The organism is Paenibacillus sp. J14 (genome assembly GCF_000518465.1).
Lineage (GTDB): Bacteria > Bacillota > Bacilli > Paenibacillales > Paenibacillaceae > Fontibacillus > Fontibacillus barengoltzii.
On sequence record NZ_JADQ01000036.1, the window covers coordinates 1 to 48,214 of the forward strand.

A 48,214-nucleotide genomic window follows, 5' to 3' on the forward strand; every position below is an offset into this window, starting at 1 on the left:
AGATCACGAAGGCGTTTCTGAAGATCTCTCATTGCTTTATCGTCGGCTTTCAGTTGCCCACTGCCTGGAAAGGCCTGTGCGCCGTCTTTCTTGTATTCCGCCATCCAACGATACAGGGTGTTGTCGCTGATCCCCAGTTCGCGGGCGACCTGCGCCACCGCTTTCCCTTCTTCCTGGATCATCTGAATCGTTTGCAGTTTAAATTCTTTATCGTATTTTTTCGTCATGGTAGCACCTCGAATTTGGATAGATTCATTTTACCCGATTCTCGGTTCTCCATGTCTACTTTTTAGTCTAGCAGCACTACTTCTTCATCCTTTGTTACTGTTACTCATTGTTTTCCTCAGTCTTTATTGTTACGCGTCCCCCTACGATCTGATGCAACGGAATAATCCGTAAAAAGAGGACCCGAATAGATACATTTACCATAAAAAACTCGAATAATACGCCAGTGCTAAGATTAAAACCAGCTCCGAAATCAATCCGGCTCTTGGGCTCTAATGTCCCCTATGTACAATTCCGGCATCTCATTGCATAATTATCCCTTTCGTCTTCTTTGTACCATTATCCCCTTCGTTCAGAGGTAGGAAACGAACCTTTCCCCCATAGGTAGTCTCTATTGTTGTTTCGAGTGTACACAGCAACTGATGCAACGGGATAATCCTTAAAAAGAGGGCAAAAGACAGACTTATTGCAAAAAAATGAGCGCCGACGCGTGCGCCGGCGCCCTAGTGGGGTCGGGATAAGAAAGGGAATGGAGGGGGAGCAGGTTATACGGGAGTGATCAAGGTGATCGTTCCCGTCGCTGCCGTCAGCGCAAAAATTCCGATCGTTTGGATGTTGCTCAGTTGAACGGAAAATGTGCTGCCTTGCGTTACAGTCTGAATAAAGTCAGGAGCGTTGTACCGGGTAATCCGGAGTTCGACGTTACCCACTGTAGCCTGAACCGTTACAATCCCGGTTGGGCCCAGCGGGTCGGCGGCCACGAAATACCCTTGGCCGACGCCGGCAGCTTGCGCGTACGGAAACGTCAGTGTAAACGCCATGTGATATCTCCTCCTTTCGGTTTGAGATACCACATTCTATGAAACTATCCTTCCAAAAATAGCGGCTTTTGGTTGAGGAGATCCACCCATTTTCATAGAATCGGCAGAAAGGGGTAGCCCCGGCGCGGCCATCAGCCGTTACGTTCAAACTTTGCAGCTGCGCGGGTTACCCTCGTGCGATTCCGAGCACGTGACGGTCGATGCCGGCGAGATCGGGGACGGTCACGATCTCGTCCCAATAGCCGGCGGCGCGGAGCAAAGCCGCGACATCGGCCGCTTGGCCTTGGCCGAGCTCGAAGCCGATGAGGCGAGGCGGCCGTGGCAGCAGCGCGAGCTGCGCCATCATGGTCCGGTAGGGTGCGAGCCCGTCCGGACCGCCGTCCAGCGCGCCGCGCGGCTCATAGTCCCGCACCTCCGGCTGCAGGTGCGGGATGTCCTCCGCCGGGATATACGGCGGATTCGACACCACGATGTCCAGCGGCTCGCCGGCAAAAGGTTCAAGCAGGTCCCCCTGCTTGAACGTCACCGCAAGGCCGAGCCGCCGGACATTGTCCTGCGCCACCGCCAAGGCGTCCGGCGAGATATCACTCGCCGCGACGCGCCATGCTGGGCGCAGGTGGGCGAGGGCTGCGGCAATCGCGCCGCTGCCCGTGCCGATGTCGGCGGCGTACGGTGCGCCGCCGGGCCACAACGCATCGCCTTCCAACGCGATGCGCTCCACGAGCAGCTCCGTTTCCGGCCGGGGGATCAGCACTGCCGGATTGACCCGGAAGGTCAATCCATAGAACTCCTGCTCCCCGATGATATACTGCGCTGGCTCACCCGCCGCCTTGCGGCGGATTACCGCTTCCCAGGCGTCCCGCTTGTCCGCCGGGAACGGGTCACGCAGCGCGGCCAAATACGCCGCGCCCGTTAGGCCCAGCACATGGCGGAGCAACAGCTCCGCATTTGACTCGGGCTCCCGCACGCCCGCCGCCGCTAAAAAAGAAGAAGCCTCTTTGCGGGCTTCCCATATCGTCATTGCACCGGACATCCGGTATCCTTCTTTGTGCAACACGTTATTCTCCTTTTTCCATCAGTTCAGCTTGCTCGGCAATCGTCAACGCCGATACGATCTCATCCAGATCGCCGTTCATGACCTGATCCAACTTATGCAGGGTCAAGCCGATCCGGTGATCGGTCACCCGGCTTTGCGGGAAGTTGTAAGTCCGAATCCGTTCGCTGCGGTCCCCGGTACCCACTTTGCTTTTCCGTTCGCCGGCGTATTTCGCTTCCTCTTCCTGACGTTTCATATCATAGATGCGGGCACGCAATACTTGCAGCGCCTTCTCTTTATTAGAGTTCTGCGATTTGCCGTCTTGGCAAGTAGCCACAATACCGGTTGGGATATGAGTCACCCGCACGGCAGATTTGGTCGTGTTAACCGATTGACCGCCTGCACCGCTGGAGCAGAAGGTATCGACCCGGATATCTTTATCCAAAATCTCGATATCCACTTCCTCAACTTCCGGCAACACGGCAACCGTCGAGGTCGACGTATGAATCCGTCCGCCGGATTCCGTCGCTGGAATACGCTGCACGCGATGCGCGCCGCTCTCGTATTTCAGTTTACTGTAAGCGCCCTTGCCGTTAATCATAAAGATAACCTCTTTGAATCCGCCTAGGTCGCTTTCATTCATATCCATCACTTCGACGCGCCAGCCTTGAGAATCGGCATACCGCGTATACATCCGGTACAAGTCGGCAGCGAACAGAGCCGCCTCGTCTCCTCCGGCCGCGCCGCGAATTTCTACGATTACGTTTTTATCGTCATTCGGGTCCTTTGGCAGCAACAAAATGCGAATTTTCTCTTCCAAAGCCTGCTGGCGCGCGGTCAGTTCCTCGATTTCCATCTTTACCATTTCGCGCATTTCATCATCCAGCTTCTCGGCCTGCATCGCTTTGGCCGCTTCCAGCTCTCCGATTACATTCTTATATTCGGTGTACGCCTCATAAGCCGGCTGTAAATCCGATTGTTCTTTGGAGTAATCCCGCAGTCGTTTCGAGTCGTTCGCTACGTCTGGATCGCAGAGCAGTTCACTTAACTTCTCGTAACGGTCAGCCAAGGATTGTAGTCGGTCCAACAAGGGATATCACCTCTCTTCATTCGATCACAAGATCTTATAAAAAGCCGCTTATCCACTAATTATTATTTCAGGGATAGACGACTTTTTATTATATCATGGAGGTCATGTTTTGGCTAGATCACATTCGCCCAGACCTCCAACTTCCAATTAGGAACTTTCCACCTCAAAAAAAGACGCCGCAAAGGCGCCTTTTCATGAATGGATGAAAACTGCTGCCTAAATATCAAGCGGACGGCCACGTTCCCCTAGCCCATCCGCGCCGGGCTTCGTAAAGCCTGCCGGCGAGCGAAGGGCAGCGATTTGTTCGATCAGCGACTGCTCCAGCTTTGCGTTCCAATTCCGGACCATGCCAGGCAGCAAGCAAGCATCGACAATGACCCATACGGTCAGCGCCAACCCAAACAATATGACGGGGATAAGCAAAAACAGGGAGTAGCTCGTATCGGGCGAATCCACGCTTTCAATCGCCGACGCAATGGCAAACCCAAAGTAAAGCCCAATCGCCAGGATGAATAAACACAGCTGTATAACCCCGCTGGCGATCCGCTTCAAGTAGAAACGATGCACGCCCAAATGACCGGCCAGCAGCATCAGATATGCCAGGCCCAGCGATTTTTCGCGCTTATTCATTTCTGAATTCAGGAGCAGCAGCTCGCTTGTGGTCAGATCGCTTTTGGTCCACATATTTAAATCGGAAACTCCGGAGATCTGCCGCGGTCATAGAAAATTCGGTCAATAATCCGGTTCTCCACCTCGGCGTTATGCTGTTTCACCCAAGTATGTACCAGGAAAGCATCCACGATCCACCAGATCCCGGTTACAATCAGCCCAACCACGGTCAGGGACAAGATCAACTGGGTCACGGCCGTTCCGATTTTCTTCATGTAAAAACGATGTCCTCCAACAATCCCAAGGAAATACCACAGAATGTATGCTACAAACATGTTTTTTCCCTGATTTTTCACCTCGGATTCCAGCAACAGCAATTCCCGGGTATCCAACTGGGACTTGCGGTGCAAGGCATAATCCATACTCATGACGAAACTCCCCCTAGATGTAAGAATGAATCAAACTTGAATTAAGTATACAAACTCGAATCTATGAAAACAACGCAAATTTCTCCCATATGTATATTTTCTATGATAAAGGTATACTGTGCACACTTCTCCGAACACTTTCTATTCGAAAGTAAAAAAATGCAAATAAAAAACTGCCCCAGGGTTCACATCCATGCTGCGCCCCTAAGGCAGTGTTGCTTCGCTGTTACTCGGAATGAAATTAAACGTTAAAACGGAAATGCATAATGTCGCCGTCTTGAACGACGTAATCTTTTCCTTCCAACCGCAGTTGGCCGCGTTCGCGCGCTGCATTCATCGAACCGGCAGCAACGAGGTCTTCATAAGACACAACCTCTGCACGGATAAAACCGCGTTCGAAGTCGGAGTGAATGACGCCGGCAGCTTGTGGGGCTTTCGTACCTTTGCGAATCGTCCAGGCGCGAACTTCTTGAACCCCGGCCGTGAAATACGTATACAAGCCCAGTAGACGGTATGCTGCCTGGATTAAGCGATCCAAGCCGGAAGCGTTCAGGCCCAGCTCCTCCAGGAACATCTTCTTGTCTTCGCCTTCCAGCTCCGCGATCTCCGCCTCCACCTTGGCGCTGATCGGAACGACTTCGGCACCTTCAGCCGCAGCAAATTCTTTGACCTGCTGTACGAAAGGATTGTTGTCCGCATCGCTGACGCCATCTTCGCTCACGTTAGCCGCATACAGCACCGGCTTCAACGTCAGCAGGTGCAGATCGCGCACGATCTGCTTCTCATCGTCCGTCAGCTCTACGCTGCGCGCCGGCTGATCGTTATACAACGCCTCCTTGATGCGTTCCAGAACTTCAACTTCTTGGGCGTATTGCTTGTTGCCGCCCTTCATATTTTTCTTGGCGCGTTCGATCCGTTTCTCCACGCTCTCCAGGTCGGCCAGGATCAATTCCAGGTTGATCGTTTGGATGTCGCTGATCGGGTTAATTTTGCCGTCCACATGTGTAATGTTCTCGTCCTCGAAGCAGCGAACAACGTGAACGATCGCGTCCACCTCGCGGATATGGGCCAAGAACTTGTTGCCAAGTCCCTCCCCTTTGCTCGCACCGCGGACCAACCCGGCGATATCAACAAATTCAAAAGCCGTCGGAACCGTCCGATTCGGAACCACCAGTTCCGTCAGCTTGTCGAGCCGCTCGTCCGGCACTTCCACGACGCCGACGTTCGGATCGATCGTACAAAACGGATAGTTGGCGGATTCCGCCCCCGCTTGGGTTATCGCGTTAAACAGTGTGGACTTCCCCACGTTCGGCAAACCCACAATGCCTGCTTTCAAAGCCATATCATTGACAACTCCTCATTCGTGTAATTGCTCAACTTCCTTCAACCATAGTAACGATACGCCGGGAATATTTCAAGGAGATTGGTGTATCATCTATCCAAACGGATACCAAAAGCCTTGAAGCAAGCTTTGCTTCAAACCTACCCCGGTCGCCAGCAACACGACGCATAGCAGTGCGATCAGTTTATCGCTCCCCTTCATGACGGTGCCCATGTACCAGGTTCGCTGCGGCCTGGTGCCGAACCCGCGCAGGTCCATGGCATCGGAAACCGACTCGATCCGTTGCAGCGAGGATTGCAGCAGCGGCACAACCGCCTGTGTTACATTGCGCGCCCGCTGCAACAGCGTACCGTCGCCGCGAGAGATACCCAGCCCGCGCATCTGCAGCGCATTGAGAATCGTGCGGAATTCCTTCGTCAGATCGGGAATGTAGCGAAAAGCAATGCTAACCGCATAAGCCAGTTTGTAAGGCACACCTAGCTTGTTAAGGCTGGCTGCAAAACGGCTGGGGTGCGTCGTAAAGATAAATAGCAGCGTGATCGGCAGCAGCGTGAGATATTTCAGCGACAGCGTCAACACGTAAAACAATGTTTCTGCATTAATCGTATCATAACCCAGCGGGATGAACGGCGTATCACTTCCGGTTAGCGTCGTGCCGAAGCGAGGCGTAATCAGCAAAATAAAAATGCTGTTAATCACAGTAAAAACCATCAGAGCCCAAAATAACAGCGCCATTTTTCGGAAAGGAACCCGGGCGAGCAGCAGCATCGTAACCCCGCCGGCCAGCATGACGACAAATACGCGCAAATCCATGAACAGGAAGGTAACGACAGTCCAGGTCAGGAGCAGGATCAGCTTAACGGCGGCATCCATCCGATGAAAAAAAGATTCCCCGGCAACGTATAATCCGCTCGTTTGGTTCATGCTCGTTTCACCTTCTTTTCCGCTGCGATAAAAGCTTCCACAAAGCGCGAAGGCGAGGTGAGCCCCTGAGCCTTCGCGAAGCGGGCCAGACTCGTCTCCCGCAGGTTCGCCCTAGCGGTTAGATCTCCATCTGCGAGAATCCGTGCCACCGTATCTTCAGCGATAATTCGACCTCCTGCCATTACCGCTGCCCGATCCGCATATTCCAAGGCCAAATGCATATCGTGCGTGATAAACAGAAAAGCCATTCCCTCCGCAGCCAGCTGGGCGATAAATTCCATAAATTCGGTATAATGCCGATAATCCTGTCCCGCCGTCGGCTCGTCCAAAATCATGAGCTGCGGCTGAAGTGCCAAGATGGCTGCGATGCTCAGCCTTTTCTTCTGCCCGAAGCTCAGCGCAGAAACCGGCCAGTTGCGGTACGGGTACAACCCGCAAATCCGTAGCGCCTCATCCGCTCGCTGATCTCGTTCGCTTTCGGGCACACCGCGTGCCGCGAGGCCAATGCGAACCTCATCCCGCACGATATGCTGGGTCAGCATGTGATGCGGGTGCTGCATCACATAGCCGATCGCTTCGCCGCGTCGGCGAATCGACCAGCCGTTGATCACCTCACCCGACAGCAGGATCTCACCCCTACTCGGCTTAAGCAAGCCGGTGATCAACCCCGACAGCGTCGATTTGCCTGCCCCGTTGCTGCCAAGCAGAGCCACCGTCTCACCAGCGCGGACGGTCAGCGAAACGTCCTCTACTGCATTCGTCCCCGGCTCATAGGCAAACGACACGCCCCGCAGCTCAAGCAGCGGCTCTCCGGCGCTGCTCCGTACAACCGGCGGAACCGAAGCGGCCCAGGTCTCAAGCCGCTCCCGCAGTTGGAGCTCACTTGCCCCCGTCCGCTCGCGATCATCCTGAATCCGGTGACCATCGCCATCATCCGTGATCTTCGCATCGTTATCCTTCATCCGTTCACTGCCGCCTTGTCCGTTTCCTTCCCTTGCACCATTTGGCATCCCAACAGGTTCTTGGAGTCGTAATGAAGCCGGGTCAGTCAAGTCGGTGAAGTTGGACAACGACAGCCCCGCATGCGAGAGCGCATCCAAGTAGAGCGGCTGGCGCAGGCCATACTGAGGGAGGATCCCTGCAGCAAGCAGCTCATCCGGCGTGCCAATCGCGGCGATCTCTCCTTCGTTCATGACAACGACGCGATCGATATGCTCCAGCAGCACATCCTCGACGCGATGCTCGATCAGAATCACCGTTTTTCCTTGGTTGCGGTGAATCTCGTCAATTAACCGCATCGCCTTGGCCCCGCTGGCAGGGTCCAAATTCGCCAGCGGCTCGTCAAACAGCAAGATATCCGCTTGCGTCGACAGTACGCCGGCCAGCGATACCTGCTGTTTCTGCCCGCCGGAGAGCTCATGCGGGCCCCGGGCTTCAAAGGCTCGCATACCCACCACATCCAGCGCCGAAAACACAGCTTCCTTCATCACATCCTGCGGAGTCGCCTCATTTTCCAGTTGGAACGCTACATCCTCGCCAACCGTCTGACCAACGAACTGGGCATCCGGATTTTGCAGGATCGTGCCGACCCGACGACTGCGCTCAAAGATCGTCATCGCCGAAGCATCCTGACCTTCCAGCAGCAGCTGCCCCGAAACTTCACCGCCGTAAGAAAAGGGAATTAGCCCATTGATACAATGGGCTAACGTTGACTTGCCGGAGCCGCTGGGGCCGGCGATCCATATTTTCTCCCCGCGTGCGATCTCTAAGTGGATGTTTTTTAGCGTAGGTTCGCTTTGATTTTTGTACCGAAAACTGAAATGTCGGAAAGAGATGACTGGCTGCATTTGTTCAGTAAACTCCTATCTATCCACGCTTAAATTCGAGTTGCTGCGGTTGCGTCTCACATAAGCCAGCACCGCCGGTAATCCCAGAATGAGAAACACGGCTAGGTTGGCCAGCCCTGCGGAAACAACCTGCACCAAAATTTTATCGTTGGGTTCCCCCATCACGAGAATATCAAAATACCCGGAAAACGCCAGAGAAGCGAAAATCCCCACAATTCCATACACCACAAACCAGGCCACGTGGTTCTTCTTCATTTGCCCTTCCTGAGCGTTGAAGTCCTTCGCCAAATAAATTAGGCCCATGAACGCCGCCGTAATGCCGGAGCCAAGTGCCCAACCCCACCAAACGGTGCCGCTGGTAATCAAGTCGTTAATCACATGTCCGATAAATCCGGCGATAAAACCAACCACCGGTCCAAACAATGCACCAAAAATCGCCAACAAAGCGATCGCCGGCCGAAGCTGCGTATCCGGGGCAATCGGGATGCCAATCCAGCTGGTCGCTCCATAGAGCGCAGCCCCAATCCCGATGGTCACCACCGTTCTCGTGCTCCACTTCCACAATGAAGGTTTCATATCCATCTCCCTCTCTTTAACATCAAAGCCGTGTAATGAACACAGGTTTGAAGTCGTTATGTATTTTACCGGTTGCCGGTTCTTATCGAAGAAGATGTCAGGTTGCCGTCCACGCAGACCGGTGTTTTCTTCAATATAATAGGGATTCCCCCCGATTGCAATAAAATTCTTACTAAATTGGTTGGAATTATCGCAAGCGCACTTATTTGAGCCGGCGTCCTCTCACCATTATCCCGCTGAATCAGCCAGGGAAGAGCATACAACTTCAGGCTGCAGGGGAGCACTTATCACAGAGAACATCAGAAGAGAATCATCCCAAGATTCACCCCAAGATTCATCCCAAGATGATCATCCCAAGATTCACCCCAAGAAGCTGATCTCAGATGTAACCCTAGTCTCAAGTTACAGATATCCTGCCACACTAGCGTCCCTGACAAAAAGGGATAATCCCGTAATGCCCCCCTAAAAGGTGCCCCATAAGGAAAAAAAGGCTCAAAGGATCAAAGGCCCAAAGTGAACACCACCGAAAGGAATTCGTATCCCCCCTTCCCTGCCGAACTGAATGAAAGGGATACCTGAATTAGCGGGATAATGCCTTAAAAACGGCAAGGGGAACGGCCAACATCCCTTTCTTCAATCAAGGATGCGGTACGCCCCGCTACTCGCGGCGCACGAGCCGCGAGGTGTTCTTCAGCGCCGGAATGCTCCCGGCGCCGATGCCGAACATGGCCGTGCGGAGCTCCAGCTCAACGCGCTCTAGCAGCGCGTCCAGCTGTGCCTCCGACCGCACGGCCGGTTCGAGCAGCGCCCGGCCGAACCCGGCCAGGTCCGCGCCAAGCGCCAGCGCTTTGGCCGCGTCCACACCGGTGTTCAGGCCGCCGCTGCCAATCAGGGCGGCGTCGGGCACCGCCGCCCGCACTTCGCGGATGCATTCGGCGGTTGGGATGCCCCAATCCGCGAATGCCTCCGCAGCCGCGCGGCGCACAGGATCGCTGCCGCGGAACTTCTCGACCTGGCTCCACGAGGTGCCGCCGGCGCCCGCGACGTCGACGAAGGCGACGCCTGCTTCGCGCAGGCGTTTTGCCGTCACGCCGTCGATGCCCCAGCCGACCTCCTTGACGCCAACGGGAATCGGCAGTTCTCGGCATACCTCCTCGATCCGCCGCAGCAGCCCGCCGAAGTTCGTATCTCCCTCCGGCTGGAACACCTCCTGCAGGCTGTTCAGATGCAGCACCAGCATGTCCGCTCCGGCGATCTCCACCGCCCGCTTGCAATCATCCGGTCCATAGCCGTAGTTGAGCTGCACAGCGCCTAAGTTGGCGATGATCGGTATGCTCGGCGCAAACCGCCGCACCGCGAACGTATGCGCCAGCTCTTCCCGCTCAACAGCGGCCCGGACCGAGCCGACGCCCATGGCCCAACCGTGCCGCTCCGCCGCTTCCGCCAGACGCATATTGATCTCGCCGGCCAACCGGCTGCCACCGGTCATCGAGCTGATCAAGAACGGCGTCCGCAACGATGCGCCAAGAAACGTTGTCTTGAGGCTGATCTCGGCGAAATCCAGCTCGGGCAGGGCGTTATGGCGAAAGCGGTATTTTTCAAATCCGTTCAGGATGCCCTCCGCATTCACTTGCTCCTCCAGACAGAGCCGGATATGCTCGGTTTTGCGTTCCGATGTGGGTTCCATGCTGTACACTCTCCTTTTTCCGCATTCTCTACAAGGTTCTAACCCTGTTATAACAGCGGAGATAATAGCCGGGCCGCGGATTCCGCGAGACGTACCGGGATTTTCTTCTTATTCATAAATTCATCCTTGTCGATCAGCTTCGCCGACAGAAGATCGCGTTCGAAATTGTTGACGACCTTAGCGACGCTCTCGTTTTGCACGAGGAGTGCGTTCACTTCAAAATTCAAATGGAAGCTGCGCATATCCATGTTCGCGGTTCCGACCGTGGCCACTTCCCCGTCAACGATCAGCAGCTTGGAGTGCAGGAAGCCTTTTTCGTACTCGAAAATTTTCACCCCGACCTCCAGCAAAGAAGGGAAATACGAATGGGAAGCCAAGAACGGCAACCATTTATCCGGCCTCGCCGGGAACAGGATCCGCACGTCAATCCCCGATAAGCCGGCCACGCGCAGCGCAGTCAGGATATCCTCATCCGGAATAAAATACGGCGTCGCCAGCCATACCGACTTCTTCGCCGAGGTGATCATGGCAAAGAAGATGTTTTTGAGCGTCCGACTTTCGTTGTCAGGCCCGCTTGGCACGATCTGTACCGCGCCGCTGCAGCCCTGTTCCAGTTCCGGAGACAAATAGGCGAGATCCATAATTTTCTCCCCGGTGACGTACTGCCAGTCTTGCAGAAAAATAATCTGCAGCGACCGGACCGCCTCCCCTTTCACCAGCATGTGCGTATCTCGCCAGAAGCCATACGTCTTGCTGCGGCTCAAATATTCGTCGCCGACGTTGAGGCCGCCGATAAATCCAGTATTGCCGTCAATCACCACGATCTTGCGGTGGTTACGGTAATTGACTCGGCTCGATAAAGACAAAAAACGCATCGGCCCGTAGATCCCCACCTTTACTCCAGCCGCGCGCAGTTCTGCGGTAAACGATTTGGGCAAGCCAATGCTGCCTACCGCGTCAAACATAAAACGGACCTCAACCCCGGCCCGTGCCTTTTCTATAAGCGTTTTCTGAATTTCCCGTCCGATATCGTCCGCACGGTAGATATAGTATTCCATATGGATATGATGCTGGGCTTTCTTCAGCTCTCGCAGCAGGTTCGTAAATGTCTCTTCCCCGTTGGTCAACACGTACGTGCGGGTTGCCATGGAGAATGGCGTGCGAGCCAGCCGCTGGGACAGATGCAGCAAGCGCTGTTGATTGGGAGTAAACTGCGACAAATCCCGAGGCAACGGGCGAGCACTGCGATCGATCCGCTCATAGCTAAGGCGATCTTGCTCCGCTTTTTTATCGAATTTACGCCGCTTGAAGTAATTTTGACCCAGCAGAAAATAGAGCACCAGCCCCACAACCGGCAGCAAAGCAAGTACGAGAATCCAGGCCACCGTGCTGGAAGGATTGCGGTTCTCCATAAAAATGGCAAAGCCGATCGTAATGACGGTCAGCGTTTGGAAGATACTAACGAGCGTGCCCCCAAATTTACCGAAGACGCCAAATCCGAAATAATAGAAAGCAAATAATATTGCGGCGATAAGAATGATTTGAAGTCCCCGTCTCATCTTACTACTCCCTCTTTACCTATTGATGCATGTGATTATATTCTACATGAACGCTCGAATTCTTCCTACTGGTGTGTGGAAAAATGTACATACGCTCATTTGTATCCGCCTGGGCTTTATACTATAATCGAAATGACCATTAAGTCAGAATGAGAACCCGTGAGTCAGAGGAAGGGGGTTCAGTAATTATTTGTCTCATCCATCCATCGACAAGAAGAAGCTGATTTTACGTGCGGCCATGCAGCTGTTTTCGGCCAAGGGTGCATCTGCCACGTCGATGCAGGAGATCGCCGAAGCTTGCGGGATGTCCAAGGGCAGTCTCTACCTTCACTTTAAATCGAAGGAGGAACTGGAGCAGAGCTTGTTCGACTACTGTTACCAGATGCTGCTTGACCATTTGATGCAGGTGGAGCTCCAGCAAGGATTGACGCCTAAAGAGAAATTGCGCCGTCAAATCATCGTCATGCTCGAACTGGTGCTTGAGTTGCGCGAATTCTTGATTATGCAGTTTCAGGATTGGCACAAAAACGGTACGCCCTACAAAGAACCTGCCTCGGTTAAAGCACACAACGCCAAGTTGTTACAGCATGGGAAGAACAAGCTGGAGGCGATCTATGGGCCGAAAATCGAACCGTACACAGGGGATCTGTTAACGATCGCTTACGGTATGGTTGGCATGTACATCCGATTGCTGTTCGAGCCCCATGTTTCGGCCTCGCCGGATCAAATGGCAAACCACTTGATGGACCTGCTTGATCTGGCAGCCGAGCATCAGTTATGCAACCGTCCTGAGCCGTTGATTTCCGAAGAGGCGTTGCGGCTGATGACCGAAGGGGCCCCAGGCAGCCTGGATTTGCAGCAACATCCGATCATCGCAGTCAAACGGCTTCGCGATCACCTTGGCGCCATCACTGACGCAGACAGGCATCAGGAGGCGCTGGAGACGCTGCAAATTTTGGAGCGTGAAATTCTGGAACTTCGTCCGCGCCGCGCGATTATCAAAGGCATGCTAGCCAATTTAGCTGCCGTCCCGGAACTGGCTGCGCATTCTGCTGAATTAAAGCAACTGCTGCAGGCATATATCCAGCATATTTAAAAGAAGTTTGTTACCTATAGAAAGAGAGGAGCAGAAACCCGTATATGAAGAGTATCATCCAGTTTTCCCTGCGTAATAAGTTCGCGATCTGGCTTCTGACCGTGATCGTGACTGCCATGGGATTGTACAGCGGTCTGACGATGAAGCAGGAGACCATTCCAAACATTAACGTACCCTACCTTAGCGTAACTGCGGTCTATCCGGGCGCTGCTCCGGAAGGCGTAGTCGAGGAGATTACCAAGCCGCTGGAGACGCGGTTGCATAATGTTGACGGCGTTAAGACCATAACCTCCACTTCGATGGAGAACGCTGCTTCGCTCATCATTGAATTTGATTACGATACGAACTTGGATAATGCCACCGCAGCGGTTCGCGAGGCATTAAACGATGTGCAGCTTCCGGAGGATGCCCAGAAGCCGCAGATCACCCGGTTTAGTCTAAACTCTATGCCGGTCGTTTCCCTTAGTTTGTCGGATAAGGAATCCGGCAGTCTCGAGGATTTGACTCGAATTACGGAGAACGACATTAAACCTGTACTCGAGGATTTGGACGGCGTTGCTTCGGTGCAAATCGCGGGTCAGTTTGTCCGTGAGGTTAGTTTGAAGTTCAACGAAGCCAAGCTGAAGGAACTGGGTCTGACGGAAGATACCGTCAAAGGAATCGTGCAAGGCTCCGCGCTTCGCGTGCCGCTGGGGTTGTTCAGTCTGGAGGAATCCGAGAAGGCGGTCGTTGTTGACGGCAACATTACCACCGTAGATGATTTGAAAAACTTAGCGATTCCGATCGTACCAAGCTCTGCTAGCGCAGCGGGCAACAGCGCGGCAGGCGCCAATGCTGCTGGGGGTATAGATGCGGCTAGTGGCGCTGGCGCAGCGGCAGGCGCGGCTAGTGGTGCAACTAGCGGTGCTGGCAACGCGGGAGCTGCTGGCGGTGCAGGTGCTGAGGGCGGTGCAAGTGCGGCAGCCGGCCCTAACGCCGGAGGCGCTCTGGGAGCTGTTCCAACCGGCCTTCCGACGGTCAAACTTGGCGACATCGCTGACATCGAGACGGTGGGCAAAGCCGAATCCATCTCCCGGACCAACGGGGAGGAATCGATTGGTATTCAAATCGTTAAATCCAATGATGCCAACACCGTTGACGTCGTGAACGAAGTCAAGGAAGCCGCCAAAGAGCTGGGCAAGCAGTACGACCATATCAACTTTACGGTCCTGCTGGACCAAGGTCAGCCGATCACCGACTCGGTGAACACGATGCTGTCCAAAGCATTGTTTGGCGCTTTGTTTGCCGTGTTGATCATCCTGATCTTCCTGCGTAACATTCGCTCGACGATCATTTCCATTATCTCGATCCCGTTGTCCTTGCTGATCGCCATTTTGGCGTTGAAGCAGATGGATATTACACTGAATATGATGACGCTGGGTGCCATGACGGTTGCCATCGGCCGCGTCGTCGACGACTCCATCGTCGTTATCGAGAATATTTATCGGCGCTTGTCCCTGACAGGCGAGAAGCTGAAGGGCAGCAAGCTGATCATCGAAGCAACACGGGAGATGTTCATCCCGATTATGTCCTCGACGATCGTCACGATCGCCGTGTTCCTGCCGCTCGCTTTTGTCAGCGGGATGGTCGGGGAGCTGTTCCAGCCGTTTGCGCTCACGATGGTCTTCTCGCTGCTGGCATCGCTGCTGGTTGCTATCACCCTCGTACCGGCGCTGGCGCATACGCTGTTCCGCAAAGGTCTCAGCAAGAAACATGATCACGATGAGAAGCCCAAAGGCATGGCCCGCGGCTATCGCCGTATTCTGGAATGGTCGCTGTCCCATAAGCTGATCACCTTTGGACTTGCAGTAATCCTGCTGATCGGCAGCTTGTTCCTGTACCCGCTGGTCGGCGTCAGCTTCCTGCCGGAACAAGAGGATAAATATGTGATGGTTACCTACTCTCCGGAACCAGGAGCTCGACTGGAAGATGTGGAGAAGGATATGCTGCAAGTGGAGAAATACATCCTGAAGCAGCCGAACGTCGATCGAATTCAATACTCCGTTGGTGGCGACAATCCGCTGGGGATGGGGTCCTCAAACTCGGCTTTGTTCTATATCGCCTACGATCCGGATACCAAACAATTTAACGATGTAAAAGAAAAGCTCATCGAAGGCCTGCGGACCGAGCTTCCGAAGGGTGAATGGAGCGATATGTCCGAGCTGATGACCGGCGGTCTGGGCGGCAGCACGTTAAGCGTGAATGTGTTTGGGGACGAGTTGGAGCAGATCAAGCCGGTATCAGATCAAATCCTCTCCCTGATTCAAGAGGATACGAAGAACTTTGAAAAGGGCGACACCAGCCTGTCCAAAACCTATGAGCAGTACACCCTGGTTGCGGATCAACAGAAGCTAAGCTCCCTCGGCTTAACGCCAGGCCAACTGGCGATGAAGCTAAGCCCGGTTCGAGAACGTCCAGTTCTGACCGAGGTCGCCATCGAAGGCAAGAAATACAATGTGTATATTGAAGCCGACAGCGAGACCTATAACAGCATTACCGATATCGAAAATGCAACGTTGACTTCGCCGCTCGGCATTCAAGTCCCCATCAAGGACGTAGCGAAGGTAGAAAAAGGCACCTCCCCGGATTCCATCATGCGGATCGACGGGAAGATGGTCGTTGAAGTCAGCGCAAAAATCACCTCCACCGACGTACAAAAGGCGTCGAACAGCTTGCAGGAGAAAATCGACAAGCTGGATCTGCCGGACGGCGTGACCGTTAAATTCGGCGGCGTGACCGAACAGATCAACGATACGTTTGGCCAACTCGGACTGGCCATGTTGGCAGCCATCGCCATCGTCTATTTTGTACTCGTCGTTACCTTTGGCGGAGGCTTGGCTCCATTTACGATTCTCTTCTCCCTGCCATTTATCGTAATCGGCGCCATGTTAGGCCTGCTGATCGGCGGAGAGACCTTAAACGTCTCGGCATTGATGGGCGTGCTCATGCTCATCGGGATCGTCGTGACCAACGCAATTGTCTTGATCGACCGCGTTATCCACAAGGAACGCGAAGGCTTGTCCACTCGCGAAGCCTTGCTTGAAGCGGGCGCTACCCGGCTTCGTCCGATCCTGATGACCGCCTTAGCAACGATCGGCGCACTGTTGCCGCTGGTCTTCGGCTGGGAGCGCAGCGCAGGGATTATCTCGCGCGGCCTTGGCATCACCGTTATCGGCGGCTTGATCAGCTCGACGCTGCTCACGCTGGTCATCGTGCCAATCGTCTACGAATTTCTGATGAAGTTCCGCCGCCGTGATCTGTCGGCCAAGGAACTGGATTAAATCAATACTCAAGACGACGTAAGGATTACTATCCTGCGTCGTCTTTTTTTGCCCATTAATGGCTGCATCTCATCGCACGGTCGGCTCTAACGCTGATGACAAACGTTATTTGAGCAATTTGGAGTCATTTAAAATTCTAACGACGATGAGCAACGCTATTGCGGTCATAACCACCGTTTTCGGCCACAACATGGGTGAATAAGCACTGTCATAAGCGTTAGAATTTCTACATGCCGTTTTTGGCCCCAATAAGACGTGTGGCAAGCGTTAGATCTCTCGTTCGTCCTCTCGTTCGTCCTCTCGTTAGCCCTCGCAGCAGAAAACCTGAAGAACATCAAAAAGGACCCCATCCCGCCGATCCAGCGAAGGTTGAGGTCCTTTGGCGATCTATTCCATCACCGGCTGCTGACTTTCCCGCCAAGCGCGAAGCTGTGCCAAATCTTTGACCAGAAACTCATCCAGCATCTCAGCCAGTCCGATAAAGAGCGGACTTTCCGTAGCTTGCATGAGCTCCTGGGCAAACGGCTGCGCCCATTTTAACAAATGCTCCTCCAGGAAGCGGATCTGCACGTCCGCTAACGCCAGGCAGCTTTGCTGCAGGTTGGCCTTCGCCAGCATACCTTCCGCGAGCACGGCCATAAACTCCAGCTCTAGTGCAATATGGTCGTCGCGCTCGCCGTTTAACATATTAAATACAATTGCATTATCCATATATAATTGGCGGACTTCGGCAATACAAGCCATCGCGCCTCCACCTTCTCGGCGACTGCGGAACAAGCTTTCACAAGACGGAATGATCGCCTCCCGCCCCGAAAACAAACGATCGTACTCCTTCGCTTCTTGATGGCAGACACTGCGAAACTTCGCTTCAGGAATGCTCTCCAGATAGGCCATCAGCCGGCGTCCTCCCTTACTGGCCCCTGCCTTCGGGTACTGCGCGACCTTACGACGCCACTGAGCCATCAAGGACATCCGCGGCGGACGGCTTAGAAAGTCCATTAATAATTGATACACCATCCCGCGAGTTTCCAGCCACTCCACCTGCTCCCGCGTATAGACCAAAGGTTTGAACAGCATTGCCATCCAAATTCATCTCCCTCAAAACGACATCCTGGTTTAATCTTGCCCTGCCATGAGTTAAAAAAAAGATGACTCCCTTCACCATGCGGGAAATCATCTCGAAAGCATATACCGACACATGATTAAGGGGGATCACGTATCGCTCACCTGTATTATACCTCTAAATGTAAGCGCTTTTATGTGATCTTTTTTACACTTTACTTCCATTGTATCGTTGTCCGACACAGAATATACTTGAACAGTGTGTGTCAACGCATTGACCCCTAGAAGAATATATATTAAATTTGAAACACCTGAAAGAGAAAAGGAGGCGTACACATGGAGCAGTTGCTTGATCCTTTTGGGCGAAAACATGACTACCTGCGCATCTCCGTCACGGATCGATGCAATTTGCGCTGCGTCTATTGCATGCCCGCCGAAGGAATGGTATTTCAACCGCACGAGGAAATCATGAGCTACGAAGAAATTGCCGAGACTGTTTCGGCGCTTGCTCCGATGGGCCTCCGCAAAATTCGGCTAACCGGCGGCGAACCGCTGGTGCGCAAAGATTTAGAACAACTTGTTGCCATGCTCTCCCGCATTCCAGGCATTGAAGATATTGCACTAACGACAAACGGCATGTTTCTGGCGAAAAAAGCCGAGCTGCTGAAGCAAGCGGGATTAAACCGAGTGAACATCAGTCTCGATTCACTGCGTCAGGACCGCTTCGCGATGATTACCCGCGGCGGCGAGGTGGAGAAGGTGCTGGAAGGCATTCAGGCCGCCGTCGAGGTCGGTTTTGAGCCGATTAAACTCAACGTGGTCCTGATGAAAGGGATAAATGAGGATGAAATCCGCGATTTTATCGCATTAACGTTGGATCGACCGCTGCATGTTCGTTTTATCGAATATATGCCGATCGGCAGTGCCAGCGACACCTGGCGTCAAACTTACCTGCCTCTGACGGCCGTAGAAGACGTATGCCGAGAAGCGGGCTGGGAAGTGGAAGGCGTCGAAGGTCCTCGCGGTAACGGCCCTGCCGAAAGCCGCCGCGTGGCGGGTGCCGCCGGAACGTTTGGGCTGATCCATCCGGTCAGCGACCATTTCTGCGACAGCTGTAACCGGCTGCGCTTGACCGCGGATGGACATATCAAAGCCTGCCTGTATTGGTCGGATGAGCTGCATGTGCGTCCCTATGCCGCAGCCGGTAACCATGAAGGCATCCGCTCCCTGTTCCTGAAGGCGCTGGGAGCCAAGCCGAAGAACCATGAAATGGCGTTGGCTTTGGAGCGCAAGCAACAAAGCCATACGCCAACCGCCCGCCGAATGTCACAGATCGGCGGTTAACCCTCTGAGCGGCCCGATTCTAACCAAGATCGGGCCAGCTCATAGTCCTCCGGCTTGTTCATATTAAACGTGCACCACTCCAAGGGGAGGCCCGAAGCATTGGCGAGGGCCTCCCCTTCGATATATTCGGTGCACAGCGTCTCGGTCCAAGCCGTCATCTTGAGGCGGCCTTCCCGCAACCGCGCTTCCAAGCCTGGAAGCACGCTGCGCCGATAGGCCGCCAGCAGCGGATGGGCCCGCTCCGGCGTGCGGGCCAAAATCGCCTCGGTCGGTGCGAAGCCGCCCGAGGCGCCTGCCGCGAGGTCGCTTGCCCGGTCAACCGCCCGGGCCGCCGCTTCCTCCGCAGCCTCTGCGCGCTCCAGCAGAGCGCGGAACAGGCCGCGATTCGCGAACGGCGTATCACAAGCGACCGCGAGGTTCCAGCGGGTTGTCGAGCTCTCCAACCCGGCATGCAGCCCAGCCAGCGGACCGGCCCCCGGATAACGGTCCGTCACGACTACTTGGCCAAACCGTTCATAGGCCGCCCTTTCTCCCCCAGCGATCACGATTCTCGAAGCTATCGGCTCCAGCTCTCGAATCAATCGTTCCAGTACCGTCAAGCCGCCAAGTTCAAGCAGCGCTTTGTTGCTGCCCATCCGGCTGGATCTTCCGCCGGCTAAAATGATGGCGGTAATGTTCATCAGTTTTCCCCCAATGCATAAATTATGGTAAAACCAAAAAAACTTGGTTTGTATCCCCTTTCACCTGTGTGTTACATTGGGATCATAGTCACAAGCTTCCCGCTGTGACCATATGGACCCGGATAGAAAGGAATGGCTCGTTTGCAGGAAAAAAGACGATATTCGTCCTTTTCGTTGTTGCCGCTAGGTCTGCTTAACTTTTTGATTTACGGAACTTTGGTCATTTTCACTGCCTTTTTTCAATTATATTTGCAGGACATCGGGATGGACAAGCTGGAGATCGGCAGCCTGATGGCCGTCGGCCCCCTCATTTCATTGGTGGCCCACCCGTTCTGGAAATCCCTGGGCGACCAAAGGCAGAATCCACGTGCCATCCTGTTAGTTATGATGCTGGGCTTACTGATCATGGGTCATCTCGTATTTAAGGTGACGACCTTTTCGATGTTGTACGTAACGATGATTTTGCTTTATTTTTTCTTAAGCCCGCTGCTCTCGCAGAACAATACCTTGACCCTTGGCTATCTTGCAGAAACGCCGGACCAATTTAGAACCTACCGCATTTGGGGTTCGCTGGGTTGGACGTTCATCGCGCTGGCTGCCGGACCGATCATCGATGCCGTCGGTCATGAAGGAAGCTCGCTGCTGTTTAGTGTGACATTGATGCTAGCGATCGGAGCAACCTTGTTGCTGCCTACCATTCGTCAAGCGTCCCAAACCCCATGGCTGAAGGGCCGGGAGCTGCGCCTGGCGCTAAAGAACAAGTACCTGGTGGTGTTTGTCCTCTTTAGCCTGCTGGTAGCCATCCCGAATGCCATCAACACGATCTTTATGCCTTTGTTTATGATCGATCTCGGCGGAACGCGGCTGTCGGTCGGCGGTGCCGTGTTCTTATCCACCGTTTTTGAATATCTCGCATTTATATTGCTAGACCGCTTGTTCAAGCGAAAATTATCCTATTTACTCGCTTGCACCACGATTGTCAGCTTGTTGTTTGCGATTCGCTGGGATTTGATGTCTGAAGCGACACTCCCGGTGCACATCTTGCTTATTCAACTGCTGCACTCCGTCACGTTTGGCGGATTCTTCTACGTCGGCACCAAGCTGATCGCTCTGCTGTTGCCGCGGCCGCTGAGATCAGCGGGACAAGCGGTCTATACCTTTGCTGCCAGCGGCCTTGCCTGCGTGATTGCGGGCTTCTGGGGCGGCTGGATATTTCAAAATTTCGGTCCGGTGGTGATGTACCGGTCCGGCGTCGCCTTAACACTCATCGGTGCGCTTGGGTTCGCCGCGATGTGGTATCAAATCCGCCATCACGGCTATTCGCCGGCAATGGACGATCCACATGATGAACCATAACAACCGGCCAGCTATATGCGCTGCCTGCCGATCTTACGAAATACGAAAGAAAACAATGCCGGATACCGTAACGCCCTCGCTCCCAAACGAGGTGACGCCGGTTGAGGGCATTGTTTTCTTTATTGCATCTCCATTGTAAAATATGAAATGCATTCCATAGCAACATCCTTTTTGATTTCATACAGGGAAGGAGCGGTTTGCCATGCCGAACATCAAACAGATCGCAGAAGCCGCCGGCGTCTCGGTCACAACCGTGTCCCGGGTACTGAACGGCCACCCCTACGTCAGTTCTGCCAAGCGGGAGGCGGTTGAAGAAGCCATTCGCCGGCTCAACTATTCGCGGAACATGAACGCCGTCCATTTGATTAAAGGTATGACGCAAACCATCGGCGTGATCCTGCCGAACATCAACCATTACTATTTTGCCAGGATCATGGAAGGCGTCGCCAAACAGGCGTTGAAAAACAACTACCAGCTGATGCTGTGCCAGACCGGCTACCGCCCGAACGAGGAACGCAAGGTGCTGGAGATGCTTCGCAACAAGCAGATGGACGGGTTGATCATCTGTTCACGAGCGCTGTCCCTCCGCGATATCGAAGTCTTTGCCGACTACGGTCCGATCGCGTTATGCGAGCGGGTGAGCGGCCGCAACCTCTCCTCGGTGTATATCGATCACTATGCCAGCTTTCAAACCGCGATCCGTTATCTCTGGGAAAAAGGGAAACGCCGCATCGCGTTTACAATCTACCGCCGTAACAGCCCCAGCAGCCGCAGCCGTCTGAAGGCTTACACTGATACCCTGGCGGCCTTGGGCGGGCAAGCCCGGGAGGATTGGGTGCTGGACGGCTACCTCGATTGGGAGGATGGCGCGGCGCTGGTGGACCGGCTGCTCGCGATGAACGAGCGCCCGGACGCCTTGCTCATCACAGGTGACCAAGTCGCCGCGGGGTTTATCCTCTCCGCACGCCTTCACGGGATCGAGGTGCCGGGCGATTTCGCCGTCATCGGCTTCGATAACCAGCCGATCGCCGGCTTGCTGGGGATCACGACGATCGACAATCGATTGTCGGAGATCGGAGAACGGGCGTTTTCTATCGTTCACGGGCACATCGTCGGCGACGAGGACCACCCCGTCTCGGAGGAGCTTCGCTTTCAGTTTATCGAGCGCAGCTCAGTGTGAAACCACCAAAAATAAGGAGCCTGCAGAGATCTGCAAGGCTCCTTTTTGCACGCAAAGTTCTGTGTGCCGCTTATAGCTTACTTAGGCCTTCGGCAATTGGAACGAGCTTTTCAGCGACACGATGCGGTTAAACACCGGTTGCCCCGGCTTCGAATATTTCGTATCGACGTTGAAATAACCGTGCCGGAAGAATTGGAATTTATCTTGCGGTTTCGCATCCTTCATGTTTGGCTCCACGAAACCATGCGCAATCGTCAGCGAGTTCGAGTTGATCAGATCAAGGAACGATTTCTCCTCGGCAGCTTCGACAATCGGTTCTGCAGCAGCATCGACTGTCACATCATCAACCAGGCCTTCAACCGGTTCCTCTAACGCCACGTCCGCCGTCTTCTCCGCTTCCTCTTCCAGAATCAGCGGTTCGTACAACCGGAACTCGGCAGGAACCGCCTGAGTCGCCTCCACCCAGTGGATGGTCCCCTTCACTTTACGGCCGGTAAAGCCGGTGCCGCTCTTCGTTTCCGGATCATACGTGCAGTGGATTTCCACTACGTTGCCGTCCGCATCCTTAATGACATCGTTGCATTTCACGAAGTAGGCATGTTTCAGACGGACTTCGTTCCCCGGGAACAAACGGAAATATTTGCTCGGCGGATTCTCCATGAAGTCATCACGTTCGATGTAAATCTCCCGCGAGAACGGGATTTTACGGTTGCCCATGTCCGGATTTTCAGGATTGTTCTCCGCATCCAGCCATTCGATTTGCCCTTCCGGATAGTTGGTGATCACGACCTTCAGCGGGTCGAGCACCGCCATCGTGCGCGGAGCTTTCAATTTCAAATCCTCACGGATAAAATGCTCCAGCATTTTCGGATCCACGTTCCCGAAGTTTTTAGAAATCCCGGTTTCGTAGACGAACGCTTTGATCGCTTCCGGTGTATAGCCGCGGCGGCGCAGACCGGAAATCGTTGGCATCCGCGGATCGTCCCAACCGTCAACAATGCCTTCATCCACCAGCTTTTTCAGCTTCCGCTTGCTGGTTACCGTTTGCGTCAAATTCAACCGGCCAAATTCGTATTGGTGAGATACGTGCGGCATTTCCGTTTCGGCGATCGTCCAGTCATAGAACGGACGTTGATCCTCAAACTCAGTCGAGCATAAGGAATGCGTTACGCCTTCGATGGCATCCTCCAACGGATGAGCAAAGGTGTACATCGGATAAATACACCATTTATCGCCGGTGTTATGATGGGTCGCATGCACGATCCGGTAAATGACCGGGTCCCGCAGGTTGATGTTCGGCGAGGCCATATCGATCTTCGCCCGCAACACCTTTTCCCCATCCTTGAACTCACCTTTCCGCATCCGTTCGAACAGGTCAAGGTTTTCCTCGACCGAGCGGTCGCGGTAAGGGCTGTTTTTCCCCGGCTCAGTGAGCGTTCCGCGCATCTCACGAATTTGGTCGGCACTCAGATCATCCACGTAGGCTTTGCCTTTCTTGATCAGCAGCACAGCACGATTGTACATCTCTTCAAAATAATCGGACGCAAAATGCAGCTCTTCCCACTCGAAGCCCAGCCATTTCACGTCTTCCTTGATCGAGTTAACGTACTCTACATCTTCTTTCACCGGGTTGGTGTCGTCAAACCGCAGGTTAGTCCGTCCGCCGAACTCATCCGCTAACGCGAAGTTGATCCAGATCGCTTTGGCGTGTCCGATATGCAGGTAACCGTTCGGTTCTGGCGGGAACCGCGTCACTACGGTTTTCACCTTGCCGGATTTCAAATCTTCCGAAATGATATTTTTAATAAAATTGGGAGGGGTTAAATTATTCTCCACGGGTATCAACCTTTCCATTCGAGTTCTTCCCCGAAATTTCTTCTTCTAAATATACCGATATCTTTAGAATAGTTCAATGCCTTAAGTACTATCAGACACTTTGCATTCCGCGCTGGGATCAGCACTTTATCGGCTAAACCTTTCTCCACATTAATATATCGTCCACATACGTTCCGTTAATCAGAAATTCTTCCACAAGACGGCCCTGCTCCACGAATCCGCAGCTTTTGTAAAAAGCAATTGCCCCCGGGTTGCTGCCCAATACGCGCAACGACAGCTTGCGTACACCCCGCTCAGCCGCGAACTTCAGCAAGGCATCCATTAGCACTCGCCCCACGCCCTGCCGCTGGTACTTCGGATGAATCGCAATGTTCAGCTCAAGCACATGTTGATTGCTGGGGAGCCGGGTCGGCGGCCTAAAGCCGATATAACCGCAGATTTCCTCGCCTATCCCGGCCACGATCTGACTTCCCGGCGGGCAGCTCTGCAAATATTGCTCCCTCGACTCCCATTCCATTTTTTCCGCTGGCGTATTGTTATAATCCCAAGTGATCTTGTCGATTTCGATCAATGCGGCCGCATCACGCATTTCCGATAGACGCGTCCAAATTTCACGTTGATTCATGAACTTCATCCTTTCTCCTGCTCACTCCGCCAGACCCGGCAGCTGCGGACGACTCTCCCGGTTCATAGCAGCATGTACCAAGAAGGAGAGCACCGACAGCGCTGCAATGCCCACAGCCAACCAAGCAACCGGCGTAAGTCCATTCCAGTCAAACAGCATGCCCATGGCATAAGGTCCAGCAACGCGGCCAGCCGCCCCCATCCCGCCAACCAAACCGAGGTAGAACGGCGCCGCCTTCCCGGTCCGATCCGAGATAAACGACGGGATTGCCGGAGAGATCAGCATTTCGCCGAAGGTGGTGAGCACCATGGCTCCGACCATACTCGGGTACGTATGGAAGCTCAAGATCGTAGCGTAACCCAACATGTAGAAGATGGCACTCGCCGTCATTTGAGCTTGCGGGGAGCCGGCAAAGGTCCGCTTTATCCATAAAGTAAAAGGTTGTCCCACAAAAATCAATAATCCGTTCAGCGTCCAGAGAATACTGTAATTCCACTCCGGCATACCTTGGGAGATGATATACGGCGATACGCCGTTATTCCAGATACAGTTCCCCAGCCAGAGGAAAAACGAGCCCACGCCCATAAACAGGTAAACGGGATACCAGCGAAGCAGCGTCCAGACGCTTTGGCCTTCCACCGTTTTTTTGCGTTTCTGTACTTGCAGCTCGCCTTGCGTTTTTTGAACTTTGTTCAAATAAAACCAAAAAAATAAGGCAAACCCCGCCGAAGTGAGTCCATTCAAAATAAAACTGAGATCATACGAGATCTGCGCCAAAAACCCGCTGATGGCCGTCCCCAACGCCACACCAATATTGTTGGCTACATAAATGACATTAAACAGCTCCCCGCGTTGCTCGGCAAACCGAAAACCGATAAACGCTTGAATGGCCGGCATCGTCGTGGCATTAAAGAAACCAACCAGCAGCATCAGCAGCATAAACAGATGCCAGTTCCCGCTTCCGTAGGGCAGTAGAATCAGGAAGAGGGAGGTCAAAGCAAGACCGCCCACGATCAGGCGCTTGACGCCTAGGCGATGGTACAGCGCTCCGCCCAGCAGCTGACCGGCAATCCCGCCGACAGACATGACGAGAATGACCAGGCCGGCATCCGTCACAGTCCGCCCCAGTACCTTAAACACAAACATCGTGACCAAAGGCCACATCAATGAACCGCCCGCTGAACTGATCAAGCTTGCGATCAAAAATACCTTGACTTCCCGCGGATAAGCCTGCAGCCATCTCATCGTGATTCCCCCTTTGCTGCAACAATTGTGTATATACAAAAAAAAGGAGGGCCACCAGGGCCCCCACTCTTAATTCAAATGGATCGGCAAATCTTGCTTGTATTACGCCCAGATTATATTAGTATCGCCTAAAAGCGTGACTCAGGCAAGTACATTTCTAGCGGCGTTTGACATCCACCACGGTGGAGAAGAACACTGCGCCTCCGCCCATATCGGCTATCCGGTCTGGAGTTAAGGCGTTGGCGCGCGTGCGCTTCCCGTCCTCCTGCTGCCACCACAGCCCTTGGCTGACGACTGTGCCCGGCAGCATCTTGTCGGTGACGGACGCCGTAACGTCATAACTGCCGCGATCATTCCACACTGTAACTTCGTCCCCATCGGCAATCCCGCGTGCAGCGGCATCATCCGGATGAATTTGCAGCACCGGGCCTTTCTCCAGCGCCTTCAGCTTCTCGACATTCCCAAACGTCGAGTTGAGGAAGTTGTGGTTTGGCGGAGAGATGAACATCAGCGGATACGGCGTGTCCTTGCCGGGACGACGCTCTCCATCATAGCCTTCCACCAACGGCACATACGTTGGCAACGGCGGCAAGCCTGCCCGCTCCATTGTGGCGGAGTACAGCTCGATCTTCCGCGACGGAGTCGGCAAATGGTCGAGCCAGGTTTGCTGCGGTTCCATGTTCAGCTTCACGAACCGTTGCTCCTTCAGTTTCTCCAGCGTCACGCCTTCCAGATACGGATTATGCTTGAAATCCAAAGCCTGCCGGATCATATCCTCTTCCGTATCGCGGAACGCATCGTCGTCAAAGCCCATCGCAGCCGCCAACAGCTTAAACGTCTCGACGTTGCTTTTGCTTTCTCCCTGAGGAGCGATCACCGGCTCTTGAAGCTGGATATAATGATGCCAATACGAACCGTACAAGTCTGTATTCTCAAAAGAAGACGTCGCCGGCAGCACAATATCCGCATATTTCGTCGTATCGGTCAAAAAGAGATCATGCACCACGGTGAACAAGTCCTCCCGGAGAAGGCCTTGCTCCACCTTCCCTGTATCCGGGGCAACCACCGCCGGATTGGAGCAATAAACATACAAAGCGCGGATCGGCGGATCCAGCGTCAACAAGACGTCGCCCAGCTGGTTCATGCTGACCGTACGCGCACCCGGGTTGGGCCGCAGATCAGGACGCTCAAGCGCCGTCGCGTTCATTTTGCCGTAAGCGCCGTTGGACTTGAAGGCGCCGCCGCCCGGCACTAGCCATTGGCCGGTTAACGCCGGCAGGCAGCTAATCGTGCGGACCGTCATCCCGCCATTGTCGTGATGCTGCAGGCCGTTGCCAATATGAATGTAGGCGGGCGAAGTTTCGCCGTACAGAACGGCCAGCTTAATGATCGACTCGGCCGGTACGCCGGTGATCGCCGCCACACGCTCCGGCGTGTACTGCTTCACGTGCTCACGCAGCTCGGTGTGACCAACCGTATAGCGTTCCAAGAACGCTTCGTTCACCAGGCCGCGCTCGAACAGCACGTGCATCATACCGAGCGCCAGGGCTGCATCCGTACCCGGATACAGCGGAATGAACCAGTCGGCCCGCTGTCCTGTCCGGTTGCGGTGCACGTCGATGACGACGAGCTGGGCGCCTTGTTTGCGGGCTTTCTCGATCAGGGCAATCTGGTGCATATTCGTGCTGACGAGATTGCCGCCCCACACGATGATCAGCTTCGCCTTGACCGTCTCTTCCGGGCTCGTCCCGCCGCCGAATCCCATCGTATATCTCCATCCCGCATTACCTGCGGAATTGCAAATGCCTTGTTGCAGCCGCGTCGCGCCCAAACGATTAAAGAACCGCCGATCCATTCCATCAACGCTCAAGATCCCCATATTGGCGTAAAAACTATACGGCAGGATCGACTCTGACCCATACTCCCGGATCAATCCCTTATAACGATCCGCGATCTCTTGGATCGCTTCATCCCAGGTGATGCGTTCAAACTTCCCTTCCCCTTTGCGTCCAACGCGTTTCAGGGGATACAGCACTCGTTCGGGATGGTAGACCCGCTCCGCCATATTGCGGACCTTATTGCAGATCGCGCCTTGCGTAATCGGGTGATCGGGATTGCCCGTCACCTTGACGATTTTCCCATTCTCTTTATGAAGCAGTAAGCCGCATGTATCGGGACAATCCAGCGGACACACCGCAGGAAACACCCCGTTAGGTTCATGGATCATGTTCCACCCCTCCTGTCTGTAGCCTATTGTAAGAATAAACCACCCCGGCGTAAAGCCCAAGCGGGAATTTCCTTATGGCGGGAGTATGTTGCGCGCACCTCATTTCACGATTATCCCTTTCGCTCAGGTTTCTGAGTTTGATTAGAAATCTATTTGGGGGCAGCATCCAAACTTGATTGGGTAACCCTCTTTCGTGTGGTATCCCTTTGGTACAGTATTTATTTTAATCAGGTATTCCCTTTGTTCAGATAATCATTCTTTATGAAGTGAAGGGTAGCTATTCATAGGAAGGTCGTTTGATTAGAGTTAATGAGATGAATGTAAATGGAGGAAGGATGAGAACCCCCAGCCTATCGTCGATTGGCTAATGGGGGAGAGCGAATTAGCTATAAATCGAGGCACTGTTTTTTCTCCTAACGAATCTCTTAACGAATTTTTCTGATTCATCGGGATAATGGTGTAAAGAGTGGCTCCAACAAACAGCAAACCCAGTCAAGGGCCAAACACGCTAAACAAGCCAAGAGCAATTTAAGAAGCCAAGCCAGTCCAAGTCAATCCAAGCAAGGCCAAGCCGGCCAATTAATCCCAGCCGAGCTGAGCCGGGCCGTGCTCAACCCAACCCAGCCCAGCCCAACCTCAACCCAACTGAAGCCCATTCGGATTATCCGTGATGTTTCGCCGCCTCAGAGGACGCAGCCAACCCGGCAGCCGTTGCATCCTTGGACCCTTTATCCTTCAGAAAAGCAGCCCAATACGCCGAAGCCACGAAGATAGCCCCACCGGTTAAATTCCCCAGCCATACCGGTACAAAGTTACTCAAATATTCGCCCCAAGAGTAATATCCTTCAAAAATCGCCGCAGGAATCAGGAACATATTCGCAACAACGTGCTGGAAGCCAATCGCAACAAAGGCCATGGTTGGGAACCAAATGCCTAAGATTTTACCGCTCATATTATCTGCGCCATAGGAGAGCCATACCGCCAAAGCAACCAACCAGTTGCAACCGATCCCGGACACGAATGCTTGCAGGAAGCTGTCGTCCAGCTTATGACCAGCCATATCGACCAGCTTCTCAAGATAAGGCCCGCTGGCCGTCAAACCAACCACGTGTCCAAAAAAGTAAGCAACAAACAAAGCGCCTACGAAATTGCTTAACGTGATGAGGACGAGATTTTTGCACAGATCTCCAGTGGAAATTCGCCCCGCCATCCGTGCCAACGGCACCGCCATCATATTACCGGTCAACAACTCCCCGCCCGCCAGCAGCACTAGAATCAAGCCGATAGGGAATACCGCAGCCCCGATAAAATTAGCGATACTGCCCCATTCCGCCGGGGCGCTGCTGATCACGCGAATATCAAGAAGGAAGCCAAGCGCGATAAACGCCCCTCCCAAAAAACCAAGAATCAATACGGTAAGCAGTGGATAATGTGCTTTTTTGACGCCATATTCTACGGATACTTCGGCAATTTGTGCAGGTTTAGAATAAGCCATGATCCTGTCTCCTTTTATATGTCATTTCTAAACGACACTTCACAGGTCATTCGTCGTTTGAAGTCGTGTTCATTGTAGCGTGTGAATGGACCTTGAAAAAATAACATAGATCACGTTAGCGTTTTCACAAATTAGGGATTTCCCTAATGATCACAAAATCACAAAAGACCCCTTCCAGAGCAATCCCGGAAAGGGTCTTTAACCTGCACGTGAGCGCGTAATTATTTGGATGGTGCGGCGATCCCGCCCAAGATTAACTGCCATACCGCATCAAAATCTGCGTCAATCCGCTCATTCGTCCATTGGCGGAAGTGTGCGGGATGATGGAAATGCAGGAACGCCAGGAAGATGGCTCTTGATGCTTCCTTCGGCTCCAACGCTTTAAACTCTCCCGCACGGATGCCGCCCTCAAAAATCGTGTGAATCTGTCCGATCAAGTGATCAATATGAGCTTCGATGATCTCCGCGGCTGCTTCAGTTACAGCGGCATACATGGCAAACATCTCTGGGTCTTCGCTGGCATAGGTTCGCTTGCAGCCAATTAACGTCTTCAGCCACAGCTTCAAGCGCTCCGTATAACTTCCGTCTGTGCCGTTCGCAATATCTGCTAGAGGGGCGGCAATGCTTCGCGTTAACCAACGTTCCGTCACCGCTTCGCGAAGCGCGGCCTTGCTGGAAAAATGCCGGTACAACGTGCCATGACTTACTTGCAGCGCACGCGCCACATCCAGCACGGAGGTTTTATCCGGTCCGAAGCGCCTTAGCACCTGCTCTGCGGTATCCATAATTTGTTCTTTGCTTAAAGGCAACTCGTTGCTCATTTCACCCGTCCTCCTCCCCGTTTTTTCCCCACTATATCAAAATCGCATCCAAATGACAATGATACGATTCTGTCAATTGTGAACAGCTATCATCAGATGAAGCCGCCGTTAACGCGAAGGGTTTGCCCGGTAACCCAACCGGATTCCGGCCCTGCCAGGAACAGGACGACGCTCGTAATATCCTCTGGCTCCGCCAATCGTCCGAAGGCATTGGTGTTGCCGACGGCTTTGATTTGCTCCGGTGTTTTTCCGACAGTAAACAGTTCTGTATTCACCGGTCCTGGGCCAACCGCATTGATCGTAATGCCCAACGGTCCAAGCTCCTTCGCCAGCTGCCGTGTGATCTGCTCTACAGCTCCCTTGCTGGCTGCATAAGAGCTGTAAGTAGGGAACATTTGACCGGTGACGGATGTCGAGAAGTTGATAATACGGCCCCCTGCCTCCATATAATCCACAGCTTTCTGAATCGCGAAAAAGGTTCCCTTCACGTTAATCGCAAATTGCCGGTCGAAATCCTCTTCCGTGATATCTTTCAGCGGCTTCGTAACCATGACCCCCGCGTTATTGATCAGAATATCGAGACGTCCAAAGGTTTCCTTCGTCTTCTGGAACAGCTTCTCCAATTCAGCCAGCTTGCTGACATCGGCTTGAATCGCGACAGCCTCCCCGCCCTCAGCTTGAATCCCCTTCACTACGGCCTCTGCTTTCTCAGGGCTGCTGGCGTAGTTTACAACGACTTTGGCCCCGCGGCGTGCCAATTCCTCTGCGATCGTTTTCCCCATCCCTCTAGATGCACCTGTTACCAAAGCGACTTTTCCATTCAACAATTGTTCGGTCATTTTAATTTCCTCCTAAATGATAGTGTGATGAAATTTGAACAGATTTATTAGTTTTGAGCGTTTTGTGCGGTTTTGACATGCAACAACTCTCCAAAGCCCAGGCGGTTAATGAAATTCTCCTGCGCCTGACGGGCTGCCTCGTTAACCTCTTCAACGCCTGCATTGGTGAAGTCCACGACGCTGCGGAACGGGCGTGTTCCCGCCGGCATCGCAAGAATGCGAGCAATTTCTTCGCCAACCGCTCTAGGATGGGCATCGACCCCTGGTACAAATAGACTCGACGTAGCTTCTTCATTACGCTCTACCAACGGGTCCAGCTCGGCATAAGCCTTACTCCGTTCTACATCGCTTGCCCGGCTGGCATTCGGGAAATGGTCGGTTCCCTCAGTAAACGGACCTGGCATGACGATCGTCGTTTCGATGCCATATTGCCCTACTTCGTAGGCGGTGACCTGAGCAATTGCATCACCGGCGAACTTGGAGGCTACGTAAGGGCCCATGAATGGTGGAGCAACTACCGTCGTTGTGCTGCCGACATAAATAAGAGTTCCCGAACGACGCTCTCGCATATGCGGGAGTACAGCCCGGTTCACCCGTTGGATTCCGAGGGCGTTCACGTCAAACAGATGATGGATATCCTCTGGGGTAAACGCCTCAACGTAGCCAACCACTAAATGACCTGCGTTATGCACGACGACGTCCAGTTTGCCGGCCTCCTCAAGAATCGTTGCGACGGCAGCTTCAGCTGAAGCATCGGATTGCACGTCGAGTTCCACAACTCGAAGGTCCAGCCCATGGCTTCTTCCATATTCCAGAAGCTCCTCGGCACGGACAGCATTGCGGCCTCCGATGTTCCGCATGCTGGCATATACCGTGTGTCCGGCCTCGGCCAAAGACCGAGCCGTCAAATTTCCGATTCCAGTGGATGCGCCTGTGACGAGAACTACTTGATCCTTCGTTTCATTTTTCATTTTGATCATCTCCTCCATTTGATGGCTTGATTATATACCGAACATATATCAGATATCAAGTATCAATTTTTTATTTTTGTCATTTGTTTTTTTGGCTATAGGGTTCCAATCAAATAAAAAAGCCGATTCCTCAAGGGTTTATGCCCTTTTCGAATCGGCTTATTTCGATATGAAACTTGTTGATGTTCTTGTATTAAGCGTGAACCGTATCCCGCTTCGGAACTTCCGGCAACACCTGTAAGCCTGCACTGTTCAAGAAATTCCACGGTTTGTTGTAATGAGGTTGGAAGAAGAAATCAACGAAAGCGAGCTCTTCCATTTTCATTCCATTTTGGATGCACACCGAAATCGTGTTGATCGACTGAGTCAAGTCTACTTTCGACATGATTTGTGCGCCCAAAATCCGGCGAGTATTTTTCTCGTAGACTACCTTCAGCAGGACCGGCTCATGGGTTGGCATAAATTCCGGGCGGTAGTTGTCTGTGATCAGCACCGCCTCTGCATCCAAACCGGCGTCCTTGGCCGCTGCTTCTGTTAATCCGGTTCCGGCGATATTATCCTCATAGATTTTAATACCCGAAGTGCCTTGGGTCCCCATATACTTCACGGTTGGTGCAACCAGATTCCGTGCGACCAGCGTCCCCATGCGGACGGCGTTGGTGGCCAGCGGGATATAAGCATGCTTGCCTGTCGGGTTATAGTAGACGGCGCAGCTGTCACCTGCCGCATACACATCCGGCTTCGAGGTGCGCATATATTCATCCACGATGATCGCGCCATTGTCCAGCATATCAACCTGACCTTTTAACAGCTCGGTGTTAGGACGGAACCCAATGCACATAATCACCAGGTCGGCAGCGTATGTGCCTTTATCGGTAATCACTTGCGCGACTTTGCCATTCTCGCCTTCAAAGCGTGTGACTTTTTGGCCTAATGCCAGCTCAATGCCATGGTCGCGGAGCGATTGTTCGATCTTGTCCGTGTACTCCGCATCAAGGTACTTGCTCAAAATGCGCTCCTCCGCATCGATCAACGTAACGTGCTTTCCATTAAGCTGGAACGCTTCAACCAGCTCCACCCCGATGTAACCTGCACCGACAACAACGATGTTGCTGGCTTGTTTTGCTTTTTCGATGATGGTGTTGGAGTGGTTAAAGTTCTTCGAGAGCAAAATATTCTCCAGATCACTGCCCTCAAACTTCGGTACGATCGGCCACGACCCCGTCGTAACAATCAGCTTGTCGAACCGATCTTCAAACACTTCGCCGGTCTCCAGGTTGCGGGCTTGAAGGACTTTCGCGTCCGTATCCACCGATACGACTTCATGCCGCATCTTTGTATTTACACCCAGCTCAGCCAATTGCTGCGGCGAGGAATAAAACAGCCCCTGAGGATCTTTCACCATCCCTCCCACATAGAGGGCAATGCCGCACGACAAGAACGAGATATTGTCGTTCCGTTCATATACGGTAATTTCCGCCTCTGGGTAAAGTTGGGCCGTATTAACGATGGCTGCCGTGCCTGCGTGTGTACATCCGATAACTGCTACTTTCATGATTTCTTCCTCCTCCATAATCCATGCTGTTTGTTGGTGTATAGTAAACGTCATAACTTGTGAAAACTGTCACTTATGAGTTTGAATTATTGTGATTTTTTTCACTTCATGCTTCTTATTATAGTGTGACTTTTTTCACATTACAAGAGGAAAAAGAAAGAAATTTTAAATTCTGAATTTAAAATGTCCGAAAGCCTAGCTATAATCCCTTCTCGCACGCCTCTTTTGCACGATGATCCCTTTGATTCAGTTTGGGGGAGCCCTTATCAGATTTCCCTTTGATTTGGGATCTTAAGCTGGAAGATTGAGGGGTCGAAAAAGAAAAGCACTTGGAACCCCGAAGCCTCTTCAGGATTGCCAAGTGCTTATTATTTTCGCAAGTGCGTATCGCGTATGTAGAAAGAAACCAGCGTCCGCGTGCATCTCTCCTTCAGCGGCAACCGCCTCTTTATTGCGCTTGAGCCGCAGCAAGCTGCTGACGGATCTCTTCATATTTGGCCTCCCGCTCCGACTTGGAGAGCTTGGGACACCCGTAACAGTATCCAATTCCGGTGTCCGTCCGATAGGCCAAGCAACAGGTTGGTTTCATCGGAGATTTCTCACCTGGCCGATAAGGATCATCCAGCAGCACTTCCTTGACCCGATACGGATTGCGCTTTAAGCCAAACACCTCAGCTGGAAGCTCCTTCACGCCCTCATACTCCTCCAGGAGTTGAGAACGTGAGTCTTCTTCCTCCAGACGCCCCGCGATGGCATGGACATAATATTGCACACCTAGAGGCAACTGTCCCCATAACTGAGCAACCGGCAGCTTGGAGACGGCCGCCATATTTTCCATGACAGGTCGCAGCACTTCCCCGTAAAAACGAGTTAGCTCCAGTGTCTGCCAGGAATGACGGTCAATGGTCGGCCAAGGCTGTTCTGCTTTATCGTTTAGCACAAAATAAACCCAAGGAAATCCGTTCACCATCACGAGTTGCAGGGTCAGATTATCAAGCGAAAAATGGAGCTTGCCGGAGGTCACCGACACCATATAGTGCAGCGCCGCACACACGACTCGCCAGCTCGAAGCAAAATAGGTGGCGGATACTTGAAGATCAAGCCCCTTAATCTTCTCCTGGTAGATTTCCAAAAAAGCCACCAGCTGCCCTCGATCCAACAGCCGCTCAGCAGGCATCGTGAAGAAAGCATCCGTCCGCTGCTCTGTAACAATCGCCAATTGCTGCTCCAGCAGCTGATAATTGATGTTCATCTTGGGTTCCCCCACTACAGGAACGAGACGACTTTGGGCGAAGCCTCTTCCTGTCCATCATTTTTGCCCTTGCGTACTTGTACTTTGCCTTCAGCTGCAGCCCGGTACAGCTCATAAGGGAGGCACAGCGGCACACCGCTCCGCGGATCGGTTACGATATCCGCCTCGATCCCGAACACATCGCGCAGCACTTTGGAGGTCACGACCTCTTCCGGTGTACCGGAAGCGACAGCCTGGCCTTGCTTAATCGCGATCATATAATGTGCGTAACGAGCAGCATGATTCAAATCATGGACAACCATCACAATCGTCCGGTTGGATGTGGCATTCAGCTCCTCCAGCAATTGAAGCACTTCCAGCTGATGGGCCATATCTAGGAACGTCGTAGGTTCGTCGAGGAACAGGATATCCGTCTCCTGCGCCAGCGCCATGGCAATCCAGGCCCGCTGCCGCTGACCGCCGGACAGATGCTCTAAGGCCCGGTCACTGAACTCGGTCATGCGGGTGGCTTCGATCGCCCACTCGACAATTTTCCGGTCTTCGGCCTTCAGACCTCCGAACCCTTTCTGATGTGGAAAACGCCCGTACGACACAAGCTCATAAACCGTTAATCCTTCCGGGGCGGTTGGGTTCTGCGGCAGAATCGCCAGTTGCTTGGCTACCTCCCGCGTCGACTGCTTATGGATCGATTTGCCGTTCAGCAGCACGCTGCCGGACTTCGGCTGAAGGATCCGAGCCATCGTTTTCAGGACCGTTGATTTACCAGAGCCGTTCGCGCCAACCAACGCCGTGATTTTCCCCTCGGGAATCGAAATATTTAAGTCTTCGACGATCAGACGATCCTCATAGGCAATGTCTAGATGCGAAGTTTTTAAGGAGACCATGGCACCCATCCTTTCCGTGTCCAACTGAATAAACCCACCAATGTATCATTGTTAAAAGAGTCTATCGCACGACTTCATCTTAGATTCATAAAAACTTCATCTTCTTAAAGATACTGATAATCATTATCAGGTGTCAACTGTTAATTTTATTCGCTTTCTTCGTTGGAGGCAAAAACAAAAAAAAGACGCCCGCAGGCGTCTTTCCCGGATAAGCTCACGCTCTCCAAAGATCTAATGAAATCATTGACCAGATACCGGTATGGCATCATAATATTCTTCCAACGTAATACCGCGTTTACCAATGTCAGCTGCAATTTCTTTTCCTACATAACGCAGGTGCCATGGCTCATATTTGTAACCGGTAATGTCTTCCTTCCCTTCCGGATAACGAATGATAAATCCGTACTCGGTGGCATGATCCGCCAGCCAGGCCGCTTCCTTCGTGTCACCAAAGCAGCTTTCCGCTGCACATTTGCCATCGCTGCCCGAAACGTCGATGGCCAGCCCAGTCTCATGCTCGCTGTGGCCCGGAACCGCGCTGTACGTCTTCGCAACTTCCTCGCCGTCCTTCTCCACGTAACGGTTAAACAGCGCCGTTTGGGTCTTATGTGAACGGTACGCCGACACGCCAGCCAGGTAGATCCCGTCTTTCTCGGCTCCAGCGAACAGCTCCTCAAGCGCCTTCGCCGCCTCTTTGCGCATCATGCGTTTTTCGATTTTTTCTTTGAACGTAAACCGAACGTCGGGATACACCAGATCCTTCGGCTCGTAATCATCCGGCAAAGCAAATTGCTTGTTAATCAGCACCGCCACACTGTACGGATCCGACATCGCCGCGCGGTCCCCTCCGCTGCTGTCGCTGGAACCATCAGGAGCTTGTGTTGAATCGCTGGAATCCCCATTGCCGGTACTGCCATCGTTTGTTGCGTTATTGCCTTCTGTAGCTTGATCGTCCGCGGTGCTGGTGTCGTTGGCAGCATTGTTCCCTGCCCCGTTATTGGCGCCGACAGCCGTGTTCGTGCTGTTCTCTGCTGGTGTCTGCGGAGCGTTGGCTGCTTGTTTGCCGCAACCTGCAATTAGGACCGCTGTTAACAACAGGGCCATCGCCGCAGTCACCACGCCTTTCTTGTTGTTCATCCTGGTTCCTCCCCTGTACGGGGCCTGGATTGATGTCTCCCAGGCACCTTATGTGTTTTCTACTATTCTTTAACGGATGGAGCCGTTAAAAGTTACTTGGTAAATCGAGGGCGCCGGCTACCGCCCCCGGCGCCCTCGTCCCCCGCCGCGGCTGTTCTGCCCGCGGCGGCCTTGCCCTTGCGCGCGCGAGGCGCCCCCGGCGGAGCCGCGCTGAGCGCGCGCGCTGTCGCCGCGGCGGTTGCCCGCGCCGCGGCCCTCTTTGGCCGGCGCCCCTGGGCTGCCGGCCGAGCGGCCCCGCCCGCCGGCCGCATCGCTGCGGCGGCTGGCCGGGCGCTGTGCGCCGCCGCGCTCATCGCGGCTGCGGCGGCCCGGGCCGCCCTCGCCCGCGCCGGTGCGGCGGGCGGCGGCTTGTTGCTCGGCGCCCGTTCCGGCGGCGCCGCTCTTCTCGTATCGCTGCCGCTCTAACTTGCGGCCGATGCCCCGCTCGATCAGACGCAGCGCCTCCATATCCTTCGGCGCCGCGAAGGTCACGGCCACGCCCTTCTCCCCGGCGCGGCCGGTCCGCCCGATGCGGTGGATGTAGCTGTCCACATCGTGCGGAATATCGTAATTGAAGACGTGGGTGACCCCTTCCACGTCGATGCCGCGCGCGGCAACGTCCGTCGCGACCAGCAGCTCCAGCTTCGCGCTGCGGAACGCGCGCATGACCTGCTCGCGCTTCGCCTGCGACAGATCGCCGTGCAGCTCGTCCGACTGGAAGCCCGCGGCTTGCAATGCTTCATTCAACGTACTCGCCCGGCGCTTCGTGCGGCAAAAGATCACGGCCAGATACGGACGCTGGCTGCGGATCGATTCGATCAGCGCGCTCTGCTTGGTGCGGTCCGTGCATTCCACCAGGATCTGTCGGATGCTGTCCAGCGTCACGCGCGAGGTTTCGGCGATCTGGATGTCGCGCGGCTTGTCCATATACGTTTTCGCCAAGCGCTTCACATTGCCCGGCATCGTTGCCGAGAACAACATCGTTTGGCGGCTGCGCGGCACGAGCGACAGAATCTCCTCCACCTCCGCCAGGAAGCCCATATGCAGCATTTGATCCGCTTCATCGAGCACCAAGTAGCGAACGGCTCCCAGCGTCAGCGAGCCCCGCCGCAAATGATCCAGCAGCCGGCCCGGCGTGCCGATGACCAGCTGCGCGCCGTTCTTCAGCTTGCGCAGCTGCCGCTCCACGTCCTGACCGCCGTAAGCAGCCAGGACGGAGAGACCTTCAATGGCCTCCGCAAGCTTGCGAGCCTCCGCCGTAATTTGAATCGCCAGCTCCCGCGTCGGGGTAATGATCAACGCCTGCGCCTCAGGGCGTTCCGGGCGAATCTTTTCCAAAATCGGCAGCAGAAACGCCAGCGTCTTGCCTGTACCGGTCTGCGCCTGCACGATTGCGTCCTCGCCCGATTGCAGCACTGGGATCGCTGCCGCCTGCACCGGCGTCGGGTTCACGATACCTTGTCCCTGCAGCTTGCGGACCAGGAGGGGCGATACATTTAAACTTTCAAAAGTTGTCAATAGGTTTCACCTCATCTTCTTCAGCTTCCCTATTGTAACACATCCTCAAAATCTACCCGAACGGAAGATGGAGTAAAGCAGCCACAGGAACATCAGCGTCGCGACCACAAAGCCGATTTCGATTGCCGGAATATTCCAAAGTAAAGTCGGCATCCGCGAAAGGGAAGAGCCGATGATGAGGCCAACCATAATGATGCTGAAAGCCAGCAATACAATGCTAAACGACAAACGGTTGCTGATTTGGTCCAGCTTACGAAGCAGCTGCTCCATCTCCGGAACGTTCATGTCCATCTTCAGCTTGCCGCGAGCTAGCGCGCTCGACAGTTTGCGGACCTGCTGCGGAAGATCCACGATTGAATCCGTCAGCTCGGCAGCTTCGTCAATCAGCTTCTTGCCAATTCGTCGCGGAGCATATTTGTCACGCATCAGCTTGCGTCCAAAAGGCTCCGCTAAATCCAAAATGCGGAGGTCCGGATCGAGTGCCAGCGCCACCCCTTCAACAGTGAGCAGCGCTTTGCCTAGCAGCAAAAGGTCAGCGGGCAACACGACTTGATGCTTCTGGGCCGTTGCAAATAGATCCTGCAATGCTTGACCGATTTGGATTTCCGCAAACGGGATATCGTAGTACCGTTCACGCAGCCGATCCAGATCCATACGTAGTCCGGTCGTATCCGCATCGTCTCCGATGAGGCCCATGCGCAGGATCGCTCGCACCATCCCCTCCGTACTGCGCCGCATTAAGGCGATCACCAGCGAGGACAGGTGATCTTTCATCTCCTGGCTGAGCCGCCCAATCATACCGAAGTCGATGAAGGCGAGCTCCCCTTTGTTGGTCACCAGCAGGTTGCCAGGATGGGGATCTGCATGGAAAAACCCTCCCTCAAAAATTTGCTTCAGCAGCGCATTCACCAACCGCTCCGCTAACTCCTTACGGTTGTACCCCAGCGCATCAATCGCCAGCAAGCGGTTGAGGTGCTCCCCCTCTATGAATTCCATGGTTAACACGCGGGAGGTCGTGAGCGGCCAATGGACTTCCGGAATATAGATCCCCTCATCCGCCGTGAATTGCCGGCGAATTCGTTCCATGTTCCGGCCTTCGAAGCCGTAATCCAGCTCCGCACGAATCGAACGGGCGAACTCCTCAACCATTTGGGGGAGTTGATATCGGGATACCCAGGACCAGCGTTTGTTCGCCAGCGTCGTCAGATGCTGCAGGATGTCGAGATCCGTCTCGATGACCGGGGCGATGCCGGGCCGTTGGACTTTGATCGCAACCGGTTCTCCTGTAATTAGGCGGGCCCGGTGCACCTGGCCAATCGAAGCTGCCGCGAGCGGTGTCTCGTCGAAGCTCTGGAACAGTCCCGCCAGCGGCTGGTCCAGCTCCGCCTCCAAAATAGCGCGGGCCTCCGCCGCCGGAAACGGCGCCACCTGGTCCTGGAGCTTGATGAGCTCTTGGATGATCGCCTCCGGCAGCAAATCCGAGCGTGTGCTGGCCAACTGTCCGACCTTCACGAAGGTCGGACCCAGCTCCTCCAGCACGAGCCGAATTCGCTCGGCCAGGGTCCGCGAATTCCGCTCGCCGGTGTGCCGCCGCCGCGAGGGCAAGCGGATCAGCCGAGCCAAACCGATCTCCTCGGCCAAATAGCCAAAGCCATGGCGCCCAAGCGCCATGGCGATTTCACGATAACGGCCGGTATGTCGAACGAAGCTGCTCATTGCTTTAAGGCTGCTGCAGCTCGGCGAGCTGAATTTCCAGCTCCGCTACCCGCCGTGTCAACTCCTCTACCTCTTTTGCCGTGGCCAAGCCCATGTTCTGCAACGCGGACCGAACCTGCTCATTCACCAACTCCTTGAACTTGCTTTGTTCCTCGGAACCGCGTTCAATCAGCTTCTCCACCAGCTGTTTCGATTCGGAAGGGGCCAGCTCTCCGCGTTTCACCAAATCATCGACGATACTTTCGACCTTCTCCTTACTCATGATCGTCAAACCCCAACCCAGCGAAATCGCTTTTTTCAGTAAATCGCTCATTGCCCATCATCCTTTCATTTGAGGTTTGTAGTACCTATACCTATCATTACCCAATTTAAGCGCGTTGTTCATCCCCGCCGCTGGGAGCTGCAAAGAGCGGTTCAGCTTCCCCCGCATAATAGCGGGCTAACTCCACCATCATGCTGCCCATCCGTTCTTCCTTGGGGGCCAGCACCCGGGGCACCCCTGCCTCGTACAGTCCGGCTGCCGTTACTTTGCCCACCGCCACCGCGAGTACTGGACCTTTCAGCGCCTCCAGCAAAGCGTCAAGTTGTCCTTGGCGCGCTGCGTGCTCCATCAGAAAGCGCACCTGCGGTCCGCTTGTAAACGTCACTGCATCAATTTCTCCAGCCAAAATATCGCTTAACAACTTCTCTAACTCCGCTTCAGGAGGTGCAATATGCTTGTAGGGCAGCAACTGGCGGCAACTCGCCCCTTGCTCCTCTAACCACGCAACCAATCGGGGCGCTGGGTCGCCGTGCAGCTGCAACAGCACACTCGCTCCGCGCAATTCATGTTGCGCTAACCCGCGAATGAGGCCCTCTGTGCTGCCGTCATCGTCGCGGACGATCGGGGTCAATCCCCGCTTTTTCAGCGCATTCACCGTCTTGTAGCCCCGAGCGGCAATGTTCTCTTCTTGAAGGCGCTCCAGCAATTGATCGGCAACCCCCATCTCCTGAGCCATATCGAACAGCGCATCCAACCCCATGCCCGTCGTAAAAATCGACCAATCCGGCGGATGCTCCACCCAATCGACAATGCCGCTTCGTAACGCCTGATCGTCGAGCAACACGGTCCCCTGTGCCGGACGGTACAGCGGGATGCCCCCCATGTTCTCAACCAGCTTGCCTAGTTCCTCTGCCCGACGGGGTCCAGTTAATGCAACTCTTTTCCCTTCCAGTCTCCGTGCCATCGTATACCTCCCAGGTTTATCCTATTAACTACCTTCAGCTTATACGACGGAGAAAGTGAAGTAAATTGCCATTTCGGCGATTGGCCGTTATCCTGCCTTCGGTTCCGGTTTATTTCCGCGTGGTCGCAGCATAACAAAGAACAGGATCGGAATGACAAGGTAGAAGGTAATGGCGATCAGAGGAAGCACGAAGTTAAAGTGAAACAGCTGCAGTGCATTTTTAAAGAACCAGATGGAGCAAGCAAAAGCCAGTGCGCCAGCGGGAGCCGTCATGAGCCGACCCGACAGCTTGGGGACGACAATTTGCAAGGTGTAGCACAGCACATAAAGATCGAACGCAATTTTGCTTAAGGCCATGGGGTACCAGAAAGCCAGGAGCAGCAAATCGAAACGGTCGATAAAATCGGTGATCTGAATTTGACGGATCAGCTCGTAACCAGGATGAATCAATCTTTCGACCAAAGGAATCCCCAACACCATCTGCGTTAACAGCAACAGCACCATCATCAAGACAGTCCCTATGGCCAAGCTGACGTAGCCTGCAATAGCCTTGTAGTATTTACCCGAAATCACGAGCGGAAGCACCAGAACTTCCGCCTGATAGGGGAAGACAAACCAAGCTCCCTCTGTAATCCCTGTCCAATCCATTGAAAAATAAGGTATCAGGTATGTGGGGTGTAGATCCCGCAGTAATACCAAAACCACAAAAAGCATAGAGGCGATAAAAATCGGTGCGTAAATTTCGCTGAGACCCAGAAAAGCCCGAATGCCCCCCTGACTGATGTAAACTGCCGTTGCGGTTACCATCAATCCGAGAATCGGGACCGGTGTCCGATTAAGCAACACCGTATTGGTAAAATCCGAGATAATTCGGATATCTCTTGCGCAAATAAACAGGAGAAACAAGAGGTAGATGACCAGCAGAACTCTTCCAAAAATCGGAAACCTCCCAGCCAACGCCTGCAGCAAATTGCGGTCTGAGAATCGCTTCAGCGTCGTGGCGACCAACCACAACGACAGAAGGCAAATCAGCCCGCTGATGATATAGCTGATAACAGCGTGCTGGTGAGCCGCTTGAGTCGCTAACGTGTACGTGTGCAGATACGAAATCGATCCGATGTACAGGACACCAAGCAGAGTGATTTGCCGTTTGGTTATTTTCATGACAGGCACACTCCTCCATATTCGGTAGGGTATCAATGATGATGATCAAAGGGGACCAACGACTGTAACACCCGTCCCAGCCACTCTGTGGGATAGAACACTTGAGAGGACCAGGTCACATAGATCAGAATTCCGAAAGCAACGACCATCACTGAACCAAACGCCCATCGGCTCAGTACTCCTCCTTCCCGAAGTGACCCCCAGTCCCGCCAGCAGCTGAAAACAATCAACAGCAGCAATCCTATGTAGGAACTAGTCATTCTTGAGAAGCTCCTCCTTTATTCCCAGCGAGTCGATTAATTCGCCGCTATTCTCCAGATGAACCTTTGTACGGACGCGAACCTCGACCTCCGGCAGCAGATCACGCCAGCGATACTTAATTTTGTTCCATTCTTCAGGGTACTTTCTGATCAGAGCGGTGCTAAATCCATAAATATCCGCTCGGTGCTTTTGGAACGTTTCTTGAATCACAGCCTGGATCTCCTTATCCAGTAACGCATTGGCATGCTTCTCCAGCGAGATCATCATCGTATGTTCGAAACTTTGCCAGGTCGTATTTTCCAAGATTAATCCGGTCGCCTCGATCTCCAAGTCGAAGGAGATGCGCTCATCTTTCAGATGAGGCTGAACTTTCCTATGGATTTGGTTTAATACGATCGTCGCCGATTCTTGGGGTTGATGTTCGCCTAGCACTACCGTGATTTTAGGATTCAAAGCTTGCCCCATCGCGATCAGCGCCATGGGCGTTTGCTTATCGGTCAAATAACCTGAGAGCTTGTCACCATGAAAAACACCTAATCCATCCAATTTAACTAAGCTTTGCCCATTCGCGACCTTTTCGGGAACACTGAGTGTTGTCACCATGACTGGAAGTGCAATATCACTTCCTTCGGTTAGCAGGGCATTGGCCAGGCTTTGGATGGAGATCGGCTCTTGCATCGACGACTTGGCCAACTCGCGAATCATTTCCGAAGGGGATTGCTCAATCGGGGCATCAATATCCAACAATTTATACCCTGGCCCTCGGCTAAGTACAATGTAAGTCGTTAGCCGATTTTGCGGAAACCGAGCCCAGATGTCAATTGACTCGGATATCCCCGATTTGGCGAACTCTTCCCCAAGAATCGTAACCCTCCGGTGTGAGAAGTTGATCACCCGCGACAAACTGTCTTGTACCTTTTTGTTGGCCTGATATGCCGTAGGCGCTGTTTGGGAAACCAGCAGGTAAGTTTTGTTCCCGGACGTACCGCCGCCGCCCCCTTGGCTGCCTGCGCCCCCAAGCGAGCTTGGCAAAGCGATTTGTGTAGTTGACCGAATTTGTCCCTGATCCATATCCGTCGCAGATGCCAAAACAAAGGCGACATCATTCACTTCAATGCGATCCCAGCAGCCCGTCAGCAGGCAGGGAAGCAAGACGAACACGCTAATCGTTCGAACTAGGGCTAGACTTGCTTTCACGAACGTCACCATCCTTCATTGGAATCACTCCCCAATGGACGGGATTTTCCGATTCGACGAACGTTCCCTCGGGTTGCGTCCGAAGGCCGGTTCTTCATCTTCCAGATCGGCACCCTGCTGAAAATATCCTTCATATCTCTTGGTTCATATGGGGCTACCCCCTTCATGTAAGGCACGCCAAACGATTTTAACTGCGTCAGGTGAACGACGATCCAAATGGCGCCGATGACGATGCCAAATAATCCGAAGGCGCTGGCCAGCAGCATAATCGGAAAACGCAGCATTCGAACCGTCACCGCAAGACTAAAACGTGGAATCGTAAAAGAGGCGATCCCGGTCAGTGAAACGACGATAACCATCGGCGCGGACACGATACCGGCCTGGACGGCAGCTTGCCCAATGACCAGCGCCCCCAGAATGCTGACCGCCTGCCCAACCGTTTTGGGCAGGCGAATGCCGGCCTCCCGCAGCGCTTCAAAAGAAATTTCCATAATAAACGCCTCCACCAAAGCGGGGAATGGAATGGCTTCCCGGGAGGCAGCGATACTTAAGATTAAAGTCGAAGGCAGCATATCCTGATGGAATGTCGTGACCGCGATGTACAAGCTGGGCAGAAACAGGGCCAGAAACAAGAAAAAAATCCGAATCCAGCGAATCATATTGCTGATGAAAAAGCGTTCGTAATAATCCTCGCTGGCCTGCAGAAGCTGCCACAACGTCACAGGAGCGATCAGCACAAACGGCGTGCCGTCTACAAAGATAGCGATCCTTCCTTCCAACAGCTGCGCTGCAACGGAGTCTGGCCGTTCAGAATATTGCATCTGCGGAAACGGGGACGAAGGATTATCCTCAATCCATTCCTCGATGTATCCGGATTCCAGAATCCCATCGATATCGATGCTTTCGAGGCGGTCTTTTACGTCGGCAATCAGCGAATCTTCGGCCACGCCCTCGAGATAGGCAATCGCGACGTCCGTCTTGGTCATCGTACCGATCACCATGTCGATTAACTTCAGCTTCTCCGATTTGATTTTAAATCGGATCAAGGCGGTGTTGATCCGGAGCGACTCCGTGAAGCCTTCACGCGGACCGCGGATCACCGCTTCGGTCTGCGGCTCCTGAACGCTCCGCCGCGAGCCGCCCTTGACGCTGAACAGCAACACCTCGTTCATGCCCTCAACGAAAATAGCCACGTTTGCTGTTAATACTCCATTTATCACCGTTGGCCAGTCGGTAGCAGCCTCTGCTTGGCTTAATGATATTCTCGTAAGCGATAATGGATAGATGTCCCCATTCGCGTGCGGGTACTTGGCTAGTCCCTCGATCAATGGACGAAGGATATGCTGCTGAACGTCCTCAACTTTAGCGATCCCTTCAATGTATACCAACAAACCGCGGATATCTTCGGTGAGTTGAAGCTCGCGGTAGATGACGTCGGAACAGTCCTGGAATACGTTTTTTACTTGCTTGATATTTTCCGTTAAATCTCGGCTGATTCGATTCTCTTGTTTTCGTTCCTTGGTCTTCATGGGAACAACTCCTTGCTGGTCCGCCGATTCATGGTGATATGATGTAGAATGTACCATTTTGGAAAATGTATGTAGACAAAAAAAGCCCTCCGGACCAATACCGGAGAGCAATGCAGTTGATGAATCAGATTTTACGATCCATCTGGAACTTGTCCACTTTGGCTTTTAATTGTTCAGCAATTTGAGCCAGCTGGGCAGCAGAAGAGGTAATTTCCTCAACGGAAGCAAGCTGCTCCTCCGCAGCGGCGGAAATTGTTTGGGTTTTGCTGGCGAGTTCCTGGGATATCTGACGATCCCCTTGAATGGCATCTTTGGCAAATGCCGTACCGGAAGCCACCTCTTTAACACTTGTAACGAGGCCTTCCATCTTGTCTGCAGCACTGCGAACCGCTTTGCGAATCCGCGAGAACGAGCGGCCCGAGGTATCAACAGCGAGAATTCCTTCATGAACGCCCTGCTTGGCCTCCTCCATGGAGACGACCGCGCGTTCGACTTCCGCCTGCACGCTGCTGATCAGCTCCGCGATTTGCTTGGCCGATTGCTCGGAACCTTCCGCCAGTTTGCGCACCTCTGAAGCCACCACGGCAAACCCGCGGCCTTCCTCACCAGCCCGCGCCGCTTCGATTGAAGCGTTTAGCGCCAGCAGGTTCGTCTGCTGGGCAATACCTGTAATCACTTCGATAATCCCGCCGATATTGGCCGTATGCTCGCCTAACGTTTGGATGACCTCACCCAATTCATCGACGGTTTGCTGAATTCGTTCCATCTTCTCCACAACGCTCAGCACGGAAGTATTCCCTTCCTCTGCTGCGGCAGTCGTCTTCTCCATCGTCTCCGTAAGGTTAACGATTTGCTCCGACATTTGGCTCGCCTGACGAGACATCTCACCCATGTTTTGGGCACCGGCTTCCAGTTCAGACAACTGCCGTTCGCTGCCGGCTGCAATCTCCTGAAGGGCACCATTAACTTGTCCGATCGTGTCCGCCGTTTGCTTCGCACCGGTAGACAGTCGTTCGGACGTAGTCACGACTTGGTTCGTTATATCGCGGATGCCGGTGATGATCCCCCGAAGATGGTCGACCATCCGTTGATATTGGTTCGCCATAGCGCCAATCTCATCCGTCCGGTTTAAATAGTCCAAGCGCCGGGTCAAATCCCCTTCACTTATCCGCTTGGCTGTTTCCGTCAAGCGTTCCAGCGGGACAGCAATCATGCGAATGAGTACGATGGCTGCTACAATCGCAAGCACAATAGAGATGCCCGTAATGAGATACCAGGTTGATCCGACCCCGCCGTTGATAATCAGAGCTAGAATGCAAGGAACCACTGCCAACAGAATGGGTATCAATAATAGTGCTAACCTAACGCGTTTTTGCATTCATGACCTTCCTTTTCTTACATAATAAATAAGCTATTATACTAGATTATACTCGTTGAACCATGTCTTGAATATAGATGCAAAAAAAAGCAAAATATATTCTGACAGCTGCTGCCCGTTGCTCACCGTGTTTTGCCGACTGTCTGCTCCCCGCCCAAATGCCTCAGTCCCCCATGATCTCTGTTAACTCACCGCCCCGTATGGTCTTTCGCGCACTTCTTTTTATGATTATCCCTTTCGTTCAGAAATAGAGAGATCGAGTTTTTCAACGTCTCTTTCAACGTCTTTTTCCACATCTCTGTTCGAATCTATTTCCGCACCTCTTTTACACGATTATCCCCTTTACTCAGAACTGTGGAGATTTGGATAGGGATTTCTGGGATTTGTGGGATTTCTGGATCTTCTGGATCTTCTGGAGCTTCTGGAGCTTCTAGATCTCTAAATTTTCTTGAACTTCTAAATTTCTAAACCTCCTGATTCTCTTAGTTTTTTTGTTTTCTGCTTCTTTTGCCACCTCTTTGCACCATTATCCCTTTTGTTCAGTCTAGAGGAACTCAATAGACGGCGTTGTAGGTTACTGGAATCTGATCATTTCTATTATTTATGGAATTTTTTTCTTGATATCAGAACGCGTGTTTGGTATAATGTAGAAAAGAGAACATATGTACGTATCCTTTGGGTTTAGGAAAATGAAATTGGAGGGATCGGACATGGAGTTTGGTATGAATACGGAGCTGTTTCAAACTGTCAGCAGCCGCTTTCAAAGCGAGGCAGATTGCATAGAGGCGATTATTGCGATGAAGTGGCCAAATGGCTTCGTTTGCCCGCGTTGCGCTTATACCGAGTACACTCGTCTATCCTCTCGTCATCTACCTTTGTTTGAATGTGGAAAATGCGGCTATCAAGCTTCTCCTTTGGTCGGTACGATTTTTGAAAGAACGCATCTGCCCCTGGTGAAGTGGTTTCGTGCCCTCGAGTTGTTCCTGCTTCCCGATGGCATCTCAGCGCTGCGGTTGAGCCAGGTCATTGAAGTGACCTACAAGACCGCCTGGCTCATGCTGCACAAAATCCGTCATACCCTCGGCGAATGCGATGCCCAGGAACTGCTCTCTGGAGA

The 48,214-nt window shown here is 53.4% G+C and carries 41 protein-coding genes; 6 read left to right on the plus strand and 35 right to left on the minus strand.

The window, feature by feature from the left end; all coding sequences use genetic code 11:
* The 12 genes from M891_RS0114145 to cls form a co-directional block, all read right to left on the minus strand.
* On the minus strand, positions 1-227 hold a 227-nt coding region (locus M891_RS0114145; RefSeq protein WP_028539302.1), incomplete at its 3' end, for a transposase.
* Between the two features lie 543 nt (positions 228-770).
* Positions 771-1,046, minus strand: coding sequence for a hypothetical protein (locus M891_RS0114150; protein WP_028539303.1), 276 nt, complete (start codon positions 1,044-1,046; stop codon positions 771-773).
* A 166-nt stretch (positions 1,047-1,212) separates the two neighbouring features.
* Positions 1,213-2,100: a peptide chain release factor N(5)-glutamine methyltransferase gene (gene prmC, locus M891_RS0114155; RefSeq protein WP_028539304.1), complete on the minus strand. Its 888-nt coding sequence runs from the start codon at positions 2,098-2,100 to the stop codon at positions 1,213-1,215.
* 4 nt (positions 2,101-2,104) lie between these two features.
* Positions 2,105-3,172 (minus strand): peptide chain release factor 1, encoded by a 1,068-nt coding sequence (prfA, locus tag M891_RS0114160; protein ID WP_016314183.1) that lies wholly within the window; start codon positions 3,170-3,172, stop codon positions 2,105-2,107.
* 216 nt (positions 3,173-3,388) lie between these two features.
* Positions 3,389-3,856, minus strand: a complete 468-nt coding sequence (locus M891_RS23960) for a TM2 domain-containing protein (protein ID WP_051417012.1) — start codon at positions 3,854-3,856, stop codon at positions 3,389-3,391.
* A 2-nt stretch (positions 3,857-3,858) separates the two neighbouring features.
* Positions 3,859-4,203 (minus strand): TM2 domain-containing protein, encoded by a 345-nt coding sequence (locus tag M891_RS0114170; RefSeq protein ID WP_028539305.1) that lies wholly within the window; start codon positions 4,201-4,203, stop codon positions 3,859-3,861.
* Positions 4,204-4,450: 247 nt separating this feature from the next.
* Positions 4,451-5,551, minus strand: a complete 1,101-nt coding sequence (gene ychF / locus M891_RS0114175) for a redox-regulated ATPase YchF (protein ID WP_028539306.1) — start codon at positions 5,549-5,551, stop codon at positions 4,451-4,453.
* 93 nt (positions 5,552-5,644) lie between these two features.
* A complete protein-coding gene (locus M891_RS0114180) occupies positions 5,645-6,475 on the minus strand; it encodes an energy-coupling factor transporter transmembrane component T family protein (protein WP_036700567.1) in 831 nt (276 codons plus the stop codon).
* Entirely contained in the window at positions 6,472-8,322 is a 1,851-nt protein-coding gene (locus M891_RS0114185; protein ID WP_028539308.1) for an ABC transporter ATP-binding protein, read from the minus strand. Before M891_RS0114185 ends, M891_RS0114180 begins: the two co-directional genes overlap by 4 nt.
* Before the next feature lie 15 nt (positions 8,323-8,337).
* Complete coding sequence (locus M891_RS0114190; protein WP_036700577.1) at positions 8,338-8,898, minus strand: ECF-type riboflavin transporter substrate-binding protein; 561 nt, start codon at positions 8,896-8,898, stop codon at positions 8,338-8,340.
* Between the two features lie 658 nt (positions 8,899-9,556).
* Complete coding sequence (fni, locus tag M891_RS0114195) at positions 9,557-10,585, minus strand: type 2 isopentenyl-diphosphate Delta-isomerase (protein ID WP_028539310.1); 1,029 nt, start codon at positions 10,583-10,585, stop codon at positions 9,557-9,559.
* Between the two features lie 47 nt (positions 10,586-10,632).
* On the minus strand, positions 10,633-12,144 hold the full coding sequence (gene cls / locus M891_RS0114200) for a cardiolipin synthase (protein ID WP_028539311.1): 1,512 nt from the start codon (positions 12,142-12,144) through the stop codon (positions 10,633-10,635).
* Between the two features lie 190 nt (positions 12,145-12,334).
* Here cls and M891_RS23965 point away from each other — a divergent pair, with 190 nt between their 5' ends.
* Positions 12,335-13,240, plus strand: coding sequence for a TetR/AcrR family transcriptional regulator (locus M891_RS23965; protein ID WP_051417018.1), 906 nt, complete (start codon positions 12,335-12,337; stop codon positions 13,238-13,240).
* 44 nt (positions 13,241-13,284) lie between these two features.
* Complete coding sequence (locus tag M891_RS0114210) at positions 13,285-16,560, plus strand: efflux RND transporter permease subunit (protein WP_028539312.1); 3,276 nt, start codon at positions 13,285-13,287, stop codon at positions 16,558-16,560.
* 387 nt (positions 16,561-16,947) lie between these two features.
* Here the strand turns inward: M891_RS0114210 and M891_RS0114215 are convergent, their stop codons facing one another.
* Positions 16,948-17,643: a TorD/DmsD family molecular chaperone gene (locus M891_RS0114215; protein ID WP_028539313.1), complete on the minus strand. Its 696-nt coding sequence runs from the start codon at positions 17,641-17,643 to the stop codon at positions 16,948-16,950.
* A gap of 315 nt (positions 17,644-17,958) precedes the next feature.
* On the opposite strand from M891_RS0114215, the gene moaA reads away from it, so the two are divergent.
* Positions 17,959-18,966 (plus strand): GTP 3',8-cyclase MoaA, encoded by a 1,008-nt coding sequence (moaA, locus tag M891_RS0114220; protein ID WP_028539314.1) that lies wholly within the window; start codon positions 17,959-17,961, stop codon positions 18,964-18,966.
* On the opposite strand, the gene mobA is transcribed toward moaA, so the two are convergent.
* Positions 18,963-19,646 carry a molybdenum cofactor guanylyltransferase gene (gene mobA, locus M891_RS23970; RefSeq protein ID WP_051417021.1) on the minus strand — a complete coding sequence of 228 codons (684 nt, stop codon included), beginning with the start codon at positions 19,644-19,646 and terminating at the stop codon, positions 18,963-18,965. The two genes, moaA and mobA, sit on opposite strands and share 4 nt — an antisense overlap.
* A gap of 132 nt (positions 19,647-19,778) precedes the next feature.
* Here mobA and M891_RS0114230 point away from each other — a divergent pair, with 132 nt between their 5' ends.
* Positions 19,779-21,002, plus strand: a complete 1,224-nt coding sequence (locus M891_RS0114230) for an MFS transporter (RefSeq protein ID WP_051417023.1) — start codon at positions 19,779-19,781, stop codon at positions 21,000-21,002.
* 202 nt (positions 21,003-21,204) lie between these two features.
* Positions 21,205-22,182, plus strand: a complete 978-nt coding sequence (locus M891_RS0114235) for a LacI family DNA-binding transcriptional regulator (protein WP_028539316.1) — start codon at positions 21,205-21,207, stop codon at positions 22,180-22,182.
* Between the two features lie 81 nt (positions 22,183-22,263).
* Here the strand turns inward: M891_RS0114235 and M891_RS0114240 are convergent, their stop codons facing one another.
* The 21 genes from M891_RS0114240 to M891_RS0114340 all read right to left on the minus strand — a co-directional run bounded on the left by M891_RS0114240 (position 22,264) and on the right by M891_RS0114340 (position 47,097).
* Positions 22,264-24,036 carry a glutamine--tRNA ligase/YqeY domain fusion protein gene (locus M891_RS0114240; RefSeq protein ID WP_036700571.1) on the minus strand — a complete coding sequence of 591 codons (1,773 nt, stop codon included), beginning with the start codon at positions 24,034-24,036 and terminating at the stop codon, positions 22,264-22,266.
* Positions 24,037-24,151: 115 nt separating this feature from the next.
* On the minus strand, positions 24,152-24,643 hold the full coding sequence (locus tag M891_RS0114245) for a GNAT family N-acetyltransferase (protein ID WP_036700586.1): 492 nt from the start codon (positions 24,641-24,643) through the stop codon (positions 24,152-24,154).
* Positions 24,644-24,664: 21 nt separating this feature from the next.
* Positions 24,665-25,888, minus strand: a complete 1,224-nt coding sequence (locus M891_RS0114250; protein WP_016314201.1) for an MFS transporter — start codon at positions 25,886-25,888, stop codon at positions 24,665-24,667.
* A 157-nt stretch (positions 25,889-26,045) separates the two neighbouring features.
* Positions 26,046-28,115: a molybdopterin-containing oxidoreductase family protein gene (locus M891_RS0114255; RefSeq protein WP_028539319.1), complete on the minus strand. Its 2,070-nt coding sequence runs from the start codon at positions 28,113-28,115 to the stop codon at positions 26,046-26,048.
* Positions 28,116-28,776: 661 nt separating this feature from the next.
* Positions 28,777-29,610 (minus strand): formate/nitrite transporter family protein, encoded by an 834-nt coding sequence (locus tag M891_RS0114260; protein WP_028539320.1) that lies wholly within the window; start codon positions 29,608-29,610, stop codon positions 28,777-28,779.
* A 221-nt stretch (positions 29,611-29,831) separates the two neighbouring features.
* Positions 29,832-30,431 (minus strand): TetR family transcriptional regulator, encoded by a 600-nt coding sequence (locus M891_RS0114265; RefSeq protein WP_028539321.1) that lies wholly within the window; start codon positions 30,429-30,431, stop codon positions 29,832-29,834.
* 92 nt (positions 30,432-30,523) lie between these two features.
* The gene (locus tag M891_RS0114270; protein ID WP_028539322.1) at positions 30,524-31,270 is read right to left on the minus strand and encodes an SDR family oxidoreductase; all 747 of its coding nucleotides are present in this window, start codon (positions 31,268-31,270) and stop codon (positions 30,524-30,526) included.
* Positions 31,271-31,317: 47 nt separating this feature from the next.
* Positions 31,318-32,241 (minus strand): SDR family oxidoreductase, encoded by a 924-nt coding sequence (locus M891_RS0114275; protein ID WP_036700573.1) that lies wholly within the window; start codon positions 32,239-32,241, stop codon positions 31,318-31,320.
* A gap of 193 nt (positions 32,242-32,434) precedes the next feature.
* The gene (locus M891_RS0114280; protein WP_028539324.1) at positions 32,435-33,796 is read right to left on the minus strand and encodes an FAD-dependent oxidoreductase; all 1,362 of its coding nucleotides are present in this window, start codon (positions 33,794-33,796) and stop codon (positions 32,435-32,437) included.
* A 448-nt stretch (positions 33,797-34,244) separates the two neighbouring features.
* Positions 34,245-35,048: a hypothetical protein gene (locus M891_RS0114285; RefSeq protein ID WP_028539325.1), complete on the minus strand. Its 804-nt coding sequence runs from the start codon at positions 35,046-35,048 to the stop codon at positions 34,245-34,247.
* Between the two features lie 14 nt (positions 35,049-35,062).
* Positions 35,063-35,932 carry an ABC transporter ATP-binding protein gene (locus M891_RS0114290; RefSeq protein WP_028539326.1) on the minus strand — a complete coding sequence of 290 codons (870 nt, stop codon included), beginning with the start codon at positions 35,930-35,932 and terminating at the stop codon, positions 35,063-35,065.
* Positions 35,933-36,172: 240 nt separating this feature from the next.
* Positions 36,173-37,069 (minus strand): M15 family metallopeptidase, encoded by an 897-nt coding sequence (locus M891_RS0114295; protein WP_028539327.1) that lies wholly within the window; start codon positions 37,067-37,069, stop codon positions 36,173-36,175.
* Positions 37,070-37,186: 117 nt separating this feature from the next.
* On the minus strand, positions 37,187-38,626 hold the full coding sequence (locus tag M891_RS0114300) for a DEAD/DEAH box helicase (protein ID WP_028539328.1): 1,440 nt from the start codon (positions 38,624-38,626) through the stop codon (positions 37,187-37,189).
* Between the two features lie 45 nt (positions 38,627-38,671).
* Complete coding sequence (locus M891_RS0114305) at positions 38,672-40,342, minus strand: ABC1 kinase family protein (RefSeq protein WP_028539329.1); 1,671 nt, start codon at positions 40,340-40,342, stop codon at positions 38,672-38,674.
* A gap of 4 nt (positions 40,343-40,346) precedes the next feature.
* A complete protein-coding gene (locus M891_RS0114310) occupies positions 40,347-40,655 on the minus strand; it encodes a phasin family protein (protein ID WP_016314215.1) in 309 nt (102 codons plus the stop codon).
* Positions 40,656-40,710: 55 nt separating this feature from the next.
* Positions 40,711-41,568: a uroporphyrinogen-III synthase gene (locus M891_RS0114315; RefSeq protein WP_016314216.1), complete on the minus strand. Its 858-nt coding sequence runs from the start codon at positions 41,566-41,568 to the stop codon at positions 40,711-40,713.
* A gap of 87 nt (positions 41,569-41,655) precedes the next feature.
* A complete protein-coding gene (locus M891_RS0114320; RefSeq protein ID WP_028539330.1) occupies positions 41,656-42,732 on the minus strand; it encodes a GerAB/ArcD/ProY family transporter in 1,077 nt (358 codons plus the stop codon).
* Between the two features lie 32 nt (positions 42,733-42,764).
* Positions 42,765-42,992 carry a hypothetical protein gene (locus tag M891_RS0114325; protein ID WP_028539331.1) on the minus strand — a complete coding sequence of 76 codons (228 nt, stop codon included), beginning with the start codon at positions 42,990-42,992 and terminating at the stop codon, positions 42,765-42,767.
* Positions 42,985-44,190 (minus strand): Ger(x)C family spore germination protein, encoded by a 1,206-nt coding sequence (locus tag M891_RS0114330; RefSeq protein WP_198032037.1) that lies wholly within the window; start codon positions 44,188-44,190, stop codon positions 42,985-42,987. Before M891_RS0114330 ends, M891_RS0114325 begins: the two co-directional genes overlap by 8 nt.
* Positions 44,191-44,195: 5 nt before the next feature.
* Positions 44,196-45,719 (minus strand): spore germination protein, encoded by a 1,524-nt coding sequence (locus M891_RS0114335; protein ID WP_028539333.1) that lies wholly within the window; start codon positions 45,717-45,719, stop codon positions 44,196-44,198.
* Between the two features lie 124 nt (positions 45,720-45,843).
* Positions 45,844-47,097 carry a methyl-accepting chemotaxis protein gene (locus M891_RS0114340; RefSeq protein WP_028539334.1) on the minus strand — a complete coding sequence of 418 codons (1,254 nt, stop codon included), beginning with the start codon at positions 47,095-47,097 and terminating at the stop codon, positions 45,844-45,846.
* Positions 47,098-47,807: 710 nt separating this feature from the next.
* On the opposite strand from M891_RS0114340, the gene M891_RS0114345 reads away from it, so the two are divergent.
* On the plus strand, positions 47,808-48,214 hold a 407-nt coding region (locus M891_RS0114345), incomplete at its 3' end, for a transposase (RefSeq protein ID WP_028539335.1).

Coding starts and splice junctions, on each gene's coding strand:
- moaA (WP_028539314.1), top strand. CDS start 17,959: ATGGAGCAGTTGCTTGATCCTTTTGGGCGAAAACATGACTACCTGCGC.
- mobA (WP_051417021.1), bottom strand. CDS start 19,646: ATGAACATTACCGCCATCATTTTAGCCGGCGGAAGATCCAGCCGGATG.
- M891_RS0114270 (WP_028539322.1), bottom strand. CDS start 31,270: ATGACCGAACAATTGTTGAATGGAAAAGTCGCTTTGGTAACAGGTGCA.
- M891_RS0114260 (WP_028539320.1), bottom strand. CDS start 29,610: ATGGCTTATTCTAAACCTGCACAAATTGCCGAAGTATCCGTAGAATAT.
- M891_RS0114275 (WP_036700573.1), bottom strand. CDS start 32,241: ATGAAAAATGAAACGAAGGATCAAGTAGTTCTCGTCACAGGCGCATCC.
- M891_RS0114235 (WP_028539316.1), top strand. CDS start 21,205: ATGCCGAACATCAAACAGATCGCAGAAGCCGCCGGCGTCTCGGTCACA.
- M891_RS0114170 (WP_028539305.1), bottom strand. CDS start 4,203: ATGGATTATGCCTTGCACCGCAAGTCCCAGTTGGATACCCGGGAATTG.
- M891_RS0114290 (WP_028539326.1), bottom strand. CDS start 35,932: ATGGTCTCCTTAAAAACTTCGCATCTAGACATTGCCTATGAGGATCGT.
- M891_RS0114240 (WP_036700571.1), bottom strand. CDS start 24,036: ATGGAAAGGTTGATACCCGTGGAGAATAATTTAACCCCTCCCAATTTT.
- M891_RS0114315 (WP_016314216.1), bottom strand. CDS start 41,568: ATGGCACGGAGACTGGAAGGGAAAAGAGTTGCATTAACTGGACCCCGT.
- M891_RS23960 (WP_051417012.1), bottom strand. CDS start 3,856: ATGTGGACCAAAAGCGATCTGACCACAAGCGAGCTGCTGCTCCTGAAT.
- M891_RS0114285 (WP_028539325.1), bottom strand. CDS start 35,048: ATGAACATCAATTATCAGCTGCTGGAGCAGCAATTGGCGATTGTTACA.
- cls (WP_028539311.1), bottom strand. CDS start 12,144: ATGAGACGGGGACTTCAAATCATTCTTATCGCCGCAATATTATTTGCT.
- M891_RS0114250 (WP_016314201.1), bottom strand. CDS start 25,888: ATGAGATGGCTGCAGGCTTATCCGCGGGAAGTCAAGGTATTTTTGATC.
- M891_RS0114190 (WP_036700577.1), bottom strand. CDS start 8,898: ATGAAACCTTCATTGTGGAAGTGGAGCACGAGAACGGTGGTGACCATC.
- M891_RS0114280 (WP_028539324.1), bottom strand. CDS start 33,796: ATGAAAGTAGCAGTTATCGGATGTACACACGCAGGCACGGCAGCCATC.
- M891_RS0114305 (WP_028539329.1), bottom strand. CDS start 40,342: ATGAGCAGCTTCGTTCGACATACCGGCCGTTATCGTGAAATCGCCATG.
- M891_RS0114185 (WP_028539308.1), bottom strand. CDS start 8,322: ATGCAGCCAGTCATCTCTTTCCGACATTTCAGTTTTCGGTACAAAAAT.
- M891_RS0114295 (WP_028539327.1), bottom strand. CDS start 37,069: ATGAACAACAAGAAAGGCGTGGTGACTGCGGCGATGGCCCTGTTGTTA.
- M891_RS0114265 (WP_028539321.1), bottom strand. CDS start 30,431: ATGAGCAACGAGTTGCCTTTAAGCAAAGAACAAATTATGGATACCGCA.
- M891_RS0114335 (WP_028539333.1), bottom strand. CDS start 45,719: ATGAAGACCAAGGAACGAAAACAAGAGAATCGAATCAGCCGAGATTTA.
- M891_RS0114215 (WP_028539313.1), bottom strand. CDS start 17,643: ATGGCAATGCTGTTCAAACCTTTGGTCTATACGCGGGAGCAGGTGGAG.
- M891_RS0114230 (WP_051417023.1), top strand. CDS start 19,779: ATGGCTCGTTTGCAGGAAAAAAGACGATATTCGTCCTTTTCGTTGTTG.
- M891_RS0114325 (WP_028539331.1), bottom strand. CDS start 42,992: ATGACTAGTTCCTACATAGGATTGCTGCTGTTGATTGTTTTCAGCTGC.
- M891_RS0114340 (WP_028539334.1), bottom strand. CDS start 47,097: ATGCAAAAACGCGTTAGGTTAGCACTATTATTGATACCCATTCTGTTG.
- M891_RS0114255 (WP_028539319.1), bottom strand. CDS start 28,115: ATGATCCATGAACCTAACGGGGTGTTTCCTGCGGTGTGTCCGCTGGAT.
- M891_RS0114150 (WP_028539303.1), bottom strand. CDS start 1,046: ATGGCGTTTACACTGACGTTTCCGTACGCGCAAGCTGCCGGCGTCGGC.
- M891_RS0114320 (WP_028539330.1), bottom strand. CDS start 42,732: ATGAAAATAACCAAACGGCAAATCACTCTGCTTGGTGTCCTGTACATC.
- M891_RS0114245 (WP_036700586.1), bottom strand. CDS start 24,643: ATGAATCAACGTGAAATTTGGACGCGTCTATCGGAAATGCGTGATGCG.
- M891_RS0114210 (WP_028539312.1), top strand. CDS start 13,285: ATGAAGAGTATCATCCAGTTTTCCCTGCGTAATAAGTTCGCGATCTGG.
- M891_RS0114310 (WP_016314215.1), bottom strand. CDS start 40,655: ATGAGCGATTTACTGAAAAAAGCGATTTCGCTGGGTTGGGGTTTGACG.
- ychF (WP_028539306.1), bottom strand. CDS start 5,551: ATGGCTTTGAAAGCAGGCATTGTGGGTTTGCCGAACGTGGGGAAGTCC.
- M891_RS0114180 (WP_036700567.1), bottom strand. CDS start 6,475: ATGAACCAAACGAGCGGATTATACGTTGCCGGGGAATCTTTTTTTCAT.
- fni (WP_028539310.1), bottom strand. CDS start 10,585: ATGGAACCCACATCGGAACGCAAAACCGAGCATATCCGGCTCTGTCTG.